General features: G+C 45.1%; 49 protein-coding genes and 1 tRNA gene (2 of these 50 cut by a window edge). 31 read left to right on the forward strand and 19 right to left on the reverse strand.

What is annotated here, in order from left to right; all coding sequences use genetic code 11:
• The 13 genes from CCC32_RS02045 to CCC32_RS02105 all read left to right on the forward strand — a co-directional run.
• On the forward strand, window positions 1-735 hold the end of the coding sequence (locus CCC32_RS02045; protein WP_287071943.1) for a glycoside hydrolase family 88 protein. It extends 4,497 nt beyond the left edge of the window; only the last 735 of its 5,232 coding nucleotides appear in the window; the start codon falls outside the window, past its left edge; its stop codon occupies window positions 733-735.
• Window positions 736-874: 139 nt separating this feature from the next.
• A complete protein-coding gene (locus tag CCC32_RS02050) occupies window positions 875-1,069 on the forward strand; it encodes a hypothetical protein (protein WP_044065791.1) in 195 nt (64 codons plus the stop codon).
• 345 nt (window positions 1,070-1,414) lie between these two features.
• Window positions 1,415-1,499, forward strand: a tRNA-Leu gene (locus CCC32_RS02055).
• 348 nt (window positions 1,500-1,847) lie between these two features.
• Window positions 1,848-2,081: a helix-turn-helix transcriptional regulator gene (locus CCC32_RS02060; RefSeq protein ID WP_071122328.1), complete on the forward strand. Its 234-nt coding sequence runs from the start codon at window positions 1,848-1,850 to the stop codon at window positions 2,079-2,081.
• A 164-nt stretch (window positions 2,082-2,245) separates the two neighbouring features.
• The gene (locus CCC32_RS02065) at window positions 2,246-3,373 is read left to right on the forward strand and encodes a DNA cytosine methyltransferase (protein ID WP_071122329.1); all 1,128 of its coding nucleotides are present in this window, start codon (window positions 2,246-2,248) and stop codon (window positions 3,371-3,373) included.
• Window positions 3,370-4,449, forward strand: a complete 1,080-nt coding sequence (locus CCC32_RS02070; protein WP_071122330.1) for a DNA cytosine methyltransferase — start codon at window positions 3,370-3,372, stop codon at window positions 4,447-4,449. The genes CCC32_RS02065 and CCC32_RS02070 overlap by 4 nt, the downstream gene beginning before the upstream one ends.
• Window positions 4,450-4,451: 2 nt before the next feature.
• Window positions 4,452-5,513, forward strand: coding sequence for a protein NO VEIN domain-containing protein (locus CCC32_RS02075; RefSeq protein ID WP_287071950.1), 1,062 nt, complete (start codon window positions 4,452-4,454; stop codon window positions 5,511-5,513).
• A gap of 2 nt (window positions 5,514-5,515) precedes the next feature.
• Window positions 5,516-7,540: an AAA family ATPase gene (locus CCC32_RS02080; protein WP_071122332.1), complete on the forward strand. Its 2,025-nt coding sequence runs from the start codon at window positions 5,516-5,518 to the stop codon at window positions 7,538-7,540.
• Window positions 7,540-9,696: a restriction endonuclease gene (locus CCC32_RS02085; RefSeq protein ID WP_287071953.1), complete on the forward strand. Its 2,157-nt coding sequence runs from the start codon at window positions 7,540-7,542 to the stop codon at window positions 9,694-9,696. Before CCC32_RS02080 ends, CCC32_RS02085 begins: the two co-directional genes overlap by 1 nt.
• 11 nt (window positions 9,697-9,707) lie before the next feature.
• Entirely contained in the window at window positions 9,708-10,613 is a 906-nt protein-coding gene (locus tag CCC32_RS02090; protein WP_287071954.1) for a nucleotidyltransferase domain-containing protein, read from the forward strand.
• Window position 10,614: 1 nt separating this feature from the next.
• Complete coding sequence (locus tag CCC32_RS02095; RefSeq protein ID WP_071122335.1) at window positions 10,615-11,187, forward strand: Cap15 family cyclic dinucleotide receptor domain-containing protein; 573 nt, start codon at window positions 10,615-10,617, stop codon at window positions 11,185-11,187.
• Window positions 11,168-11,992, forward strand: a complete 825-nt coding sequence (locus tag CCC32_RS02100) for an AlbA family DNA-binding domain-containing protein (RefSeq protein ID WP_287071957.1) — start codon at window positions 11,168-11,170, stop codon at window positions 11,990-11,992. The genes CCC32_RS02095 and CCC32_RS02100 overlap by 20 nt, the downstream gene beginning before the upstream one ends.
• A gap of 488 nt (window positions 11,993-12,480) precedes the next feature.
• Window positions 12,481-12,801: a hypothetical protein gene (locus tag CCC32_RS02105; RefSeq protein ID WP_197069022.1), complete on the forward strand. Its 321-nt coding sequence runs from the start codon at window positions 12,481-12,483 to the stop codon at window positions 12,799-12,801.
• A gap of 254 nt (window positions 12,802-13,055) precedes the next feature.
• On the opposite strand, the gene CCC32_RS02110 is transcribed toward CCC32_RS02105, so the two are convergent.
• The 4 genes from CCC32_RS02110 to CCC32_RS02125 all read right to left on the reverse strand — a co-directional run bounded on the left by CCC32_RS02110 (window position 13,056) and on the right by CCC32_RS02125 (window position 15,490).
• Window positions 13,056-13,244, reverse strand: coding sequence for a hypothetical protein (locus CCC32_RS02110; RefSeq protein ID WP_287071960.1), 189 nt, complete (start codon window positions 13,242-13,244; stop codon window positions 13,056-13,058).
• Window positions 13,245-13,403: 159 nt separating this feature from the next.
• On the reverse strand, window positions 13,404-13,763 hold the full coding sequence (locus tag CCC32_RS02115) for a hypothetical protein (protein ID WP_287071962.1): 360 nt from the start codon (window positions 13,761-13,763) through the stop codon (window positions 13,404-13,406).
• 144 nt (window positions 13,764-13,907) lie between these two features.
• The gene (locus CCC32_RS02120) at window positions 13,908-14,831 is read right to left on the reverse strand and encodes an IS982 family transposase (protein ID WP_287071600.1); all 924 of its coding nucleotides are present in this window, start codon (window positions 14,829-14,831) and stop codon (window positions 13,908-13,910) included.
• 92 nt (window positions 14,832-14,923) lie between these two features.
• Window positions 14,924-15,490, reverse strand: coding sequence for a hypothetical protein (locus CCC32_RS02125; RefSeq protein WP_287071964.1), 567 nt, complete (start codon window positions 15,488-15,490; stop codon window positions 14,924-14,926).
• Window positions 15,491-15,731: 241 nt separating this feature from the next.
• Between CCC32_RS02125 and CCC32_RS02130 the strand changes: the two genes are divergently transcribed.
• The 8 genes from CCC32_RS02130 to CCC32_RS02165 all read left to right on the forward strand — a co-directional run bounded on the left by CCC32_RS02130 (window position 15,732) and on the right by CCC32_RS02165 (window position 26,626).
• Window positions 15,732-16,682 carry a fimbrillin family protein gene (locus CCC32_RS02130; protein WP_287071966.1) on the forward strand — a complete coding sequence of 317 codons (951 nt, stop codon included), beginning with the start codon at window positions 15,732-15,734 and terminating at the stop codon, window positions 16,680-16,682.
• A 12-nt stretch (window positions 16,683-16,694) separates the two neighbouring features.
• Complete coding sequence (locus CCC32_RS02135) at window positions 16,695-20,231, forward strand: leucine-rich repeat protein (protein WP_287071968.1); 3,537 nt, start codon at window positions 16,695-16,697, stop codon at window positions 20,229-20,231.
• A gap of 29 nt (window positions 20,232-20,260) precedes the next feature.
• The gene (locus CCC32_RS02140) at window positions 20,261-21,157 is read left to right on the forward strand and encodes a fimbrillin family protein (RefSeq protein ID WP_042519580.1); all 897 of its coding nucleotides are present in this window, start codon (window positions 20,261-20,263) and stop codon (window positions 21,155-21,157) included.
• A gap of 17 nt (window positions 21,158-21,174) precedes the next feature.
• The gene (locus CCC32_RS02145) at window positions 21,175-22,242 is read left to right on the forward strand and encodes a L,D-transpeptidase Cds6 family protein (protein ID WP_052485524.1); all 1,068 of its coding nucleotides are present in this window, start codon (window positions 21,175-21,177) and stop codon (window positions 22,240-22,242) included.
• A gap of 106 nt (window positions 22,243-22,348) precedes the next feature.
• Window positions 22,349-23,335, forward strand: coding sequence for a hypothetical protein (locus tag CCC32_RS02150; protein ID WP_287071971.1), 987 nt, complete (start codon window positions 22,349-22,351; stop codon window positions 23,333-23,335).
• The gene (locus CCC32_RS02155) at window positions 23,325-25,019 is read left to right on the forward strand and encodes a leucine-rich repeat domain-containing protein (protein WP_287071973.1); all 1,695 of its coding nucleotides are present in this window, start codon (window positions 23,325-23,327) and stop codon (window positions 25,017-25,019) included. Before CCC32_RS02150 ends, CCC32_RS02155 begins: the two co-directional genes overlap by 11 nt.
• 2 nt (window positions 25,020-25,021) lie before the next feature.
• Complete coding sequence (locus CCC32_RS02160) at window positions 25,022-25,588, forward strand: hypothetical protein (protein WP_044065803.1); 567 nt, start codon at window positions 25,022-25,024, stop codon at window positions 25,586-25,588.
• Between the two features lie 33 nt (window positions 25,589-25,621).
• A complete protein-coding gene (locus CCC32_RS02165; RefSeq protein WP_287071975.1) occupies window positions 25,622-26,626 on the forward strand; it encodes a serine/threonine protein kinase in 1,005 nt (334 codons plus the stop codon).
• 39 nt (window positions 26,627-26,665) lie between these two features.
• Here the strand turns inward: CCC32_RS02165 and CCC32_RS02170 are convergent, their stop codons facing one another.
• From CCC32_RS02170 to CCC32_RS02190, 5 genes are all read right to left on the reverse strand, one after another.
• Window positions 26,666-27,598, reverse strand: coding sequence for a helix-turn-helix transcriptional regulator (locus tag CCC32_RS02170; protein WP_287071977.1), 933 nt, complete (start codon window positions 27,596-27,598; stop codon window positions 26,666-26,668).
• A 10-nt stretch (window positions 27,599-27,608) separates the two neighbouring features.
• Complete coding sequence (locus CCC32_RS02175) at window positions 27,609-28,235, reverse strand: hypothetical protein (RefSeq protein WP_044065806.1); 627 nt, start codon at window positions 28,233-28,235, stop codon at window positions 27,609-27,611.
• Window positions 28,236-28,238: 3 nt separating this feature from the next.
• Entirely contained in the window at window positions 28,239-28,466 is a 228-nt protein-coding gene (locus CCC32_RS02180; protein WP_287071979.1) for a hypothetical protein, read from the reverse strand.
• A gap of 443 nt (window positions 28,467-28,909) precedes the next feature.
• The gene (locus CCC32_RS02185; RefSeq protein WP_052484572.1) at window positions 28,910-29,473 is read right to left on the reverse strand and encodes a DUF4112 domain-containing protein; all 564 of its coding nucleotides are present in this window, start codon (window positions 29,471-29,473) and stop codon (window positions 28,910-28,912) included.
• On the reverse strand, window positions 29,473-31,650 hold the full coding sequence (locus tag CCC32_RS02190) for a hypothetical protein (protein ID WP_287071983.1): 2,178 nt from the start codon (window positions 31,648-31,650) through the stop codon (window positions 29,473-29,475). The genes CCC32_RS02185 and CCC32_RS02190 overlap by 1 nt, the downstream gene beginning before the upstream one ends.
• Window positions 31,651-32,118: 468 nt before the next feature.
• On the opposite strand from CCC32_RS02190, the gene CCC32_RS02195 reads away from it, so the two are divergent.
• The 3 genes from CCC32_RS02195 to CCC32_RS02205 all read left to right on the forward strand — a co-directional run bounded on the left by CCC32_RS02195 (window position 32,119) and on the right by CCC32_RS02205 (window position 36,827).
• The gene (locus CCC32_RS02195; protein WP_287071985.1) at window positions 32,119-33,540 is read left to right on the forward strand and encodes an ATP-binding protein; all 1,422 of its coding nucleotides are present in this window, start codon (window positions 32,119-32,121) and stop codon (window positions 33,538-33,540) included.
• Between the two features lie 77 nt (window positions 33,541-33,617).
• Window positions 33,618-35,195, forward strand: coding sequence for a PD-(D/E)XK nuclease domain-containing ATP-binding protein (locus CCC32_RS02200; RefSeq protein ID WP_287071987.1), 1,578 nt, complete (start codon window positions 33,618-33,620; stop codon window positions 35,193-35,195).
• 207 nt (window positions 35,196-35,402) lie between these two features.
• Window positions 35,403-36,827, forward strand: a complete 1,425-nt coding sequence (locus CCC32_RS02205; protein WP_353756078.1) for an AAA family ATPase — start codon at window positions 35,403-35,405, stop codon at window positions 36,825-36,827.
• Between the two features lie 105 nt (window positions 36,828-36,932).
• Here CCC32_RS02205 and CCC32_RS02210 read toward each other — a convergent pair whose 3' ends face one another.
• The 10 genes from CCC32_RS02210 to CCC32_RS02255 all read right to left on the reverse strand — a co-directional run bounded on the left by CCC32_RS02210 (window position 36,933) and on the right by CCC32_RS02255 (window position 46,486).
• Window positions 36,933-37,094 carry a hypothetical protein gene (locus CCC32_RS02210; protein WP_287072063.1) on the reverse strand — a complete coding sequence of 54 codons (162 nt, stop codon included), beginning with the start codon at window positions 37,092-37,094 and terminating at the stop codon, window positions 36,933-36,935.
• A gap of 149 nt (window positions 37,095-37,243) precedes the next feature.
• Window positions 37,244-37,657: a hypothetical protein gene (locus CCC32_RS02215; protein ID WP_287071989.1), complete on the reverse strand. Its 414-nt coding sequence runs from the start codon at window positions 37,655-37,657 to the stop codon at window positions 37,244-37,246.
• Between the two features lie 363 nt (window positions 37,658-38,020).
• A complete protein-coding gene (locus CCC32_RS02220) occupies window positions 38,021-38,254 on the reverse strand; it encodes a hypothetical protein (protein ID WP_287071990.1) in 234 nt (77 codons plus the stop codon).
• A 5-nt stretch (window positions 38,255-38,259) separates the two neighbouring features.
• The gene (locus tag CCC32_RS02225; protein WP_287071992.1) at window positions 38,260-38,472 is read right to left on the reverse strand and encodes a hypothetical protein; all 213 of its coding nucleotides are present in this window, start codon (window positions 38,470-38,472) and stop codon (window positions 38,260-38,262) included.
• A gap of 381 nt (window positions 38,473-38,853) precedes the next feature.
• Entirely contained in the window at window positions 38,854-39,507 is a 654-nt protein-coding gene (locus CCC32_RS02230) for a hypothetical protein (protein WP_287071994.1), read from the reverse strand.
• Entirely contained in the window at window positions 39,504-41,696 is a 2,193-nt protein-coding gene (locus CCC32_RS02235; RefSeq protein ID WP_287071995.1) for a dynamin family protein, read from the reverse strand. The genes CCC32_RS02230 and CCC32_RS02235 overlap by 4 nt, the downstream gene beginning before the upstream one ends.
• 5 nt (window positions 41,697-41,701) lie before the next feature.
• Window positions 41,702-43,834 (reverse strand): dynamin family protein, encoded by a 2,133-nt coding sequence (locus CCC32_RS02240; RefSeq protein WP_287071997.1) that lies wholly within the window; start codon window positions 43,832-43,834, stop codon window positions 41,702-41,704.
• A gap of 1 nt (window position 43,835) precedes the next feature.
• The gene (locus CCC32_RS02245; RefSeq protein WP_287071999.1) at window positions 43,836-45,545 is read right to left on the reverse strand and encodes a dynamin family protein; all 1,710 of its coding nucleotides are present in this window, start codon (window positions 45,543-45,545) and stop codon (window positions 43,836-43,838) included.
• Window positions 45,546-45,557: 12 nt separating this feature from the next.
• Window positions 45,558-45,779, reverse strand: coding sequence for a DUF6140 family protein (locus tag CCC32_RS02250; protein ID WP_287072002.1), 222 nt, complete (start codon window positions 45,777-45,779; stop codon window positions 45,558-45,560).
• A gap of 404 nt (window positions 45,780-46,183) precedes the next feature.
• Window positions 46,184-46,486, reverse strand: coding sequence for a hypothetical protein (locus CCC32_RS02255; RefSeq protein ID WP_287072003.1), 303 nt, complete (start codon window positions 46,484-46,486; stop codon window positions 46,184-46,186).
• Window positions 46,487-48,112: 1,626 nt separating this feature from the next.
• Between CCC32_RS02255 and lptB the strand changes: the two genes are divergently transcribed.
• The 7 genes from lptB to CCC32_RS02290 all read left to right on the forward strand — a co-directional run.
• The gene (lptB, locus tag CCC32_RS02260; RefSeq protein WP_287072005.1) at window positions 48,113-48,928 is read left to right on the forward strand and encodes an LPS export ABC transporter ATP-binding protein; all 816 of its coding nucleotides are present in this window, start codon (window positions 48,113-48,115) and stop codon (window positions 48,926-48,928) included.
• A 462-nt stretch (window positions 48,929-49,390) separates the two neighbouring features.
• Window positions 49,391-50,749, forward strand: a complete 1,359-nt coding sequence (gene tig / locus CCC32_RS02265; RefSeq protein WP_042518330.1) for a trigger factor — start codon at window positions 49,391-49,393, stop codon at window positions 50,747-50,749.
• 117 nt (window positions 50,750-50,866) lie between these two features.
• Window positions 50,867-51,532: an ATP-dependent Clp endopeptidase proteolytic subunit ClpP gene (clpP, locus tag CCC32_RS02270; RefSeq protein WP_022316690.1), complete on the forward strand. Its 666-nt coding sequence runs from the start codon at window positions 50,867-50,869 to the stop codon at window positions 51,530-51,532.
• Window positions 51,533-51,549: 17 nt separating this feature from the next.
• Complete coding sequence (clpX, locus tag CCC32_RS02275; RefSeq protein ID WP_022316689.1) at window positions 51,550-52,800, forward strand: ATP-dependent Clp protease ATP-binding subunit ClpX; 1,251 nt, start codon at window positions 51,550-51,552, stop codon at window positions 52,798-52,800.
• Between the two features lie 107 nt (window positions 52,801-52,907).
• Window positions 52,908-55,085: a DNA helicase RecQ gene (gene recQ / locus CCC32_RS02280; RefSeq protein WP_287072059.1), complete on the forward strand. Its 2,178-nt coding sequence runs from the start codon at window positions 52,908-52,910 to the stop codon at window positions 55,083-55,085.
• Between the two features lie 648 nt (window positions 55,086-55,733).
• Window positions 55,734-57,212 carry an IMP dehydrogenase gene (guaB, locus tag CCC32_RS02285; protein WP_022316683.1) on the forward strand — a complete coding sequence of 493 codons (1,479 nt, stop codon included), beginning with the start codon at window positions 55,734-55,736 and terminating at the stop codon, window positions 57,210-57,212.
• Between the two features lie 91 nt (window positions 57,213-57,303).
• On the forward strand, window positions 57,304-57,671 hold the 5' portion of the coding sequence (locus CCC32_RS02290; protein WP_287072009.1) for a peptidylprolyl isomerase. 1,162 nt of this gene lie beyond the right edge of the window; 368 of the gene's 1,530 nt are visible here — the first part of the coding sequence; the start codon lies at window positions 57,304-57,306; its stop codon lies beyond the right edge, outside the window.

The raw sequence follows: 57,671 nt of genomic DNA on the forward strand, positions 1-57,671 counted from the left end.
CTGACCAAGGCTGGCGAACTCGCCACGGCGAAGGTTAACCGCGCAATGAAGGCTGGCGTGTGGACAACATGCGTGCTGCCGTTCAGCCTGAACAAGCAGCAGGTGGATGCCATATTTGGAAAGACTTACGACAGGGAAACTTCCGACGGAACGCAGATTCTGTATTTCGACCGTGTGGAAGGAACGAAGGCGATTTTCGTGCGCCATGCCTACAACAATATCGTAGCTGGCAAACCGTTCCTCATCAAACCGGCACAGGATGTCGCCTCTATCAATACGGCAGAGGTGAAAGGCTATCCTTACGTGACGATAGAGAACACTCAGCCGGCAGAATGGTGCAAGGGCAACGGATATGTATGGATGTCGAGCTACAGCAACGACCTGACGGTGAAGGAGGGCGACTGCTTCATCAGCAACAACGACGGTTCGTTCAAGAATTTCATCGGCGACCCGGGCACGCTGAAGGGCTTCCGTGGTTATCTCAAGAATATCGGCACCAACGGAGTGTCTGAGGCAAAGAAACTCACCGTGGGCATGGGCAGCAATGTGACAACCGACGAGACTTCGGCAATCGACGGTATCTTGATCGACGGCGACATGCCGGCTGACAGCGTCACCGCAGCAGACGGTAAGGTGTATAATCTCAACGGACAGGTTGTGGCAACCTCATACCGACAGTTCCAGGCATTGCCCGGCGGCGTGTATGTGGTTAACGGAAAGAAAGTAGTGAAGTAAGCAAGCTCCAGAATACTTGTAGCAAACAAGTTTCTGGATAACTTGAAGTAACAAGTTCTGAATACTTGTAGCAGCAAGTTCTGGCAACTTATCGCAGTCAAGTTCTTACAGCTTGTAGAAACTAATAATAAATGTAACAATGAACAAGAAAACATATATCACCCCACAGACCACGCTCGTGAAATGTCATATCGAGGGCGTGATGCAGCAATTGTCAAAGACAGGTGGAGAAAGTAAAGTGGACCCCAACACACCAATCGCCCCTCCACAGGGCGGCACTGGTGGAAGTGACGAATTGAGCAAGGAGAACTCCGGTCTCCTTTGGGACTATTAGTCCCGCTTCTTTTTCTTTTTGTCGGCATCATGCCGGGATAGGGTAGCTCACAGCTCCCTATCCGCATGATGTCCATGCAAGTCGCTATGACTGAACGGCATAATCTCCGTTAGTGTATCAGATGCCGTAATGTCAGTTTATCCATTAGATGGTGTAATGTCTGTTTAGTGTATCAGACGTTGTAATGTCAGTTTATACATCAGACGTTGTAATGTCTGTTTAGTGTATCAGACGTTGTAATGTCTGTTTAGTGTATTAGACGTTGTAATGTCTTTGACTCTAAAATAAATAGCGCAATAAATTTTGTCAGGTGGAAAACATTCCGTACCTTTGCACCGCAAAATTGCGCTTGTGGCGAAATTGGTAGACGCGCCAGACTTAGGATCTGGTGTCTCGCGACGTGTAGGTTCGAGTCCTATCAGGCGCACCATAAAGAATCCTAACTGCTTGATATTGAGCAGTTAGGATTTTTGCTTTTATGAAATTGCCAACATTTTGCCAACATAATTCGTCGCTAATTTGTTGTGGTTGGCAAAGTTTATGTTGTTTTCATCCGTATTTCTCATATTTTCATTGCATTTCACTTGACATCACCCATATTATGAGTCGTCAAATGACACCCTATAGCCAGATAGGTTAGCTCACATATTCTATAAATTGATGTATACATCATCTATTGGGCACAAAAATCACTATCTTACATAATAATTCAACACCTTTATTCGTTATTATAACAGAAAGTACGTACTTTTGCAAATCCAAACAATTATACGCAAATATGAGTAAAGATATAAACAGACTAAAGGTCGTCCTGGCTGAAAAGAAACGAACCAACAAATGGCTCGCTGAACAATTGGGTAAAGATCCTGCCACTGTTTCAAAATGGTGTACCAACACCATACAACCGAATGTCGAGACACTGGTGGAGATCGCCAAATATTTGAATGTAGATATACAGGATTTGTTTTGGCCAATAGAGAATATAGCAGCCAAGGATGATACGAATAGATAATAAGATGGAACAAAATAAGAAAGATTTACTCTTTGAGCATAGAAATAAACTTGATGAGGTTATTTCAACACTCTCGGCAAACTTATCGCAAAAAGAAGTTGCTGATTAAATCAACTTTTATAGGTGGTGAGAGATAATTTAAAGGATTGGGCTGAAAAATAACAATGAAACAATATAAGTTTGTAGATTTATTTGCTGGATGCGGCGGTCTGAGTTTGGGGTTGCAACAGGCTGGATTTACTCCATGGTTCGTTAATGAAATCGTGGAACAGTTTTGCAATACCTATAAATTCAACCATGATTTGAGTGATGACCACTATTTTGTGGGAGATATTGCGGAACTCAACCTACATCTTGAAGGATACAAGGATATGCTATCAGATATAACATTGGTATGTGGTGGACCTCCTTGTCAAGGTTTCTCTATGGCTAATCGTCAACGAATATTGGATGATCCTCGTAATGCTTTATATAAACAATACTTAATATTCTTGAAAAATACTCGTCCTAAGTTCTTTATTATGGAGAATGTAAAAGGGATGATGAACAAAATAGAAGAAATCAAACAGAATTTTGAGGAATATCTTGGCGGCGAGTACCAATATGATTATGCACTTTTGAAGGCACAAGATTATGGTGTACCACAAAATAGAGAACGTTTCATAATGATAGGCAATAGAGTTGGGGTAGAGCCAAAGTTGATATTCAAAGAAATATACAAGCATAAACGCAAGCCTTTCGTGCTGAAAGATGCTCTTGAAGGGCTTCCTCATTTAGTCGCGAAGAAAGAAAAAGGTTCAAAGGGAGTAGAATGTGCAGAGTCTGGCTTTACAGAATGCGATTTCTCGTACATCAAGAATGACTTCTATAAATTTATCAATGGTGACAAGGAGATTACAAAGCTCTACAATCATAAGAATCGTTATAATAATGAGCGAGACATAGAAATCTATCGTAGATTACCACAAGGCGCAAACTCCTTGCATGAGTCTATTGCAGACATCATGCCATATAAAAGGAGAAATGATATATTCAAGGATAAATACTTCAAATTGGATGAGACGCAAATCTGCAAGACGATAACTTCTCATATGAAGTTTGATTGCAATATGTACATCCACCCTTGGGATGCAAGAGGATTAAGTCCTCGTGAGGCTGCACGCATTCAGACGTTCCCCGATGATTATGTGATAACGGGCTCTCAAAATATGTGGTATGCACAAGTAGGAAATGCCGTTCCTGTAAAACTTGCCAAAGCCATAGGCGATGGCATCATGAAATTTATAAGATGAGACATTTAGAATTATTTGCTGGCATAGGTGGTTTTAGAAGAGCAATGGATTTGCTTACGCAAGACCACATCATGGATTTTCATTGCATTGGCTACTCAGAGATAGATGCCAAGGCCGTGAAAACTTATTGTGCCAATTACCACCCTGAGGTTGATGGCGAGTTGGCTATGGGGGATATAGTGGAATTTACTAGCAATAAAAACAACATGGACAATTTGCCTCAATTTGATTTGGTGACTGGCGGTTTTCCCTGCCAAACTTTCAGCATGATGGGAAAGCAAGCTGGTTTCAATGAGGATCGTGGGCAAATGTTTTTTCATATCATTGATATCCTTGCTGCAAAGATGCCAAGATATGTGCTTCTTGAAAATGTGAAAAACCTTAGGTCACATGATAAGGGAAGAACATTTGCACGTATCAAACAAGAGTTGGAGGCATTAGGGTATCAAGTCTTTACTGACATATTTAATACTGCACAGTTCCATTTGCCACAAACTCGTAACAGACTGTTGATTTTTGCGACGACAGAACCTGTCCCTGCAGATTTTGAAGTGCAATTTACTTGCGACAATATTGCAGTCTTGTTTGATCAAGTATATCAAGATTTGGGCACATACCATTATCAAAGCGTCAACGACATATTGAGTTTGGAGGTTGATAAAAAGTATTTTCTTTCGGAGAAAATCAAACCAACCCTGTTAGCTGATGGTTCTGCCAACTTTAAGTCGAAGTCAGACATCAATATGAGTATAGCTCGGCCTTTGACCGCAACGATGCACAAGATGCACCGTGCTTGTCAAGACAACTATTATAGTCAAGACTTCATAGAGTCACATGGTGCTATCAATCCTGTCAAAACGATGACCAAGGAACAATTGGCACAGTTGCCTATCCGTAAGTTGACACCGGAAGAGGCTTTCATGTTGCAAGGCTTCCCAGCAAACTTTGCCATCAACGGCCGAAATGCGGGGGTTGCAGATGGCTCGCTATACAAGCAAGCTGGTAATGCAGTCAGTGTAAATACGATTTATGCTGTTTTGCATTACCTTATAACAAATCATATAATTCACGAATAGCTATGTTTTTTGAAGTTCACTCAGAAAAGAAAATTGGTTTCAAGAAATTAAGTCCTAACGACCTTGGTTTGAAGGAGTCTGGGCATCAAACCCATATTGGACTTTATCAGCACGTCTTGGATTTCTTGCCAGATAATCATGTGGAGAAAGCTGCCATATTGATTTATGACGACTATTGTGAAATTCTGAATTGTGACTATGGAAAGATAAACCGTAGTACTGGCAAGATGGAAGCTCCCAATATTAAGTCGGGGGCAAGAAACGAACATACGATTGTAAATCAGATTCGTGAATTCGCTTCCTTGAAACCAACTTGTGAGTGGTATCTAGTGTGGTTTGGCTTGCAAAGTGAGGAATTAGTCTTTTGGCTAATATCAAGTGACTCGGAAGATTTCCAACATGCTTCTAACATTTTCCCAACTCAGAACAAGGTCTATGATGAGAATAGTGCTTCTTTTTCGCTTGCTATAGACTTCTTGGAAAAGAAAGTGAATGGAGTTTCCGTGAAGTTACAGGAAGAAATAGAAGTTGCTTCGCAGACAGGTAAACAAATTAAAAAGTATAAGAAACAAGATATTGAAAAGGCAAACAAACTTTTCAAGCAAATAGGTTACAGTGGAGAGCAAATTATTGAACAATATTTGGAAAGACAAAAGTTAGCTCATACGATAAGTAATTACAGATGGATGAATGCCAATACGGAGTCTGGTATGCCGTTCGACTTCATAATAAACGAAGGATTGGAAGCAGAAAACTTTATTGACGTGAAATCGACTCGGTTTGACTTCAACCAGTATCTCTATTATAGCGATGAGGAAATCGGTTTTGTTCACGGCTTGAAGGAAGATAAGAAATATTCAGTTTACAGGGTGTTCGATATGGACAATGCTCAGAAAAAGCTCCGGGTATGTACGAACTGTATGAGTTATGTTTCTTCTGTCAATGCTGACATAGCTGACCTTTCTTCCAAAATGGAAAAGGTTCAGACGATACTTCAATCCATAAAGATTGGAGTAAGACCTAATGACTGTTTTGTAAACATTCAACCGCAAATTATATTGTAATTATGGACGAAATTGTAAAACATATCAATGATACTAATGCCAGTTATCGACCATTGGGAGCTGGCGATGCCAAGAATACAGACTTATTCTTAGACAATGAGCATTACCAACTCTTTGAGAGTAATGGCGAGCATATAACTGTAAGATACCACAAGGAGAATCTTGCAAAAGCGATATTGTTTATTGCCTCTATCTTGCCAAGAAAATTTGACCAATCATCTGTACATTGTGTGATTCCATATACCAAGGAGTTTGTCGTCAATCAACTGGCTTTACTTGATGCTTTGTTTGTTGAAGACGGAAAATCAGTAGAGACAATTACCCAAGAGTGGAATGCTCGTAAGGATGTGCCTCAAAAAAATGGGAAGATAGATACTCGTTTCTACTTTAATGGCTTGTTGAAGGATGTAATTTATACAGATAGCAAAGGTAACGAGTGCAAAGGAAAATTTACCATACGTAATTACTTTGCAGGTGGTTATTCTGAATTACATATCAAAAAGGCTAATGATGGTATTTTTGACATCGAGATTACAAATGTAAATACACCATATAATGATGGAAAGGAAGATGGATTGGAAGAAAAAGAAGTGATGGCTAAACCTTCTTTGTCTTTGCAGCAAATCTTTTATGGTGCACCTGGTACAGGAAAGTCGCATACAATTAAGGAGGAAACAAAGGAGTCGGATGTGATTCGTACAACTTTCCATCCAGACACTGACTACTCAACTTTTGTTGGGGCATACAAACCAACAACGGCATTACTACCTATTTGTGATGAACTCGGACAACCAATGAAAATTGGTGCGACAACATTACATAAGGAGCAAATTGTCTATGAGTTTGTGGCACAATCATTTCTGCAAGCATACGTCAATGCTTGGAAAAAATTCGACAAGGACGATAAACAGTACCTTGTCATAGAAGAAATCAACAGAGGTAACTGTGCTCAAATCTTTGGCGACCTGTTCCAACTTCTCGACCGTAATGATTATGGTTTTTCTGATTATCCTATAAAAGCAGATGCTGATATGAAGCGACAACTTCAAAAAGCATTTGCAGGATTGGCTATTGCGCAAAAAGACAAAATTAATGCCATGTATGAAGGCAAGGATATTGTATCACAAGTGTTGAATGGCGATATTCTACTATTGCCTAACAACCTTTACATATGGGCTACCATGAACACAAGCGACCAGAGTTTGTTCCCAATAGACTCTGCTTTCAAACGTCGCTGGGATTGGACTTATATGCCTATATCTAATGCAGAAAAGGACTGGATTATAGAAGTTGATGGAAGCAAATATGATTGGTGGCAGTTCCTTGAAAAGATAAACGAGAAAATTGGTTCCACAACCAATTTTGAGGATAAGAAACTCGGCTATTTCTTCTGCAAAGCACAAGATGGTGTTATATCGGCAAAGACATTTGTCGGTAAGGTTATCTTTTATCTGTGGAACGATGTGTTTAAGGACTATGAGTTTGGTGATGCTATTTTCAATGATGAGGATGGTAGCAAGTTATCTTTCGATAAATTCTATACCTCAGAAGGGAAGAATTCAAAAGTAGTAGAAGAGAAGGTTGCTTTATTCTTTAAAAACCTTGGGCTCATACCAATAGAAATCTCTAAAGAGGAAAGTGAAATAGAAGATGAGGACGGTAATACGCCAGAATCAAACAGCAGAAACTATGACAAGTTTACTGTAAATGATGGCGCAGAATGTGCCAAAAATAAATTGGCTATAGAATGTATAAAAGAATATATTAAGTTAAATCCAGACATTACAGCCCAAGAGGTTTATGAAAAATGGACTTCATTAGGCAGTATTGTGCCTCATTTCATAGAGACTAAGGAACAATTTGATTCACGTACAGATAACAGTAAGCGTTCTGATGCTGTAGATTGTTATGGAATACCTATTTATGTTGCTCGTAATGGATACGGCAGCAATGGTAAAGCAGATATTCTCATGAAATTAGTAAATGAGAAAAATTGGGGTATTACTATTAAGAAAATCATAAAGTAATGCGCATACTGATAGAAGAATATCAATACAACGTTGCCAATATAAAGAACATTCTCTATGGCATTGATGCTTTGGAGAATGTCGAGGGTAAGGTGTCCGTTCACTATGTGGGGTATTTCTATAATACTCTACTGAAGGATTGTGTCTTTATCCTTCCCAAGGTATTGCTCAAAGATGTGGTGGGGCAAGAACTTGTATTTGGGAAATATAAGCCAGAAAGCATAGCTAACTTGGATGAGAACAATCCTCTTGACGCTGTTGAGAGAAATTTTCTCTACAAGTTTGCAGTTTGGATTTATCGTGCCATTGTGGTTTACAAGAACGACAAACGCAACGATACCGATATTGTATATCATTCGCAAATAGCCCAAGTTGGCAATGGGCAGCGCAGATTGAGCAATACTTATCTTGATATTCTTCTGTCGTTGTTACAATTCAATCGTAACAACCAAAGTTTCTTCTTTTTCATTGTGAAGAACTTACATAGTGGCTTGAATAAAATCAATTGGACTCGAACCATCGGAACGCAAGCAGCCATTGTGCAAGATGGACGACCTATATACTTGAATCCTGTTAACAAAAAACGAAAAATCAACTTTGATGAAGAACTGCTCGTTATCTTCTTCTCAATTTTGAATTATATAGGTGAGACTTATGGCTTTCCAAAAGAAATCTGTTGCCAGTTTCAGTTGATAACTGGAAAGAAGTTTGAGACGTACTTGAATGGTTTCGGCAAAACTCGTTTGCGCCAAATTAAGTACAAATATTTCTCTGACAAAGCACTACAACTGTGGCAATTGTGCTATGCCTTCTTTGATGAAGCAAGGCAAGTGTTCATCACGACAGAGCAGAAAGAATACCTGTTGGTCAAGAATTTCTATATTGTGTTCGAGGCTATCATAGACGAACTGATTGGTGATAATCCATTGCCAGATGGTATGGAGAAAAAGCAAGAGGATGGAAAAATCGTTGACCACTTATTTACAGCCAAAAGTTTGATTGAAAGCGAGAACAAGCAGACCTATTATATAGGTGACAGCAAGTATTACAAGATGGGGCATGAACTCGGCTCTGAATCCATCTACAAGCAATACACCTACGCAAGAAATGTCATTCAATGGAATCTTGACATTTTCAATAATGGTAATACAACGGAGTCGGGCATTCGTATTCGTGATGATGTGACGGAAGGATATAATATCATTCCGAACTTCTTCGTGTCAGCAAAAATGGACGAAAGTTTTGACTATACGAATGATGGTATCGAAAAAACAGATCGCAAGAAGAACCGTCACAAACAAATACAATTCAACAACCGCTTGTTTGACCGCGACACCTTGCTTCTGTTCCATTATGATGTAAACTTTCTTTTTGTCCTGTCGCTCTATGCAAGAAATAACACGGATCAAAAGACGCAATGGAAGCATAACATTCGTGAGCGTTTTCGCACAGAAATACAAGAATGGCTACAAAAGGATTACGACTTCTATGCAATGAAGGCACATCCCGATGTAAATGGAGAAGAATACATCAAGACACATTTCAAAGAGTTGCTTGGCAAGGTCTATACTCCATTTACGGACGAAAAAGTCTATTCTTTAGCATTAGACACAACAACAGATGCAAACAAGGCGGAGAATGAACAACTGCTAAGTGTATTGAAGAAATATTTCTTTGTAGCAGATTGCAAACTTGGTGAGCAGCCCAATCAAGTCCTTCAAAAACCAATATCTGAGGGCTATTCACCTATCACAGCCACAACAAAGAATGGTGTATTGATGGTAATGATGGAAAACTACGAAGGAAAGAAACTAAAGTTCCTACCAACAGGAAAACTTGCAGTAGGTATCAAATACACAAGAGACGGCATAGAAATTGCCGAGAACTTACAATCCATTGGATATGTATTGTTCCATACTCGTAAGGATATCGGTCAGCACCTTTTCCGTGTGAAGAGCGTTCAACTCATAAAGTCAGTGGACGACTTGCCTGTTGGAATATACAAGAATGTCAGCACAACGGAAATGTATGTCGTGGTTGATATTGATACATCCTATGAAATGGATTCATCTGAGATACATTCTTCGAAGAAGGCATATACTCCTAATACGAGATATGATGCACAATATTCAAACAAAAACGATATTAAAAATTAAGATTAGCAATTATGGCAAAGTATACACATGAACAACTATGCTTGTTTGCGCAACCCGCAAGTGAAACTGAAGAGACAAAACTTGAACGAGCTATAGAAGCCGTAAAACGTGCTCTTGGCAATAGCGACATTATACTATCTGACAAATATGAAATTTTTGGTCAAGGGTCTTACGCAAATAATACAAATGTTCGTAATAACAGCGACGTTGACATTAACGTTTGCTATACTGCAACCTATTATTACGAACTTCCAAAGGGTAAGACTAAAGATGATTATGGTTTCAGTGGTAATGTTCAATATTCTTACTCTGAATTCAAAAATGATATTGAAAGGATGCTTGTTGCTTATTTCGGAAGGAACAATGTTATAAGAAAAAACAAATGTATTCACATTCAAGAAAACACCTATCGGACAGAAATAGATGTTGTTCCGACATGGGAACATAGAACGTATATAGGAGAAAATAACGACCCATATAATTTTTATAGAGGAGTTAAACTCTGGTCTGATGATGGGGAAGAAGTGATTAATTATCCCAAACAACACAAAAATAATGGCATTAATAAGAATACAAATACCCAAAAACGATATAAAAGATTGGTGCGTATTTTAAAAAATGTCAATATTAAGATGGCGGATTCTGGTTTTTATAAAAATATTAATATCACATCATTTCTGATAGAATGCCTTATGTACAATTATCCAAACAATGCTTTAGCAACAAGCATATATGATTGGAATTCAATCTTACAGGATGTAATCCGTTACTTTTGGAATAAGACAAGAGAAGATTGTTATGATTGGTATCAGTTCTTAGAAAACTCAGAATTTCTGTACCTTATGATTAAACATAAATGGGACAGATCCGATGTTCATGAATTTATGACAAAGTTGTGGATTTTTTTAGAGTATTAAAATGATAAGAATAAATACAAAAGGATTCATATGGGCTTCTGTAATTATTATAATAGCCTCTTATTTAATCATAAGTAAGCTGTTTCATAGCTCATTATTTGGTGATATTTCCAAGACGGTTTCTATCTTCGTCTTTGTTTTCTTTGTTTATTCAAAATGGTTATGGAAGAAAAGTCCATTTATTAAACTTCTTCCTTTTCCATATCTTGGTGGTATTTGGCAAGGTGAATTAAAAAGTACATACGAGGACGATATGACTATAAAACTGCGTGTTGAAATAAAACATAGTCTGTTTCATCCATATCTCAAGATGTATACAGATGAAAGTCATAGTATTAGTAATAGTTTTTCATTCAATATTGACGAGGACAAAGGGATACGACAAATTATATATACATATCAAAATAATCCCAAAGCTACCGAACGCCATCATAGTTCAATCCATTATGGAGCTGCCGTTTTGAATTTCAATGAAAAAGGAAATTTTATGGAAGGTAATTATTGGACGGACAGAAAAACTACAGGTACAATAGAATTAACAAAGATAAATAAACATGGTGCAAGATATACATAAACTTTTTTCTGAAGGTGAGCGCGTAACGCTCGAATGTAAGAAAGCCACGAAAGGTGTGCCAAATTCACTTTGGGACACTTATTCCGCTTTTGCCAACACATACGGCGGAACCATTCTGTTGGGAGTGGTGGAACATATGGATGAGCAAGACAATACCAAGCGGTTTGAAATCGTTGGTGTTGAGGATGCAGACAAAATCCGCAAGGACTTGTGGAATACTGTAAATAGTCGTGAGAAGGTGAATATCAATCTTCTGTACGACGATGACATTCAGACGATAGATGTTGACGGCAAGAAGATTATTGCTATCAACGTGCCTCGTGCCGTTTATACAGTCCGTCCTGTATATATCAACAACAATCTGTCAAGAGGAACTTTCAAACGCAACCATGAAGGCGACTATCTTTGTACGGAGCAAGAGCTGAAAATGATGCTCCGTGATGCCAATGAAGCCGGCAATGATGGATTGTTGCTGGAATACTACACAATGGACGACATTGACATTCTAACTTTGGAACGCTTCCGTCAGATGTTTCAGAACTTGCATCCAGAGCATCAATGGAACTCGGCAGAACACAAGGAGTTTCTAACGAACTTTGGAGGTTATACACGAGACCGAAGGACTGGAAAAGAAGGACTGACTATGGCTGGACTCTTAATGTTTGGCAAAGGATTGCCAGTCCGTGAGCGTTTCGACAATCTGCGAATGGACTACATTGATAAATCCAATTTGATAGGCGACCAACGCTATAGCGACCGATTTCATACGATGGGACTTGGGAAAACAACCTGTTCAACTTTATAAGAATGCCCGTTGGCGGAATTAGATTAGTGCATACTTAATCCTAATGTCAGTTTGTGTTAAAATGGGCAACGTGCTTGCCCAAGTGGGGCAACGTGCTTGCCCATCATGGGCAACGTGCTTGCCCCTGTTGGGCAGATTTGCTGTAAGGCGTCTGCCCAATAAGCTAATGTTGTAACACCCATATTCCTGTTTTCAGGATTTTGCCAACGCATACAATTCCTGTCGTCTGAATTCCTTTCATCTGATAATTCTTTTCATCTGACAATTCTCTTTTCATCAGCAAACCATCCAGACAATAGGCTGACAATTGCCTGGTAGTCAACTGTCTGATTGCCAGAATATTACGACAAAAAACCAGACAATCTGACAGTTTTTCAGAAATTCTCGTTTTACTAAGAATCAGCGATATGGGCAACTTTTGCTCATATCGACCAACTTAAATTAATTCCGCCAACGGGTAAGAATGGTATTTTTAAAAGAAAACTCTAATGTGTTCAGAATCATTTAAAGAGCTAATGCAAAGCACAAAATTGGCTCAGTTCACAAAAATGGAATTGCCATCAGCCGCAACAGGATTTGTGCCATTTGAAATGGCACAAATAATGCCTAAAGAATTTGTGCCAACAGAATTGGCACAAATTCCAAGTGTTCTCTTTTTTACAGGTTGGAGTAATCATCAACTCATCTTGAACCGCTGCAAAACTAATGAAGAGAGACTTTTCTATTTATTCAAAGAAAGAGCTGTTAGGATACAAGCAGTTGGAACGAGCTATAAAGACGGACGCTATGGCATCTATTTTAAGAGCTAAAGATATTCAATCAGAGGCTCTGCACACCACTTATGCAAAGTCACCCGCCCTTTTCAAAGATACTGCATACATCTGTTCGGCTATTTTCGGTCGTTTTAAGTCGTTATTTCGGTCGTTTTTGGCTATTTTCGGTCATACTTGCGGTCGTTCTTGCAGTCATTGCGGTCGTTCTCGGCTATTTTCGGTCGTTCTTTACAAGTGATTCTTCAGATAAAATTGTAATGACATTTTATCTGAAGAGTCACTTGTTTATATCATCTGCCACGTCGCATCCGATACTTCGCAGGTCGCATCATCGCAGCCGATACTGCAATGCACCTGCGCCACCAATGATCATCGTCTTCATCCTTGTCACGTCCCCAACCAGAGCCAGGCGAGCCATCACCGCCACATGATTCTGCATAGGTTGTAGCCTCACTGATATAGCCAAGAGAAAGAAGCATGGCGCAGTTGATTATTGAGTTGCTATTGGTTGTTTGCAAACGTGTAACCTCAGATATTAAGTCATACCTGTATTCCGAAATGGAACGATGCCGGGCTTTTGTAACGGCAATGTCAACCAATACTTGCGGTCGTTTTGCTTTCGGTATGCCCGGCATCTATCATTGTCCGGCTTCTCTGCAAGCTTTGCCGTTGATGTCGAAATTGAATCCGGTCTCCTGGTGACATATTGTAATCTGCTCACAGAAAGTCAAATTCCTGTACTCCGGGTGGCTGACAAGCCATTCCTCCAAGAATTCGTTTTCTTTTTCCAATGCTCTGTCAAAGTTTGACTCCCTGTCGTTTTCTATCCTGTTGAGATATGGTTCCATTTGTTCCTCATTGCCGTAGGCACTTGTCGGAATCATTATTCCACCGAAATTCACATTGTCGTCTTGCTTCTTTATGAAACCGTCGCTATTTAGGGTTACGTGGAATATCGCTTGTACATACTCCTGATCGAGCATTGTCATTCCAAACATCTCAGAAGACTTTATAGTACCTGAGTTCGGGATAAGCGACAGTCGTTTTTCTTGCTATGCCAGATTTCCGATAGGTGCATATTACATTTGCCCTCCAAACAATATGGATGGCAAAATGCAAGGATTGTAAAGTCCAAATGAAGTTTACTTTATAACAGCAAGCTGTCCGTCAACATTCTCTATGCAATAGTCAATGTTGATGGATGGCTTCTTTTCAAAGAAGCTATACGCAGCCAAAACAGAAAGGACATTCATTACGAAATTGAACACGCTACGATGTCTTGAATGTACAAGTTGTGCAACATTCTTAAGTTCGTCATTGATGGTTTCTATGACAGATCTTTTACGCAACAGAATCTTGTCATACAATGGCATAAGCTTGTTTTTCATATTGCATTTCAAGCCAGTGACAATTTCTATACCGTCGTTAAACAATCTCTCAAACAAGCCATGCGAAATATATCCTTTGTCTGCGAATAATTTTCCGAACACATTATCACTCAATCTGTTAAAAACATCTGTATTTCTATCGTCAACATTCGCTTTCGTAAGCATAAAGTTAAGCAGTTCACCTCTCTCATTGCATATCAGGTGTAACTTGAAACCGAAATACCATCCCATGGTGCTTTTGCCTCTTTCTGCATAACCACGGAACACCTTATTCCTTGTTATACGCTTGTTGTGGCATACAGGAATGCATGTACTGTCAATGAAACTTATACCCGTGCATCTACCAAAGCAAAACAGTTGGAGGAACAGCATCATCTCAACCGCGACTCTGGACTCGAGTTCAACAAAGCGGTTATATGAGAGCTGCTTTGGGAACAAGTCGTGCAGGTGCACCTTGACATAAAAGAGGTAATAATGCTTGAAGTTGCGGAAAGTATTGAAATGAAAGCAGATGAGTATTGTCATGATTTCCGACCGGCTCATAGTACATTTCCGATTGCGGTGCTTACGCCCGTCAGGCTCACAAATGGACATGCGGGCAATCTCTTTATCATATTCTTGGCAAAAATCATCGATAATACAGAAAATTTCAGTAATTTTGTCCTTGGTAATCTCCATAACTATAGTATCCTTTTACTTTATAACTAATTGATTTACAACCATAAAGGTACTAAAAATTATTGAGATTACCAACTTTTATAAAGACTTTCTTATCCCGAACTCAGGTTTATAGTGATGTTCAGGTCGCCATTATCAGCCTTTTCGATTTTATTGTCAAAGGAATTGAAAATCACGGAAGGCTGTTTGAAGAAGAAAATCTTGTTTCTGACATAATCATCCTTATTGCTGGTCATCAGGATATATTTGTCTTTATAGCACTCCACTGTCATTTCCTCTTCATTATTGTAACCGATGTCCTTGAAAGTAGTGCTGTCTACGACGTGGATGCTTGTCGCTTTCGGTTCACTCTTTGTGCTATATATAGAAAAAGTGTCGCTGCCTTGAGCGTCTGAGAGACCGATTTCCTGTTCTTTCACGTCAGCGAGCTTTATTACCAGCGCCTCTTCTCCCAGCGTGTCCACGCCGATAGTCTGTTGTTTAGCATCGGCAAACACGATATAGTGTTCTTTGCCGGTAGGGTCATCGGATTTGTTAAGGATGATTTTGCCCTCCTTCTTGTATTGTTCCACTTTCTCGTTGACTAACTCTTGATAACTCTTGCTACATGAACAAAGCGTCAGTAATGCAGCCAATAATAGGATTGGTAGTTTTTTCATAATTCCGATAGTTATTTTGTTATACTTGCTTTATAACATTCACACTTTCTGTCGTCAAAATTAGTAAATATTGACATATCAGTCAAGTCAATAATAGTTCATTATTATAAAAAGTGGAGGGCAGAACCGAAATATTCATAAAAATTGTTTACCTTTACGCTTTAAAAAACGAAAAGCAAGAAAAAGAAGGGCTCGTTTCTGTTTTGATGCGTGATGCCCTTATAGAAGAAAAGAACTAAGAATGGTGAATTACATAGATACTTCTACACTGAAACATATCATCATGTCGGCTTGTGCCGTGATGTTGTGCGCCTGCTCGTCAGAGAACGGAGTCGACGACGTTCCTGTCACGCCGCCACCGCCACCCGAACCGGTGGAGCAGTTGCCGATACGCATCAGCAGCATGCCGGAGGCACGTGCCTTAGACAATGCCTTCGAGACGGGCGACAGGATAGGCGTGTTTGTGGTAAACCGCAATGCCGACGGTTCTGCGGTCGGACTGAAGACCCAAGGCAACTATATAGACAACAGCATGTATACCTTTCATGGCACTTGGACCTCAGCGGTGCAGGAATACTGGAAAGACGACATTACGCATGCCGACTTCTATATGTATTATCCATACACCGCCACGATAGCGAGTGTTGAGGCTCTGCCGTGGAGCGTGAAGACAGACCAAAGTGCAGGGGCGGACTACAAGGCAAGCGAACTGCTCATCGGCAAGACCCTTGATGTGGCGCCGAGCGAAGAAGCCGTGAACATCGGAGCCAAGCACATGATGGCGCAGGTCGTCATCACTCTGGCTGCCGGCAAGGGATTTACCGCCGCCTCGTTGGCGAAAGCAAATGTCAGCGTAAGGATAAACGATGTGAAGACGCAGGCCGCCGCCAATATAGCTTCAGGCATCGTGACAGCCACCGGCGACAAGAGCTATGTCATACCGATGAAAGACAACGACGGATACAAGGCGCTCGTAGTGCCGCAGACCCTGGACGACGGCTACTTGATAACGGTGACGGTGGACGGTACGGATTACCACCTGCCGAAGGACCCTAAGCTAAAAGCCTTGGAGCAGGGACACAGCTACCAGCTGACAGTGACATTGGGCAAGACAAACAGCGGCATAAATGCCAGCATCGTGAAATGGCAGGACGACGGCATCGACTATGGAGGAGTTGCTGAACCGGAATAGAAAAAGACAAATATGAAAAAGATAAGCAAGAACATCATCTTCTATATCATCACCATAGTGGCGGCAACGCTCAGCAGCTGCAGCGACAGCCTCTTTGAGGACGGTGGGCAGAACGATGGCGCCAATATCAGACTGGCGGCAGACATCGAGCAGCTCTCAGTGATGAGAGTGAACGACAGCGGCTTCTGCGACGGCGACATGATGGGCGTGTATGTGGTGGACCACGAGGGCGGCAAGCCCGGCACCTTGAAACCGAGCGGCAACCGTGGCGACAACGTGCGCTACACCTTCGACGAGTCCGCAAACAAGTGGACCGGTGCCTACGATCTGTATTGGAAAGACAAGCATACGCCAATAGACGTATATGGATATTATCCGTTTGCCGCTCCCGAGAGCATCGACGACTATCAGTTTGAAGTGCAGAAAGACCAGAGCAAACCTTCTGCCGATGGCGAGATGGGCGGTTACGAGGCAAGCGACTTCCTTTGGGGAAAGGTGGCCGATGTGGCTCCTACCACCAGTGTGATACGCCTGCCATTGTCACACCGCATGTCGAACGCCCGTGTCACACTGGTACAAGGTTCGGGCTTCACCGCCGAGGAATGGGCAAACACGGAGAAGATAGTGCTCGTGCCAAATGTGGCACGCAAGGCAAGCATCAACCTTGCCGACGGCACTGTTAGCGTGGCGGGCGATGTGGAGAATACAGCCACGATACCGTCGCGCACCGGCAACGAGTGGCGCGCCATCGTGGTGCCGCAGACCGTATCCGCCGGAACGACGCTCTTCAGCATCACCATCGGCGGAACGCCATTCAAATTCTCCAAGCCAGCTGCCTTTGAATACAAGGCGGGCTATATGATGAACTTCAGTATCAAGGTGGACAAGCAGGAAGTCAGCGGCCAGTATAAGCTGACGCTTGTGTCGGCGAGCATCAGCGAATGGGAAAGCGACCTCGTAAGCCACAACGCCACGGCAAAGGAATATATCGTGGTGAATTCCACTCCCGGCAAACTGAAAGACGCCATCGCAGCCATTGGCAAGGACTATGAAAAAGTGAAGAACCTGAAGATTACCGGCGAGATAAACTCCGAGGACTTCTACTTCATGCGCGACCACATGCCGAGACTCTCAGCCCTGAATCTGAAAGAAGTGCGCATCAAGGCTTCTTGCAAACCAGGTGAGGGCGAAGAAGGATATGACGACCAGATACCGGGTAGTGCTTTCTATTCGGGAGAAGGAGACGGAAACGAATCGCTCAACCGTATTATTTTGCCAGACCACTTGAGGGCTATCGGTGGCAATGCTTTCTATGATTGCAGATATCTTACAGGTTCACTTGTCATACCAGAGGGCGTGACGGAAATCAGACGCGGTGCTTTCAATGGTTGCATCGGACTGAACGGTACGCTTTCTCTTCCATCTACCTTAAAGAAACTCGGCAATAACTGGAACAGCGATTCCGCTGATGAGAGTACTGACTATTATGGTGGAGTGTTCCAAGGTTGCTACAATCTGACAGGAAACCTCGTATTGCCCAACAATCTTGAATTGATCAGAGGCTATTGTTTCTCAGGATGCTCTGGGCTTTACGGAGAACTACGACTGCCCGAGAAGCTGAAACATCTCGGAGTCTGTGCTTTTCAAGGATGCCACGGACTTACCGGTTCACTGACGATACCGCAAGGTATTTCAACAGTTCCTGCCGAAGCTTTCAATGAATGTGGCTTCAATGGTACGCTAACCCTGCATGATGGAACTACAAACATAGGCCGCACAGCTTTTAACAACTGTCACTTCAAGGGTGAATTGCGTCTACCCAGAAATCTGAAGGCAATCGCTGACCATGCCTTCTGCAACAATGATTTCTCCGGTGAACTGAAGTTGCCATCGGAAGTTACACATATTGGCAATTCCGCATTCGCCAACAACTGGCGCATCACAGGCATACTTAATCTCCCGGATGGTATTGAGAGCATCGGTGAAGATGCGTTCACAGGTTGCAAGATGCTTGAGGGTGTCATATTTCCTGAGTCTATGGAGACGATACGCCAGAGAGCATTCAACAACTGTTTCGGCATCGGTTCGATAGAATGCCGTGGCACTATGCCGCCCCGTATGGAAAGCGGTGCTTTTGATGGGGTTTCAAAGGAAAATTTCACCGTTGAGGTTCCGTCTTCCGCCGTAGCACATTATCAGGCGGCTCAGGGCTGGTGCGACTTCAAGCGCATCGCCGCCCACCACGAACTGACATGTAGCCCCTCTGTAGCTTGCGCCCTCAGTACGGAGCATAAGCAGACCATCACCGTCAATGCCGAGGGCGAATGGGAGGTGGCAAGCAAGCCAGACTGGTGTGAGGTGTCGCCAATGAGCGGCAACAAGAAGACTAATGTTACAATCACCATCAAGGCAACGGCGAAAAGCTCCGGCAGCAAGCGCGACGGAAAGGTGGTGTTCCGGTTGAAAGACAAGGACTACACCCACGAATGCAGCGTTTCGCAGTATGGCTACCAGTATGGCGAGGACGAATGGGTAACGCTGCAGAAGGCGACACGCGGCAACCGTGGTGGCATCAACATCGTACTGCTTGGCGACGGTTATGACGCCAACGAAATTGCCTCTGGCGAATATCTGAAAGTGATGAATCAGGAGATGGAATATTTCTTCGGTATAGAGCCATACAAAACCTACCGCCAGTATTTCAACGTCTACACCGCCATGCCGCTGTCTACGGAGTCGGGCATCGGTTCGGTGAATACCATCCGCTACAACCGTTTTGGCACCACCTTTACGGGAGGCTCCGGACTGAAAGCCGAATACGACGAGATATTCTCTTACGCCCTGGGAGCACCCACCGTTACGAAAGACAACCTCTGTCAGACTCTCATCATCGTAGTGCCCAACTCCACCGACTATGGCGGCATAACGCAGATGTGGGCAGACGGGTCGGCAATCTCCTTCTGTCCGCTCAGCACCTACGGCTATCCTCTCGACTCCCGTGGCGTGGTGCAGCATGAGGCAGGCGGTCATGGCTTCGGAAAACTCGGTGAGGAAGCCATCTGTCACAACGCCTTCATCGACGCTTGCGGATGCAGCTGCTGCGGCCACGTAGACGAACTGAACACCGCCAAGAGCTATGGATGGTATGACAACCTCTCGCTGTCGGGCAAGATACATGGAGTGGGGTGGAGCCATCTCATAAGCGACAGCCGCTACAGTGATATCGTTGACGTGTATGAAGGCGGTTTCATGCACTCCCGCGGTGTCTACCGTTCGGAGCAGAACTCATGTATGAACAACGACATACCATATTACAACACGATAAGCCGCGAGAGCATCGTGAAGAGGATAAAGCGATATGCCGGAGAGACATTCTCGTTTGAAGATTTCGTGAAGCACGACAAGCGTGACGTCGGTGTGGCGCAAAGTCCAGCCAGGGTTTCAGCATGGGGTAGGGCATCGCAGCGGTCTGCCACCACCTATCAGCACAGACCCGTGATACGCAGGGGCAGTCCGCTGCGTATGGCGAAGGTGAGAAGACACAGATAATGACCATTGGATACAATTTTGATTAGAAGATGAAGATACATACTATTATATATATGGCATTGGTGCTGACCGTAGCCGGGATGACATCGTGCAGCCAGGACATCCTGCCTACGGATGAGCCGACAGATACAGAAAACATGGAGATGAAGCTGGTGATGAGCCATCCCGCCCAGAAGGTGGATGCTGCGGCAACGGATTTTGAGGAAGGCGACAAGGTGGGCATCTTCGTGACACAGGCAGACAAGCCACTGCAGCTGGGTGGCAACGTGGTGAACAACGAGGCAATGACATTCAGCGGCAACGGGTGGACGGCAGCCAGAACACTGTATTGGGACGATGGCACATACAATGTGTATGCCTACTATCCATATATCAACAGTCTGAGCAGCATCGAAGACCAGCCGTTCAGCGTCAGTCTCGACCAGACCACGGAGAAGACAGCCACAGCCCCCGGTGGTTATGAGGCGAGCGACCTGCTCCATGCCTCATGTAAGGGCGTGGCGGCATCCGATGAACCGGTGAACCTCATCTTCAGACATATCATGAGCAAACTCACGATAAGGCTGATAAAAGGTGAGGACTTTGAGGGCGAGATGCCAGTAAACGCCACCGTATATGTGCATAACACCGTGCCGGAGGCAACGATAGACCTTCAGGCAGGGGTGGCAACACGCAATGCGAAGGCTGTAAGGCAGACTATCACTGCACATCACGACGGCGACTACCTGTATTCTGCCATCATCGTGCCGCAGCGCATAGAGAACCGCATGCCGCTCATCGAAGTCGTCATGCACAACATGAGTTATCTGTATGAAAGCAAGTTCCAGTTCAAACCCGGCATGGAGCATCTCGTGAACCTGATTATCCCCAACAATCCCGACAATATAAGAATAGAGATAGGAGGGGACATAAAGGAATGGCAATAAAACACCTTATACCGTAAATGAAGAAGACTATCAGCATATTGTCCGCCTTTGCCATCTTGCTCTGTCTGTGGCTCGCGGCGTTGTGGCTGCCTGCTCTCACTGATGAAGGCAAGCCACAGAGCGAGACGAGGTATGGCGTGAGCGAGGGACTGGAATTGGTGGAACAGACATTTGCCGGAAAGGAAAAGAAATATGTCGTTGAGGACGACAGGGGAAACGTGGTGTTTGCAGTGCCCCTGCGTGGCTGCATCATCGATACCCGCTATCGCGGCGGCAGGCTCCGTTTCAGAGAAGAGGGCTCCAGGCGCGAAGGGTATATCGACCGCCAGGGCATCGTGACCTTCTTTGACGAGGGTAAGGCGAGTATCCCGGAACAGGTTGCCACAGGAACTACGGCACGGTTTGCCACCTCCGACGAGGCTTCTGCCCGACAGGAGTATGGCGAGGCATCCGGATCCTTGTCCGGCGGAGGTGCTTCAAAGCCGTCGGGAGCAGGGCGGAGAAGCCTGTCTATATCACAAGTGCCACTGAAGACCATAGCGAAAGATCATGCGTTCTTCAAGGAGGCATCGAAGATATTGCAGGGCAAGTTGACGGAGCAGGATGCCAAGCGGCGCCACACGATACTCAACTACTGTGAGCATCTGCGCTCTGCATACACTACAAAAGACATTGATTTCCTGCGCCAGGTGTTCAGCGACAAGGCACTGATTATCGTGGGCAATGTGGTGAAGACAGCCACGACAGACGGCAAGTGTATAGCAGAACCACGGGTGAGCTACGCCATCCACTCCAAGCAGCAATATATGGCACGCCTCACCAAGGTGTTTGCCTCAAACAGTAAGATTGACGTGAAGTTCTCCGGTTTCCGCATCCTTCGCCATCCCACGATGGACGGCATCTATGGCGTAACGCTGCGGCAGCGCTACAGCAGCGACCGCTACAGCGACGACGGGTATCTGTTCCTGTTGTGGGACTTCACAGACAAGTCGATGCCCGTGATTCATGTCCGCACCTGGCAGCCGGCATCCACTGTTGCCGATGGTGCTGACGTGATAAGCATACAGGATTTCAATCTGCAGTGACAAATGCGTCAGCAGAAATCCAGGACTATGAATATCCTCCCCAAATGGTTTGCTTACCGGTTCGGGATAAAGAAGAATAATATAACGAGTTCACTATATATAATATATGAAAAGAACATCATCCTTTGGCAATGCCGGCAGACTGCTCTTTGTCGTCTGCTTATGGCTGCTTAGTGCAGGCAGTGCGCTCTCACAAGAATTCTCGGTGAGCAGTTTCCGTATCCTGCCCAACGACGTGAGTGCCTTTGTTAACAGCGTGCGCGACCTCAATGATGAGGCTTGTGCCCTGGTGAAGGTTGAGGCTCCGGCTGACTTTGCCTTTTCCACACCTTTGGGCATAGTGAAGCGCAAGGACGAGGTGGGCGAGATATGGCTTTATCTGCCGAAGGGAACCAAGATGATAACGCTGAAGCATCCGGATTGGGGCGTGCTTCGCGACTATAAGTTGGGGATGGCATTGGAGAGCCGCATGACCTATGAGATGAAACTGACTCTGCCGAAGCCCATCGTTACGGAGCGCCACGACACCATCGTGCAGGTGAGGACAGTAGTAGATACCGTCACCGTGGCCAAGACCAGACCCAGATTGCCCTTGTCCCTATATGCCCTTGCCACCGTCAGCGCCCACGACAACGGACTGTCGTATGGAGTCTTCTTTGCCATGATGCGTCGCCATGGATTCTTTGTTCATGCCAGCACCGATTTCGGTAGTATAGGCACCACTCGCGGCAGTTGCTCAAAAGACGGCAGCATAGGTGGAGCAGCAGAGAAACCATATTATTCCGGCAATACTGCCAAAAGCCATTACACCGTGACCGCCGGAGCAGTACACCGTCTGACCAGAAACCTGTCTCTCTTCGAGGGCATTGGATATGGTCGCAGTGCCGTGGCATGGCAGTTGGCAGAGAGCGAGGGCGGCGGATATATGCAGAACAACGGACTTACCCATAAGGGAGTGGCAGGCGAGGCTGGTGCGCTCCTGTCGTTCGGTCGCATCGCCGTGTCGGCATCTGCCGTCACCATTGCCGGGAAGCAATGGCAGGGAAGTCTTGGTGTGGGTATAAAACTATGGAGGGATAAGAATGAGAAATGACAAATGCATACCAATAATATGGCGTAACGCCCGTCATATATCCTTGTGGCGAATTGCCAGTCAGCAGCTGTCGGCTCTTTGTTGCATGCTGCTTGTCGCTTGCCTCTTCTCGTGTGCCAGCGACAAACCGGACAATCTGGAGCCGCACATCGCCACGCTGCCAGCCACAGAAATTACACGTACGGAAGCCACGCTTAATGGTTCTGCCATGGTAGAAGGCGAGACGGAGATGCCGCAGCTGTGTTTCAGATACGGCATGACGGAGGAGATGAGTCAAACGATACCAGCTGCCGGCGGCAACACCCCGTCGGCTACGGCACGAATCACAGGACTCATCCCTGCCACCACTTACTATTATATGCTTGAGGGCTACAACGGAAGGACGACAGTAAGGGGAAACACGATGACCTTCACCACGCTGCCCAACGAGAAGCCATCGGTGAGCGAGGCAAGCATCGTCAGCCACGGACCGATGAGCGTGATTGTCAGTTATGAGATAACCGACGATGGCGGAGAGACAATAACGGAGACCGGATGCCTGTATGCCCTTTCCTCTGCTGCCGATGACAGACAGAGAGTACAGCTCACAGACTGTCAGAAAGGCAAGGGACGGCAGACTCTCTTGATTTCCGACCTCAATCGTAATGCCACGTATCTGATATGGCCATACGCCAAGAGCCGGATGGGCGAAACCATAGGAACACCGATAACATTCACCACGGGTGATGCCGTAATGCTCGGCGAGGCAGGACAGCTGCGCTCGTTGTTGGGCAAGGGACTGTATACCTATACCAGACTCTCAATAGCGGGATCTTTGAATGGCGACGACCTGCGTTGTCTGAGAGAGATGATGGGCCGTGGACTTAATGATGCAGCGACGGCAGGCAGACTTTCTGATGCAGACCTGACGGACGCCAGGATAGTTGCAGGAGGCGACCCCTACGACGGTTCGAGATATGCCTCAGACAATGTCGTGGGACAAGGGTTGTTCGCCGGTTGTGAAAGTCTGGTGAAGATAGCCTTGCCTACTGGCACTACAACGATAGAGAAGGATGCCTTTGCCCGTTGCACAGCTCTCGAAGACATAAGCATACCGGCATCGGCAGCATCCGTATTGCCGTCAAGCGGCTGTTCGGCATTGCGGGGCATCAGTGTGTCGGGAGCCAACACCCATTATATCGGTAAGGACGGTGTGCTGCTCAATGCCGATGCCACACGCATCGTATGGTTCCCGATGGGCAAGAGCGGAAGCTATACATTGCCGCCTACTGTCACATCCATCGGCAACTACGCCTTCAGGGAGTGCAGCATAGAGATATTCACGTTTCCGGACAACATCACCACGCTTGGTACCGGCGTCTTCATTGACAGCAAGGTGAAGGAGGTGAAAATGCCGGGCGGTCTGCGCTTGGTGCCTACTGCAACCTTCCAGGGCTGCAAGCAGCTCCGTGTGGTGCGCCTTGGCAGCAAGACGGAGATGATTTCCGACTATGCCTTCTCCGACTGTCCGCTCACCGACATATATGTGGATGCCCAACTGCCGCCGGTATGCAATGCCAAGACTTTTGCAACCGAAGGAACGGGCATCTTTGGAACCTGCCGTGTGCATGTGCCCAAGGGAAGGGTGAACATCTACAAGGCGAGCGACGGTTGGAAATTATTCAAGAACATCATTACAGACTGATTATGACGACACCAGAAATAGAAGAACTGAAACTGCTCATTGAGGAGAAATACGGAAAGTCTCTGAGTACGACGACCGACTTTGAAGAGTTTTCACTGTATCTTAGAAAGAAGGCTGGAAAGAATATTTCGGCATCCACCATGAAGCGCCTGTACGGATATGTGGCTGACGACCACAAGCCGAGGATTTCCACTCTCGACCTGTTGGCGCAATACGCCGGACATGCCGACTACAAGGCTTTCGTGTTTTGGCTGAAGAGCAGCACGAAATACAACTCCTCTTTCTTCATGGCAGACCAGCTGACGAGCGGAGAACTGACCGTAGGCATGGAGATAATGATAGGGTGGAGCCCCAACCGACTGATAACTCTGCGTTATATGGGAAACAGCATATATGAGGTGGTGGCATCGGCAAACAGCAAACTGCTTAGTGGCGACCGCTTCTGCACGGGATGTTTCATCAAGGGACAGCCGCTGCTGCTGCCGTATATAGACAGGAATGGCGAACATACCATGCCTTTCGTGGCTGGCCGCAACGGCGGACTCACCGTATTGAAGCTGAAAAAATAAACAGGCTGATTGCCGATATGGGATTATTACATTATGCAAGACGATTCAAAACAAATAACCGACGCTGCAGGTTCTCTGGACTGCGACTACACATCAGGCTTCACCGAGTCGATAGACAAGGAGATGGCTGCCGACCCTATGCCTGAAGAGAAGGGATTTGGCAACATCCAGGAGTGTTATGTTTCAAATTCCGGACCTACACGCCTGTTTGCAGCCACGAGGTATGGCAAACGCTACATGCTGAAATGTCTGAAAGAGGATTTCCTCCTCACTCCCATATATCAGCAGGCGATAGTGAAAGAGTTTGAAATCGGTCTGCAACTCGAACATCCGTACATCTGCCGCACCTTTGCCATGGAGCGCTTTGCCGGCATGGGCTATACCATTGTGATGGAACAGGTGGACGGCGACACGCTGCAGACGCTGATAGATGAAAAGAGACTCTCCTCAGAACTTGCCTTCAGAATAGTGTCGCAGATGATGGACGCATTGGATTATATGCACAGCAAGCAGATTGTACACCGCGACATAAAACCGGCGAACATCATGGTGACACACATGGGGAAGAACGTGAAGATAATAGACTTCGGACTTTCCGACAGCGACCTCTTCGGAGTGTTGAAGATGCCGGCAGGCACTTACAGATACCTTGCCCCGGAGCAGCTTCTGGAGGGTGCCGTAGCCGAACCCGGGGCTGACATATATTCTCTCGGTATGGTGATGGAGGATATGGCAGTGGCTGCGGGCAGCAAGAAACTGCGCAGGATGTCGCGGATATGCACCGTGAAGGATGCCTCGCAGCGTCCCGACAGTATAGAAGCCTTGCGCAATCGCTTCATGAGGAGTCAACGTGACCTCCGCATCATCTCCTTCCTCATTGCCCTCGTGGCAGCGCTTGTCTGCATACTCGCAGTATCGCTCTTCATCCGCAGCCAAGATGCTGATAAAGAGAATGACACTGTAAGTCAGCCAAGCGGCTGCAAGGCTAACCGCCAGGATGACAACAGTGTCATCGACTATAATCTATGGGACAGGTGATGAGGATTACCCCAAATCATTCATCAGGGCGTTAGGCGTTTATTCCCCGTTGAGACACTCTCCCGTTTCGTAGCTCTTCGTCATGTCTTTCAATATTGCAATCATCTTCTGCCGCAGGTTTTCCGGCTTCAATACCATGATGTTGCGTCCGTGCCACAGCAGTTCCTGCAGGAAGTCGCGGGTGGGGCGCACACGGAGCGTGTATTCACGATACGCACCGTCGGCATACTCGCCGACCTTCTCCTGACTGTCGTGCAGCGGCACCTCCTCTATATAGTTGTATTCGGGGTAGAATACACGTATGCGGACTTTCTCTATCGGTTCCTCCTCCATACGCATGATGCCGAAACAACCGTCGAAGTAGTTTTCGGGGTTGAGCTGCCGCTTTATCTTTGCCGGCAGAGGATGTTTCTTGCATACTGTCTCCATGAAGGTGATGCGGTCGAACGGCAGACAGCGCACCTCTTCTTTCTCGTTCACTCCAATGACATACCAGCGCTGCTTGAATAACCTCACGAAAGCAGGCAACAAGGCAAAGTCCTTCTCCACGCCGAATGGCGTGGCGTAGTGGAATTTTATCAGATACTGCTTGTCTATAGCAGAGAGTATGTCTTCGAGGTATTCGGAGTTGTGGGGTGGTGACTCGAGCATCACCTTGTTGTGGTATTGCAGCATGTCGTGCAGCGATGCCAGTCGCAAGGCACTGAGCATCCACTCCGTTATCTCGTCACACTCCACGGGGTCTTTCTTCAAGTAATAGCGATAGCCGTCAGCCTTGCCGCCACATTCCACCATGATGCCAAGCTGCGACTCTATACACTTGCGGTAGCGGTGGAACGTGCGCAGCGGCAGCTCCTCCCTGTAAACATTAGCCGTAGCATCCATCCAGGCATCGGCAATCTCAGCAAATGTCATAGGCTGGCGACTAAGCTGCGTTATCAGCCAGCTATAGAATTTCACTCTGTTGTCCATATCGTCTCCTTTATCCCAAGAATTCCGTTATCACCCTGTGCCAGTAGTCCCACGAATAGCCCACCGACGGATGGTTCACAGCCATCACCTTCACCCGTCTGCCGCTTGCCAGGGTATAAGTTCCTGTTGCCACGCGATAGCCATCCACGATGATGTCCCTGCCATCGGTCCAGCGCTCGCCGGGAAGCTTGTCCCACAGGCGGTTGCCCCATGCGATGAGATATTCTGGCTGGTATTTTTCCATCATGCAGAACAGTGCCTCGCCGGCTTGGCGGTATTGCGCAGAAGTACCAGCCTCACGCGGACCTCCCATTGCCACTTGCAGATAGTTGTAGAACACCACCGACTGCCATATCCTCTGTCTCAATGTCTGATCGGTCTCCCTGCCCACGAGCGAGCGCTCGAACTTCAGCAGCGTCTGCATCCATCTCTGCCGCTCCACTCTGTCGTCGAGATATTGCTTCACTACACCATTGGTGAACTCCATACACTCCCGATGACGAAGGCAGTCGCCGCAGTCGGCGCAGCCCTCATCACAGTAGTGGCTCTCGCCAAGCACCATTATGCGCTTGCCGAAGAGTCCTCCGTCGGCGTATGACGAGCCGACGAAGGGACGAAAGAATAATCCGTCGTTCATATATTATTGTTTTTCAGTGTTGTTCATTTTTTCATCCAATGTCTTCCAGATCTCCTTATAGATGTATTTGTTAGAACTGAAAAACAAACCGGAAGAAGGTCGGGTGTGCCAACTGCCGCATTCAGGGCATTTTACCGGGGCGGTGAACGCCGTGGCGCAATACTCACAGTCCATTCCCTTGAATTTATGTCCGCAGTCATCGCAGACAAATTTTGTCATTCCTCTAAACATAAGCTATTCCTTTCGTGTTTGGACTATAGCCCCCAATCGCCCCGTCTGCTTGTGGATATTGCATTCCTGATGACCGATTCTGGTTTGGCAGGACAAAGGTATTGATAAGTTGTGACCCCTACAAGTCCATAATGGTTCATGGATTGCAGATACACTTCAATTTCTCTGTCTTCCCTATAGTCGTCATGTTATTATTTTTGTTTTACGGTTGCAAAGATACTACGAAGCTGTGCCAAATAGTGGCATGGCAGATAAAAAAAGAAACTTTGTTCCCGAATTTATCTTGTATAAAAGATAAAACCACACCACTGGAAAATGGTCGCCAATCATTGAAAAATGGGCACGGTGCTTGCCCATGTTGGGCACGGTGCTTGCCCCAAGTGGGTAACGTGCTTGCCCCGGTTGGGCACGATTTGTACCCGTTTTGTGGATATTTAGAATGGTTAGAAGAGCCGGCTGGCCACCCATATTGCAGCCCTTACTACCAAGTAAATCAACAAACATACAATGGCTATAAGCACTGCCGTGGCAAATGCTTTCTTTCGCACTTTGTTGATTATCTCCTTATCATCCTCGATATAGCCCGTAATCAGCTTCAAGTTATCAACATACGAACGCTTGAATATATCAAACACATTACCGATAACCGGTATGGCTCCAAGCATGACATCTATCAGGATGTTGTATATGACAGCCAAGGTCAGCGGAATAGACTTCACTACACAGAGGCTATAGTATATGAACGGGAAGGCAAGCAAACTTGATATCGTGTCTCCGACACCTCCCGGAATCAGTCCGATGAGTGGATCAAGATAGTATTTATCCATATACTTTGCCGTTTTCACCATCATGCGGTAAGACGAGCGGTTCATCATCTGCTCGCGTTTTGCCTGCTTCTTTTCCACTCGCTCTTGCTCCTTGGCAAGAGCCGCATTGCGTTTGAGGTCTTCTCTCTCGAAATTCATTCCCAGATCACTCTGGGCTTGTTGTCTTCTTGAACTTTCCATTATAATTCGATTTGTTTGTTTCCGTTCATAAAATCAGTGAAGTCTTCCATGCTCAGTGAGTATCCGCTGAGGTCAGACAGCATCTCCATAGCCTGTCTGCGTTCCTCCTCGTTGTCTGCCAGATTGATACGCGTGAAGATCTTGCGCAGGTAAGCGCTCTTGTCATCAATCTTGTCCAGATACCCCTTGAAAGTCTTCGTGTATTCTCTCAACTGTTCGTCGTATGCGGCAGCCGCAATCCTTCCGTTCAGCTGCTGGAGCTTGAGTCTCGCCACACTGTCAAACAGGGCGATGCCTTGCTGCAACGTCTTTTCAGCCTTTGCCTCCACCATATCCAGCTCCTCTTCGGTATATGCCGGTGTCTTGGCTTTTTGCTGAGGTTGGGTGCCTTGCAGTTTCTTGTTGTTCTCGCCGGCCAGCTCCGCAACATCATCAAGCAGACGGTTTGTCATGCGTCGGTCTACATGCAGATTGTCTGCCAATACATTCGTAAACTCCGTCAGGTTCTCCTCGATGTCAGCCGGCATCTTGGTGGTTTCCTTGAAGTCAGAAATCTCCACAGTGCGGAGCAGTTTGTCGTCGAGTTTGCTCTCGGCAATCTCCCGTCCCAGCTTCAGCATCGCCACCACATCTCTGAGATACTTCAGAGTCTTGATCTTCAGGTTGTCGGAGCTGACAATCCTGCTCCTTATATCTCTCGACACGGCATCCAGCCTTCCTGACAGTCTTGAATGCTCGCTCTTCACCATATCCACCGCTTCCTGATGCGACAGGAGCTCCTCCTTGTCGAGCTTCAGGTCCACCAGCATGTTGTCATACTCCCTGATAAGCGGAGCGCAAGCGGCATCCCATTCAGAATAATTGCGGTAGTAGTTGCGGTTGGCGTTGCCGAATGTCAGCAAGTTCACCAGAAAGAAAGGCTTCGACGGTTTGCGGCTTTTGGCTTTCTGATAGCTTGGCCGTTTGGATTCCAGCATGGTGGTGAGTTCTGCTACCATCGATTTATAGACATCGATGTTCTGCAGATGGTCGTTCATCTCCACTTCGATGGATTTTATTTGCCTGAGCAAAGCCTGACGCTCCTCCTCGAGCGGCCTCACGTTGGCGTCTCCATACAGCGTGTCTGTCATCGACTTGAAATCGGAATCCATCAATCTGGATGCAAAACGCAGATATACATTCGCCTTCGGTATCACGATATCGTTGAGCGTCTTGTATATCACGAGCAGTCGTGACATGTCAGCCTTTATGCGAGTGGCGTCGTGCTTCACGCTGGTCTGCATCACCTGCAGGTCGCCGCGCAGCTGGTTGGTCTCTTCGCTCGCAACCATATAGTGGTTGAGCATTCCAAGTCCAGCCATGGCGAGTCCCAGTGTCTTGTTGCTGTTTGCAGTAGATTTGTAAGCGTTCATGGATTCTTGCAGCGAGGTGCGGAAACTCTCTGAAATCCTGGAAATCAGAAAGCCGCATTTCTCCTGAATCCTGTTGTATTCCAACTCAATTTCCTTGAGCATATTGTCCACATCAAGCCATTCAATCCGGTTGAAGTCGAACAGTTCTGGCGACACCATCTTGATAGAGTCGCCATAGATGTCGATGAGTCTCATGGCGTATTCACGGTAAGTGGCTTCAATGTCGCTGCGCAGCGAAGTGAAGTCGCTGATGTTGTCGCGCACGTTGTCTTCGGCATATCTGTAAGCCTCTACCAGCTTCGTGTATCTGTCGAATATGGCAGACGCCTTGCTCCTCACCTCTTTGGCTCCACTCGTGCCGGTCAGCACATCTGTCATTTTTGATGCCCCCTGAACCATGGCAGTCTCAAGGTTTTGCAACACCATGTGCTGCAACGTGTCAAAAGAGTTTGCCGTAACCTGCAGTTCGTTCTCTGCAATCGCCAGGGCATCGTCCATACGTCTCTGTTCAAGACAGTTGTTCAACTTGTAGTCAGCAACGAGTGTAGTGCGTGAATTGTTGGTCACGAAAGCGATGCTGATGTTACTGTCGTTTTTGTAGAAGCTATAGGCTCCAAATACCAGGCTTTCCACTTCAGAAGAGTCGCTCTTTACGCCATACTTCTTCAGCTCAAATGCCAAGTCTGCCCTCAGAAAAGTCTTGTTGTCTCTGCACAGCTCGTCGGCAATCGACTTTATCACTTTGTAGATTTCTTGATTTCCCATATCTGTTTAGATTTAGACCATTTACCCCAATAACGGTCATTGTGCCCTCTGATGTAGTGTCTTGTAACTACTTGTCCTACTGACCGGTTCTGGCTTTCGAAAGACAAAGGTATTGATAAGTTGCGAACTCTACAAGTCCATAATGGTTCAATGGTTGCAACCGACTTCCTTATTCTTCATCTTTCGTATAGTCGTTATATTATTATTGTACTTTACGGGTGCAAAGTTACTGCGTCGCTATGCCAAATAGTGACATTGCTGGAAAAATAATTACCCCATGTTTCGAATGTTTATGATATGTTGTCGGTAGACGAATAGACAAGTAAACGAGCCGATATGCATTATTTGTCGGAATTGAGCAAGAAAGGTATGGATTATTTGTCGGAATTGAGCAAAAACAGTAGGGATTATTTGTCGGAATAAAGCAAAATCTTTATCTTTGTGCTTGATAATCAAGTACTTTTCGTTATGCAGGAATATATTCAGAGAAACATAGACGTAGAACTGTTGGAATGGAAGAATAATCCGATGAGGAAACCACTTCTGCTTAGAGGTGCCCGACAAGTAGGTAAATCGTCGGCAGTAAGACATTTTGGAAAAGAATTCAAGTATTTCGCTGAGGTAAACTTTGAACGTCACAAAGCCGTCAAGACATTTTTCCAGGGAGATATAGACATACGCTTGATTGCGCAAAAGATAGCAAAATATATCAATGTCCCAATAGAAGAGGGCGAAACTCTTCTGTTTCTTGACGAGATACAGGAGTGTCCGGAAGCCATCATGGCATTGCGCTTTTTCAAAGAAGACTACCCAGGGTTGCATGTCATTGCGGCTGGTTCCCTTCTGGAGTTCACGCTTCAAGAACTACCTACTTATGGCGTGGGACGCATACACACTTTGTTTATGTATCCTATGACGTTTGATGAGTTTCTGAAAGCGAATGATGAAAATGGACTGATAGACATGAAAGGGCAAGCTGACAGCCGACACCCTTTGGATGATGCTTTTCATGAAAAACTCGTAGAATATTTCCGTATATACCTTTTGGTTGGCGGAATGCCTGAGGCTGTGCTGGCATGGATCAAGACTCACGATTTCAACCAATGCAGCCGTGTTCAAGAGGATATTATTCTGACATACGATGACGACTTCAGCAAATACAAGAAAAGGGTCTCTCCCGATTTGCTGAGAACGACAATGCGTGGCATCTGCCATCAGCCAGGAGAGAAGATTACATTCAAACAAATCTCCGCAGACTACAGAAGTTCACAAATCAGAGAGGCTGTCCGGCTGCTGACGCTTGCCGGACTAACCACTCCTGTCGTCGCCACCTCTGGAACTGGTATTCCGCTTGATGCAGAGGCGAACGAAAAAAACATGAAGATTCTGTTTCTTGATTCGGGACTCCTTCTTACGGTTTTGCAGCTTGAAGGAAATCTTGCGCAGCATCTTATAGAGCAGATCATGACTGGCAATCCTCAAGAACTTGTCAACAAAGGTGGTTTGGTCGAGATGGTGGCTGGTCTTGAAATCTTGCGAAATAAACCATGCGTGCAGCGACAACGGATGTTCTATTGGGAGAAAAGTGGGAATAGCATTGCTGAAATAGACTATCTCGATATCTTTAATCTCAAAGTCACCCCGATAGAGATAAAGTCTGGCACGCAGGGTGGCATGAAGAGTCTATGGCTATTCATGAGAGAGAAACATCTTACAGAGGCAATCCGCTGCTCATTCGAGAATTTCGGAGAATTCTGCTACACCGACTCTCAAGCTGACAATGCCGTGCGTCATATAACCATCGTTCCGCTATATGCATTGGAGAATCTGCAGAAGATGAAATATGGGAAGGTGTGGCTGCAAGAAACATTTTCAAACAAAAATATGTAAGTTGACAAGGATTATTCGTACAAATAATGTATCTTCGCAGAAATAAGGCATTAACAAGGCAAATAGGAGGCGCTGATATGACAGACAAAAGATTCAGGAGATTGCCGGTAGGCATTCAGTCGTTCAAGGTTATCAGGGAGGAAAACTACCTCTACGTGGACAAGAGCGACATCGTATGGAACATGGTAAACTTGGGAGAAAAGTATAATTACTTGAGCCGCCCTCGTCGGTTCGGCAAGTCTGTGCTTGTCGATACGCTGGAGTCGTACCTTGAAGGAAGAAAAGACCTGTTTGAAGGACTTAAGATTATGCAGCTGGAGAAAGACTGGAAGCAGTATCCTGTCATACGTCTCGACATGAGCCGTGGAGGTGCCAACGAAGACACTCTGCGCTCTTACCTGAACCTGCGCTTCAAGGATTATGAGGAGAAATACAACATTACTCCAGATCCAACTGCCATGCTTGCCGATCGTTTCCACGCCATTATAGCCACGGCATATAAGCAAACCGGGCTGAGAGTAGCGGTTCTCATAGACGAATACGACTCTCCATTGCAACATTCATGGAGAACGCCCGATCATGAAAAATGTACTGGAGTATACCGTGAAGTTTTTGCCATACTAAAGGCGGACGACGAGTACGAACAATTCGTTTTCATTACCGGCATCACCAAGTTCACACAGATATCTCTCTTCTCTGTCCTCAACAATCTGACCAACATCAGCTTCATGCCAGAATACGCAGCCATCTGCGGCATTACCGAGGAGGAGATTGAAGAGAACTTTATGCCAGAACTCAAACAGATGAGCGAAGCAAACGGTTGGTCTGTACAGGAAACCCACGACAGATTGAAAGCATATTACGACGGGTATCACTTCAGTCGTCGCAATATGGTGGATGTTTACAATCCATACAGCCTCGTCAATGCGCTGAAATCAAAAGAAATAATTAACTTCTGGGCTTCTTCTGGAGCAACATCCCTACTTCCAAAGTTTGTTGACAACATAGAACTTCGCCTCGGTAACTATGAGAAATGCTCTGTAATGCGCAACACCTTGGAACTGTCAGACGTAACTGGAGGCGGTGCCGAATTGTTCTTATATCAATCGGGATATCTCACTATAAAGGAAAGTGACGAGTTTGGTTATATATTGGGGTTCCCTAATGAGGAAGTAAAACAAGCGTTATACGAAACGGTGCTGCCTACTCTTGCCATGCGCTCAGAAAACGAAATACTGTCGCTGCAAGCCTGCCTATACAGAGAATTGGGCACTGGTCAGATAGACGAAGCCATGAAATCTTTGAAGGCCCTCATCGCCGACGTTCCATACAGCAACAAGAAGCTTGCATCTATGGATATGGAGGAACGTTACCGCCTCATCATCAGCACCATACTCAATGCCATCGGCTTGAACGTAGAGGTAGAGCACATGATGTCTACCGGCAGAATCGACATGACGGTGAAGACCTCACGCTACATCTATGTCATTGAACTGAAACTACATAACAACGGCGGTAAGGAAGCTGCTACCGAACAAATCCTCAACCGTCAATATATGGAACATTTCAAGGCCGACAAGCGCCAAGTCATAGGTTTGGGCATTGAACTTGATGAAGAAGGAAAGGGACTCTTAGGCTGGAAGAGAGCGGAATGAATGCAAAAAAAACATGGATTTTTTACCCAAATCGTTGTTGTAGAATTAGATTTGGGTAAATAATCGCCGCTTTTTTAACTTCTACTGCAATAAAATAATTATCTTTGCATAAGATAAGCAGCACCTCAGCATAACAGTCAAGCAAGCTTGTTGTTATGCATTCGGTTGGCATTATCTTTGTGACTGTTAATTTATAAAGATATTAGCATGATGAATAAACTTGTTGGTAGAGAGCGAGAGTGTCAAGAACTCAAAAGAGCAATGGAATCCGACCGTTCCGAATTTGTGATAGTATATGGACGGCGAAGAGTTGGCAAGACTTTTCTTGTGGACCAGTATTATCAGGGGCATTATGACTTTACTTTTGTAGGAGGGCATAATCTTTCACGCCAAAGACAGCTTACAAGTTTTGCGCGTGCATTGAAGAAATTGTCTGGTGTTAAGCCTGATAAGTTTGCCGATTGGTTCGATGCCTTTGATGCTCTTGAGGAATATCTTGATTCGCTCGATGCAAGCAGGAAGAAAGTGGTGTTTATAGACGAAATGCCTTGGATAGACACACAGAAATCAGACTTCGTTGCAGCATTGGAAAATTTCTGGAATGGTTGGGCTGCTCGTCGCAGTGATATTGTGTTCATTGCCAGCGGTTCGGCCACGTCATGGATGGTTGACAATCTGATTGAAAACCAAGGAGGATTACATGCACGTATTACAAGCAGCATTTATGTCAGACCTTTCACCTTGCATGAGACAGAAGAGTATCTTCAAAGAAAACACTGCAAGTGGGACAGATACCAGACATTGCAGTGCTATATGATATTTGGGGGTATTCCATTCTATTTAAGCCTCATCAATGCAAAAGAGAGTCTTGTGCAGAATGTAGACCGACTGTTTTTTGCCCAAGGCGGCATCATGCGAAACGAATTTGACGAATTATACAATGCTTTGTTTTCGAATGCCGATTTGTACATAAGCGTTGTTAAGACATTGGCCGCCCATCATGACGGTATGTCTCGTAATGAGATATCCAAAGCTACAGGGATGACAGGAGGAACTCTTACCCGTGTGCTGACAAATCTTGAACGTTGTGATTTCATCTCACGGAGTCAGAATTTTGGACATAAGACCAAAGATACAATCTATCGTTTAGTTGATTTCTACACCCTTTTCTATTACAAGTTCATCATGCAGGATATTTCAGGTGATGAACATTGGTGGAGCCATAACTTTGAGTCGCGCCAAGTATCAACATGGCAAGGGCTTACGTTTGAAATAATATGTCTTATGCACACAGACTGTATTAAAAGTGCATTAGGAATTTCTGGAATGGCTACAGAAGTGTCATCATGGCGCCAGACTGCATGCGAAGGACAAAAGGGTGGTCAGATAGATTTGGTTATCAAACGTGCTGACCGCATCATTCATCTTTGTGAAATGAAATCAAGCAAATCGGAGTTTCGTATTACCGAAGCATACGAACAGTTACTAAGACAACGATTGGAGTTATTCCAAAGCACCACCAAAACTAAGTTTTCATTGGTTATCACCTTCGTTACTACCTATGGTGTTGCAGATGGTCTGCATCATAGCCTGGTGCATAGCGAAGTTACAATGGAACAGCTTTTCAAGTGACTCAATGCCATAGGCTTGAACGTTGAGGTAGGGCACATCCACCAGTCATATTTACGGTCACCATATTAGTCGTTATTTTGATTGTTAGTAAAATCAGAATTGATATCAGGGCAACTGGATGTCTTGTGATTCTCCGCCCTTTTCGCTTTGTTGCGTTCGGATAAAGGCATAGCTGTCAGAACCGCGCAGTTTCTCATAACACAATTCTCTTACCAGTTCAGGCTTTTCGAGCCAGTTGAAATCTGCAAAAACCAATAGCCGTTCCATTTTTTGCCATTGCCTTAATCTTAATTATAATATGCAAATATAGGCAATTTACTTCATTATAAGATGGGTTACGTGGGCTTTATATATATAATTAAGGCTATATCAGCTATCTGCCACAAGTTGATTAATTAAAACAGACCAAAACGGTATTACAGCAAAGCGATGTCTGCTTCGATGCTCTCTGGAGTAAAGCGGATGCCCTTCAGCGCCACCTTTTCAAACACCTTCTGCAACTTGTAGATATCGCCAAGACGAAGCTTCACGATGTTGCCAGGCATCTGTTCCACAAAGCCTGCTTTCTCAGGTACAAGTTTCTTAGCATAAGAGATGGCAGGCGAAACAAGCAGGTCGATGCCCATTTTTCCGTCATACGACAAGAACAAATCCGTGCCCTCAATCCCCTTCACGATAATGTTTATAATTACATTCTTCGTAAAGCCCAACACCTTTATAGGAACAGAGACCGACATCGTATCTCCATCCACATACCCCACATTTACAGTCTTGTGAAAATGATCAGCCACATAATCCTGCAGATCAGCATAAGTTATTGATAACTTCATATATTAATACATTGAAGGGTGAACTCGGATTTAGTTTTCGGATTTAGTCTTTTGCATAGTAGTCTCCTTCCCATACCAATTCAAAAATCTTCATTTGAATTTTATACCATACAAATGGTATGAAAACTATTAAAAGTAAAAGGAACATTGCAATCGCACACTTACTATATTGACATATGATTTCACTAATGGAACTTTGACAACAGTCAGCGAGTACCGCAATTAAATACATAAGACAAATAAGCCATATATTTCTAAGGAAATTCTCATGAGCCTCAAGTGTTGGAATATTCATTAAGAATCCATTTTTTACTACATTATAATAGGCTTCCAGATAATCATCTTTGGTTATATATTTATTTTTCAGTATGACATTTTCATGTGCTTTTTTATCATGTGCAAATTGTTAGTCAGGAAAGGTGTTAAGCATTTTATAATTGTTTGATAGAAAATACCAATGATAAAAGCTGTGACGAAAAACAATATATTCGTTTCTGCTTTTTCTCCAATCATTCCTCCTACCAGAAGCAAAAGCAATGTTCCAACAGTCAGCTTATTTAAGCTATCATAAAATGTAAAACCAGTTATTGTATTCATATTCTTTATCTGTTTTCTATTCTATATTTATTGTATTTCATAAATTCACTCTTATTTGAGTCTTTTGGAATCAAGCCTTTATTAAACCATTCCTTGTTCATCCATTTTGCTCGTTCTATTACAAAAGGATATTCTTTTTTCAGAAATTCTTTAAGCTTCTTAAGAAATAAATTAGCCCCATCAATCTCATTATCTTTATACCAAAGACACTCGTCCATTTTGTCAACCTTGGCTGGTTTTGATTTAGGATTGACCTTTATACTGCTAATTTAACTTTGATTCGTAACACTAAGCCAATAGGATATTGATTCTGCCATTGTAGTTAATATTGATTTAAGTATCTATGGTGTCCTGTTCTATATTCTCATTTCTAATACAAACATTATGTTATGCAAAATTCGATAACCAGTGAGATGACTATTAATTATAGTCTCAATCAAGCTAAAATTTAGTTGATGAAAGTATTAGTGTCTTATATTGCAATACTCTTCAGATAAGCAAGTCGCTTAGAAAATAAAGTTCTTATTTCTGAGTAGATATTAGGAACATAGAACAGGACAATCCATGAAAAAACTATCCAGTATCTGATTTATAATCAATTAAAACTGCAGACGTTCGTAAACAGATTTCTGTTCTTCATAAGCATTATTTATTGCCTCTATGCATTTCTTCTCAAAGATAGCAACATAATTCTTATAACCCTCTTCATCATGGTCTCGCTCTATTTTGCCAAGTTTTGAAGATACATCAGCCATAGACATATCAACAACCGAAGTTGTCAGTACACTTTGAATGGCAGAGTTTTTCTCTTCATCAGAAATATTTTGCAGCATTATTTCTGCCTTCAACTTACTTTTCAATTCTACCAATGAATCAGTCCAGTTATTTGTTATATGCTTAAAGATATCGGAGAGAGCCTTATAATAATGACTTGTTACTTTATAATAAGCAATATCTTGTTTTGCAATCGGTTTCTTTTTTCTATCTATTGCCCACAAACCTGCGCCACAAGCCATAGCAACTCCACCAACTGCAGAGATGCCATTCTTCTCCAAATAGAGCCCCACAGCAATGCTTAAAGCGCCACCTGCTAAGCATATCCCCGAAGCAACAGTATGCTTAGCCGGCTTTATATAATTTGTCGTTACGGCTGTCTCTGGAAATGTAACCTTCGCAGTCATCTGCTTAACATACGAAACCATCTTAGCTTGCTCGTCATTCAGAGCAGCTATATATTTTTCTTTTACGCTCATAATATTTTCTCTATTTCGTTAATACTTGCAATAGCTCTCTTATAATTCTCGAGCTGTGCTTTCTTGTCCTTTAATTCTTTTTCAAGAGAATCAAGATAATCTTTAACGGAACTCTTTGCCTTAGTGTTCAACTCGTCCTTACGCCTTGTAAAAATACTTATAACTTCATTCTTCGATTTATCAAGTTCTTTCTTTATATCCGTATTGAACTCATCAAACAGATCACGTAAACCGTTTTCAACCTTATGACGCACTTCTCTTGCTCTTGAAGATATTATATTCTTTGCGGTAGCCTCATCAACAGAACCTACGCTAAAAGACACATCACTGTCTTGTGCGATATCCATAATACGTCCAACAACATTATTTGTCAAATCCTTAATATTCATAACAGTGGAATTGCTCATTGAGGCAAGAACCTCGCCAAGAATACGTCGTATACCATCTGCATCAAACTTAGCCTCCGAATCCTTTTGCTCAGCTTCCGCAATAAGGCTTCCGATAGTATCTTTTATTGAATTCATAAGTTCACCCGACTTGCTATTCCAATCAGTTGACAATTTTTCGGCCGCAGCTTGAACCTGACTTTCTGCCTCAGAAACAAGTTTCTGCTCGTCGATTTTCTTGTAGGAGCAGGATACATCCTTATCCCTTCCCCAAAAAGTAGACTGTCGTACGAATGTGACACCCTCCTCTTTAGTGGAAACTCTAACAGAAGGTGTCTGATAACAATTCCAACACTCCTTCATTGCCTGCTCCGCCATATCATCAGCCTTGCTTGCCAAAGAGTCTATATCTTTCACAATCTTTTCAACTACCTTTTGAGTAGCATCACGAACTGATTCTATCTGAGAAATATCTTTCTTACAAAGAGCATTGTTACGCTCATTTAGATTGGCCTTGCCATCACTCAAGATTGCTTTAATTTCGCTTGTAGCATTGCCAAAATAGCTGTTTACCTTGCTTGAGATAATCTTATCACGATTCTTCACGAACTCACCATCCAGATAATCCTTTCTGATATCATCAATCTGTGAAAGCTCATTGAACGTAACCTTTATATCACTGTCAGAAGCAAAGAAACTCGGATAGAATCTCTTCATCTGTTTTACGACATGGCTCTCCATACTGTCCCAGTCTGACGGCTTTTTATTAGCGATAGAATAACCGATACCGGAACTCATCGTAAAACGAGGTTCTTCACCCCTATAGTCTGAACCAGAAAGGTTGCGTCTGAACTGAGCTTTCAACTGTCTTTGGCAATCTTCTATCGCATTACCCAAATCGTCTTCAAACTTTGAGCCAGAATCTTGTAGTACTGAGTCAAATTTACTTGCAATAAGCACTACGGTACCTATACCTTGCGAACCAATACGATTGGTTAGGAAATTAACGTCTGTACTGTCAAAAAAACGTGAAGCAAAACTCAAGAAAAACACACCGTGACACTCACGCAAGAACTCACGTGTGCGATGCTCGCGAGACACCACAGGGTCGTTTACACCTGGGGTATCCACGATTCTCATTCCTTTAAGTCGCTCATCATTCAGACGAATAGTAAGACTCTTCACTACAGATGTGAACTGTCCGTCTGCGCCGACAAAGTTTTCAAGTATATCCTGCAAATCCTTAATATCAGTAAAGTCATTCTCTTCAGAAGCTTTTCCCACCTTGCTTTTGGCAACACGAGTACATCGTGATATAAGTTCTTTTGCGGCAGACAGCTCATCTGGGATATTCGCCATCTTTGCTGCCTCTTCATCTGTCAACGCAGGATTCATCGACTTCACGTTATTTACGAAGTCGTCATATTCTTTGGCCTTGTCCTCAAACTTTTCCCATTCCTTAGCCGTGTAGTACTCAACGGAGAACACATTCTTTTCACCATATTCTAACACTGTCAAGCCGGCTGTCATTGGCGTAGATGCCCTTGGCAACACATTCTCACCTTCAAACAACAGCGAGTTGAGGAATGATGACTTACCTGCCTTCACCTGACCAACGACACCTATTTTCAATATCTCGTTGTCACGTTTCAAGCGGTCACCACCTTCCTTTATGTCGCAAACTTTCTCTTTTATCTTTGAGAAAATCTTCTTTATCTCTTCATTATCTGACGCACTTGCAATGTCAACCGCTTTGGTTAACTTTCCAAATACATCATTATAATTGTTTATATTTATAGCCATACTTATTAAAAATTAGAGATCCAATTTTCAAATCGATCATTAGCAGCCAACTTCGTCAACGATTGCGACTCCATCAACAAACCCTTATCTGCATTAATAAGAAGTTCGCATATGTCTTGACAATGATAGATAGCAGCTGTCTCCAAGGCGTTATAACCATTTTTATCCTTTAGAGAGAGGTCAACCTCATGATCAATCAAAAACCTCATCATAGCATTATTGCTATTCTTAGCCACATATGTCAATGGAGAATATCCCTGACTATTACATTTTGTCAAGTCAACTCCATTTGAGAAGCAATCAAGAAATCTGTTCATATTGTCATTGGCAATAGCAGAGAACACATCTGTTTCTTCTTCTTCTTTTATGTTCAGCAATGCACGCAAACGCTTTTCGTTCTTCTTTATTGCATTTTCACAACACGTGGTAAATACATGAACAATCTCTTGTTTCTTCTTTTGGAGAAAACTCTTATAGATAGAAATCGTCTCTTTGGAGGCAACTGTATTGTCATAATCTTCTTTTAAAGAATCTTGAACATCTTCATCAGCTGAATCATAATATTCGTAAGCTTGTCTTATGAGGTCCAAATCTTCTTTACGTGATTCTGTGTTCCAAAATTGAAATTCATCACAGTTCTCCTCAGCAGCCGTCATTATTCTATTATATTCATTTACGGCGTTATTTGATTGTCTTTGCAAATTTGAAGCATCACTAAAGAAACCAGTTTTTTCAGCCCATTGGTCTTCTCGATCCAAAGCTTTTGACCATCCCTTCATTGCTCTATTGAAAAGATCTATCAATCCATCTCTTGAAGTAAGAATTTCATCATAGGATTTAATGATTACATCTTCAACCACTGGCAAATGATCTTTTACGAATGAAAATTTCTCTTCGCTAGAAGTTTCTGATTTAGAGAAAGCATCAGCCTTTTTCTTTGCCAATTCTTTTCTATCTTTTTCCAAATCAGCAAGCGATTCATCACAGTCTTTAATCTCCTGATCAAAACAAACAGCAAGCCAATTTGTCCAATAAGAAACAGAACGAGTATTAGAGAAACCATCCTTCATTTTGTAAAGAATCGAAGCAAGGACTTTCATCACCCCACCTCGTGTAGTTGCCTTTTGCTTATTCTTCAACGAATATATGGCACTTTCTCCTATTGAAGAAAAGCCAATAATGTCTATTGGTTGTATCTTCAATCTGGATTTACATATCTTCTCTGCTGACTGCAAGATTTTAACAAGATCATTGTTAGGTTTCTTATCCATTTTATTAAATACAATAACAAAAGGATAATTACCATCATTGTAATCTATTAGCTGATTCAGCATTTCTATATCACGTTGTGAGATAGTTCCTGCTTCAGCATCTATACACCAAAACAAAGCGTCAGAATCTTGCAAAGCATCAATAGCTGTATCTATATCCTTCTTTCCATTCTCTTTATTGGCATTGTCTGAATTATTATATCCAGGAGTATCAATGAACACCAAACCCTTTAAATACTCACGTTCTTTAGAAACTGGTACATTTAGATATAGTTCGTCTAAAACGGAAGAAACATAAATCTTCGACTTGGAAGAGTGTTGAATACAATCCAACACCTCACGATTAAGTTTTACGACATGCCCTTTACAATTCTTGCCAGACACAATCAACTTTGTTATCTGATCAGAAAAAGATATATAGGTATTAATCATGGACACTGGTTCTATTCCGGTTGGAAGAACAGCACCAATTCCAGTAATATTATTAAGGAAAGAAGATTTGCCAGAACTATAACCTCCACCAACTGCGACATTTATAGCATCACTAAAACCTGAATGGTCAAGATAAACCGGCATCATCGCAAAAGGAGCAGCACAACTTTCAGTCAAATCATTTATAGAGGCATCTACAAACGGATTTTCTGCTTCTCTTGTATTAATTTTAGAATAATCCTCCTCAAGTTGACTACATTTATCACGATACGGCGTAAATTCATCTCTCACAGACAAATCCATACCAGAGGTACAGATATGCGATATCAAATCCAACACAGTCTGCGGATTCTCATATTTATTGACTTTCAAAAATGCAGACATGGGCTTTTTGCCCATGCTTGCACTTTTATTTTTTATACCATCAAATCCCATATTAGATTTGAGCTTTTAAAGCATTCAACTTCTCCACTACAGCATTTAGGGCAGCGACCTTCTGAGCCACAACCTTCTCTTCTTCCTGCTGCTGGTTCTTTATAGTATTGATGTTCTCGTTGTACTTCTGTGTTTCAGAATCAATGAGTGCAGAAACATTATTGTAAACCTCAGCACGCTGTTCCTTGATCATATCCTCAATAGGCTGACGCAATGCTTCGATAATCTTTGAAACAATCTCAGAAGTAAACTTCATCTTGATCTCCTCTATCTTCTGCTCCTTGCTCTTTCCAAAGATCATACGGATAATATCAGGAATGATATTGATGAGGATAGTAACAAGCGGACCAAGAATCTTGCTCAACATCTTAACCAATTCGCCCAAACCCTTGTAAGCAACAAGTTTCTTAGCCAACTGATCAAGTCCCTTCTTTAACAGACCTTCAAGAATGTCCTTACCAAGCATGTTGCCGATAATCTCCTCTGCTCCAGACAGCATCTTGTTGTCCTTATCGTTGATGATTGTGTCCACATTTACCATAAACTCCTGAAGGGCACCTCCTACAACGTCGGAATATTCTGTAATCTCACGTTTCAGTGAGTTAACAATAACCGGGCGTATAATGGTAAGAATCTCCTGATTCAAGGCATTACCATCTGTCTGGCCATACAAAAGAGTGGCAATATAACCAGCCTTTTCTCTCAAAGCCTCTGAGATATCATCAAGGATATCATCAGCAGAACTCTCTACAGACTGAGCAGACTCAGCCTTTCTCTTCAAGTCTTCCACAGCCTTAGCCTGTGCATTTTTTAGACTCTCTATCTTTTCAGAGAAATCAGACTTGTCAGAAAGCATGAGCTTCATCTGTAGTTGCAATTCTACAATTAATAAATCAATGAAGTTAACAACCTGTCCCTTATACTTGTTCACTATCAATTCCTCGGCATCAATAGAACTCAAAATATCAAGAACACCGTTGAAATCCTTATTTACAGCAGATGCAGAAGTCACCATGGTTGATTCACCCAACATTCTCTTAGCAACAGACTCCACATTATCCTTGACGCCCTGCACTTCTTGCTCTGGCTTCTTGTCTATTTTAGAAACAACTACAGCCAACTGAACACCATATTTCTTTATTTCCTCAATAAAGCTAAGAGTGCTCAATCGTAATGTTCCACCTTCTACTTCACTTACTAAAATGAAAAAAGTTCCATCCAGTACATAATGCAGGATGGCATTGTTATGAGCCTCTACACCAGAATCGATACCAGGCATATCAACAACAACAATATTTCTGTCATTCCATTCCTTTACGATAGGATTGTTGAGATACAACTTAACAAAATTTCTCGGTGTCAACTGTAATGACTTAAGCTGCGAAATAGGAGCTGTTTCCACCAACTTATCGTCAAGCCAAACTTCAAGCTTTTCATTTGAAGAAAAATACAACTCATAAGACACAGCGGTCTCTGGCAGTATATTAGTAGGAAGGATATCAATTCCCAACATACTATTTATCAACGAACTTTTACCTGCATTGAAGTCTCCCACGAAAGGAACTTTTATGAAAGAATCCTTTTCGAGAGAACTAATCAAAGCTTCCTTATCTGACTCAGCCTTCTTTAAAGACTCTGGATTGTTAAAATTCTCTTTAGCTACAGTGAATGCTTGATTAACTAAAGAAACGTACTGATTGATTTTTTCCATTGTATATAGTTTTTAGTCCAACTTCTTAAATTCAAAATCATTTTGGTTGCAGCATGCTTTTTTGTAGTCGAAGGCGTAGATGCGCATGTAGACTTCTTGAAGCTCTTTGGCGCCGTTGTAGAATGGGGTGGTGGTGTGCTGATGAGTGGTTACCGTCACTACCATATCGGGGGTTAGTACGGTGCCGTTGGAACGCTTGATGCGCTTCGGCCTTACTTGAAAAACTTTACTCATAGGCTGTAAGTTTTAAGTTGTTTGACGTATCGATGTTGTGGGACAAGGTACGATTATTATATACTGTATGCAAAGATAATCAGATGCCTTGACCCGTACAAGTTCATAATGGTTCATAGAGGGAAAGAAAGGCGTAGACTCCTTCTCTCGATATTCCCTTGTAAGTTAGGCTCTGGTAAAACCCGTAGAAAAGAGGATATGAAAGAGGAGCCTACACCATATCATGGTGCAGACTCGCTCAAACAAATTCCAGTTCTTTTCTACTTCAGTTCAAATTTACCAGATTTCAACTTACAGAACCGTCACGGTGCACACAAGTTATATTGGTACACCCTTATTTGCTTGCTCGCGTCCACAAGATTTCTTGCGTCATTTCCGGGGCTGCCAGCTTCAGGATTTTGTGCCTAACGCTGTTGCTGCCCTTCCATTTGCAAATGTAGTAAAAGTTTCGGATAATCCTCATCTTTCCATTGAAAAATCTTGGTAGGCTCCTCTTTTTCTGGTTTCCGGTACTCTTGTCGCTGCGTGATGAGTCTCATTTTGTCACTGATGTAGTCGAAGCCATTGACTATCGTATTGGCAGGGGAGGGGATGTGGGCTATGATGCCGGCAACGGTCTTGTGGTAGTGGGAGTACATGATGTCGGCTCGTGGCCATCCTTTGTCATGTCCGATTTCGAAGTAGCATACGTTTGTGATTGCTGTCATGATAAAGAGGCAAAGGAATTTTATCACTTTTATGAGTATCTTGCGTAATATGGGTTTTATTGTCATGGTGGTGCTGTTTGGTGTCGCGACGGCAAAGGTATAGGTTGTGGGTGCCAAAAGATGACATAGCTGGAGGAAAAGTTGCCAATAACGCTGATTTTTAGAAAAACCAAGAATTTTCAAAAAATTGTCAGATTGTCTGGTTTTTCGTTGTAATATCCTGACAAACAGATAGTTGACTGTTTTGCGATTGTCAGGCAATTGTCTGGATGGTTGGCTGATGAAAAGAGAATTGTCAGATGTGAGGGATTATCAGATGAAAGGAATTGTCGGATGTGAGGAATTCAGACGACAGGAATTGTATGCGTTGGTAGAATCCTGAAACCAGGAATATTGGTATTACTAAAAACAAGTAAAAGACGCCTTATAACAGGCTAAAGCAGCAAGCAGTTGTAAAATATTACATTGAACTGCCTAATGACCCTTTGGATTAACTTATTGGGCAGACGTCTGACAGCAAATCTGCCCATCCGGGGTAAGCAGCGTGCCCACTTTGGGCAAGCACGTTGCCCAACACGGGCAAGCACGTTGCCCCACTTGGGCATGTTTGCTGCACGGATGTTGCCCATTTGTCCCCGATATGGCAAACTCCGTTTGGGCTTAAGCAGAATCCTGCTTGTCCACTTGTTTGAGACGAACCAAGACCATCTGTCCCTCCCCTTCGGGGGAGGTTAGGTGGGGGCTGATGACAATTGGCAGAGTAACTTGTTCCTTCCCTTGGGGAAGGTCAGGATGGGTTATCCTTCGGGGGAGGTTAGGTGGGGGCTGATGTCGATATGCAGAGTAACAACACCGATACCGCCAGGAAAGGAAGTGCTCCAGCACTTGCAAATCCAACTAAATCCATAACCAAAATCCAAGAATCATTAGCTCAATATTTCAAAAAATGAATCCGTGTAAAGACTGATCCGTGTAAAGTCAGTGCTATCCGTGTTCCTTTTTTTGATTTGTGTCCCTGCCGAAGGCTGGGGGCACAACGGCAACACGGGAAATTATATCTGTGATAATATAGTGTCCATGCGCCTTTGGCGATGGACAAAAAATTTAAACGGATTTCACTCTACTTTGTCAAAGACTTCTTTAGCCAATCACTTCAGTCAATCACTTCAGCCCCCTCTCGTTCTCCCCCGAAGGGGAGATGCGGATTACTCTGGTTCTGTGAAAGACTGGTTGATGCAGATTACTCTGGTTCTGTGAAAGACTGGTTGATGCAGATTACTCTGGTTAATGACAAATCGATGAAAATCAGTCTTCTGTGAGAAACACGGAATGACAATATCAGTGAGTGTATAGTGCTCGTCGACCTGCGGTGATGGATACCGTTTAAAATATCAAGGATAGCCGAGAATCACGGATAAGTCAGCACTCCTTAAAAGTCAAATTCCATTCAAGCCCTAATGATTGATAGGGGTTAAAAAGAATTAAGATGGAGAGGAAATGTGGGTGGGAGAGGCTCTCTTTATAAATTATTGGGTATATTTGCAGTTCGTATTGTGGCGGACGGTGAGTGGCGACACGAGTCCGGGCGCTGCTGACGGAAAGACATAACGATATTCAAACTATATAATGAGCGACAGCGAGAATATAAAGCAGGAGAACAAGAGCGGGGGAATGGTGCTGCGCACCGAAGGCCTCGTGAAGCAGTATGGCAAGCGCACGGTGGTCAACGACGTGTCGATAAGCGTGAAGCAGGGCGAAATCGTGGGACTGCTCGGTCCGAACGGTGCCGGCAAGACCACCTCATTCTATATGACCACCGGACTCATTGTGCCCAATGCCGGTCATATCTATCTCGACGACAAGGACATCACCACCTATCCCGTGTATAAAAGAGCACGTGCCGGTGTGGGCTATCTGCCCCAGGAGGCGAGCGTGTTCAGGAAACTCAGTGTGGAAGACAATATCATGGCGGTGCTCGAGATGACCGACCTTACCCGCAAGGAGCAGCTCGCCAAACTGGAGACGCTGATAGACGAGTTCGACCTGCATAAGGTGCGCAAGAACCTCGGCGACCGTCTTTCGGGAGGAGAGCGCCGCCGCACGGAGATAGCCCGCTGTCTTGCTATCGACCCTAAGTTCATCATGCTCGACGAGCCGTTTGCCGGCGTCGACCCGATCGCCGTGGAAGACATCCAGCATGTGGTGTGGCAGTTGAAATACCGCAACATCGGTATTCTCATCACCGACCACAACGTGCAGGAGACGCTCACCATCACCGACCGTGCCTATCTGCTCTTCGAGGGCAGGATCCTCTTCAAGGGCAGTCCGGAGGAACTTGCCGCCAACGACATCGTTAGGGAGAAATATCTCGGTGTGGATTTCGAACTTCGTCAGAAGAACTTCCAGGAGGTGGACGAGAGGAAGAGAGCGAGAAGGGAGTAAGTCCTGTGTTTGTTAAAAATTCCAAAACTTTAGGTCTTTACACCTTTTATAATTAATTTTGCAAGCCATTAGTGTGCGTGCCCCTCTTGTATCGACAGGTTGTGGGCCATACATTATTATATATATGGAATCCATAAACCCATCCTGACCTGGACCCATCCTAACCTGGACCCATCCTAACCTGGACCCATCCTAACCTTCCCAAAGGGAAGGAACTGGTGCCGGGTGAATGGAAGAGACCCATCCTAACCTTCCCAAAGGGAAGGAACTGGATACCGGGCGAATGGACGAGAAACCCATCCTAACCTTCATAAGGGACTGGTGCCGGACGAAAGGGACGAGGGCGAATGGGGCGAGGGCAATGAGAGGCTGCTGACTGGCGGCAGGTCTTGGTGACCTTCGGTGTATAAAGCGATAGAGACAGAGAAAAATAATAATCATATAAAATACGAATAACGAAAAATGAAGATTTCTTTTGAGAATCCAGATAAGGTGAACGGACTGTTGACCTTGACAGTGGAGACTGCAGATTTCCAGGACAGAGTTGAGAAGACACTGAAAGACCTTCGCAAGAAGGCTCAGCTGCCAGGTTTCCGTCCGGGACAGGTGCCAATGGGCATGATAAAGAGACAGTACGGCGAGGGCGTTAAGGCTGAGGAGATCAACAAGATCATCGGCGAGGAGCTCTATAAGTATGTTAACGAGAACAAGATCAAGATGCTCGGCGAGCCAATGGCAAACGAGGGTCAGGAGCCTGTAGACCTGGAGAAGGACGCTCCATACGTGTTCAAGTTTGATATCGCCGTGGCTCCAGAGTTCAAGGTGGAGCTCACCGACAAGGATACTCTCGACTACTACACAATCAAGGTTGACGACGACCTCGTGAACCGTCAGATCGATATGTTCGCTTCTCGTGCCGGCCACTACGACAAGGCAGAGGAGTATCAGGCAAACGATATGCTCAAGGGCGACATCCGCGAGCTCGACGAGAACGGCAACACCAAGGAAGGCGGCATCACCGTAGAGGGCGCTGTCCTCATGCCGGATTATATCAAGGTGGAAGACCAGAAGAAGCTCTTCGAGGGCTGCAAGCTCGGCGACATCATCACCTTCAACCCTAAGAAGGCATACCCGGAGAGCGACGTTGAGGTTTCTTCACTGCTCAAGATGAAGAAGGAAGAGGTGGCAGACCTCACATCAGACTTCAGCTTCCAGGTGACAGAGATTTCCCGCTTCGTAAAGGCAGAGGTGAACCAGGAGCTCTTCGACACCGTTTACGGCAAGGATGAGGTGAAGGACGAGAAGGCATTCCGCGAGAAGATCGCAGAGGGTCTGAAGGAGCAGCTCGCCAACGACGGCGACTTCAAGTTCCTCGTTGACCTGCGCAAGTATCTCGAGGAGAAGGTGGGCAAGCTGGAGTATCCGGACGCACTGCTCAAGCGCTTCATGCTCGCCCAGAACAAGGACAAGGGCGAGAAGTTCGTTGAGGACAACTACGAGCAGAGCATCAAGGAGCTGACATGGCACCTGGTTCGCGAGCAGCTCGTTGAGGCAAACGGCATCAAGATCGACGACGCCGACCTGAAGGAGACAGCCAAGGAGGCAGCCCGCGCTCAGTTTGCTCAGTATGGCATGACAAACGTTCCTGAGGAGTATCTCGAGAACTATGCCAACGATATGCTGAAGAAGAAGGAGTTCGTTGACTCACTCGTTGACCGCAGCATCGACCGCAAGCTCGTTGCAACACTCAAGAATGTAGTGAAGCTCACTCCGAAGGAGGCAACTCTCGACGAGTTCAACGAGATGATGAAGGGCGAATAATAGATTTTGATTAAAAAAATCTCTGATATATATTAGAGGTTATCTACTTTTTTATTATCTTTGTATAAGAAAAGGTGGATAACCTCTTTTTTTTATATCAGAACACATAAGAAATATATGAATAACGATTTTAGAAAATACGCTACCGGGCACCTCGGAATGAGTGGTATGGTGCTCGACGATGTGATGAAGACACAGGCTCAATACATGAACCCCTACATTCTGGAGGAGCGCCAGCTCAACGTTACCCAGATGGACGTTTTCTCACGCCTCATGATGGATCGCATCATCTTCCTCGGCACTGAGGTGAACGACTACACCGCCAACACACTGCAGGCACAGCTCCTGTATCTTGATTCAGTAGACTCAGGCAAGGACATCTCAATCTATATCAACAGTCCCGGCGGAAGCGTGACGGCAGGTCTCGGCATCTACGACACCATGCAGTTCATCTCCAGCGATGTTGCCACCATCTGCACCGGTATGGCAGCGTCGATGGCGGCAGTGCTCCTCGTTTCGGGAACCGAAGGCAAGCGTTCCGCTCTGCCCCACAGCCGCGTGATGATTCACCAGCCGCTGGGCGGAGTGCAGGGACAGGCATCCGACATTGAGATTGAGGCAAAGGAAATCATGAAGTTCAAGAAAGAACTCTACACTATAATCGCCAACCATTCACACACACCATACGACAAGGTGTGGAACGACTCCGACCGCAACTACTGGATGACGGCAGAAGAGGCCCGTGAATATGGAATGATTGACACGGTGCTTACAAGAAAATAATAAGGTAGGGAGAAGATATGGCTGAAAGAAAAAAGAAGGTGTGTTCCTTCTGCGGCAGAGGGGAGCACGATGTGAAGCTCCTTATCTCGGGTATGAACGGCTACATCTGCGACCATTGCGTGGCACAGGCATTCGACATTCTCAAGGCGAACCATCTGCTGGACGACGACGGCGAGGATAAGCACGATTTCAGTTCCTGGGATTCCGTGGAAGTTCCAAAGCCCCATGAGATAAAAGACTACCTCGACCAGTATGTCATCGGACAGGACGAGGCGAAGCGCTATCTCTCCGTGGCGGTATACAACCACTATAAGCGAATCAAGCAGGCACCCACCGACGACGGCGTGGAGATAGAGAAGAGCAACATCATCATGGTGGGAAGCACCGGTACCGGAAAGACCCTTCTTGCCCGCACCATAGCCAAGCTGCTCGATGTGCCGTTCACCATCGTCGATGCCACGGTGTTCACCGAGGCAGGCTATGTGGGCGAAGACGTGGAGAGCATCCTCAGCCGACTGCTGCAGGTGGCTGACTACAACGTGGAGCTGGCAGAGCGTGGCATCGTGTTCATCGACGAAGTGGACAAGATAGCCCGCAAGAGCGACAACCCTTCGATTACCCGCGACGTCAGCGGCGAGGGAGTGCAGCAGAGTCTGCTGAAGCTCCTCGAGGGTTCGATGGTCAACGTTCCGCCAAAGGGAGGCCGCAAGCATCCCGACCAGGACTATGTGCATATCGACACGAAGAACATCCTCTTCATCTGTGGCGGTGCGTTCGACGGCATAGAGCGCAAGATAGCCCAGCGACTGAACACACACGTGGTGGGATACAACTCCGTGCAGAACGTGAAGAAGATAGACAAGAAGGACATGATGAAGTATATCCTTCCGCAAGACCTCAAGTCGTTCGGACTGATACCAGAGATCATCGGCCGTCTGCCGGTGCTCACATATCTCAACCCTCTCGACAAGGAAGCCCTGCGCTCCATTCTCGTGGAGCCGAAGAACTCCATCGTGAAGCAATACCAGAAGCTCTTCGAGATAGACGGCATAAAGCTGGAATTCGAAGACGGCGTGTTCGACTTTATCGTTGACAAGGCAATGGAATACAAACTCGGTGCACGCGGACTCCGTTCTATTGTGGAGAGCGTGATGATGGATGCCATGTTCGACGTGCCGTCGGAGAACGTGAAGGAATTCACGGTCACTCTCGACTACGCCAAGTCACAGCTCGACAAGGCGCATCTGCAGAAACTCGAGACAGACTAAAGGAACTATTCATAAAACACACGATGCCAACGGCAGGTGCGGACCACGGATGTCTGCATGCTGCCGCCGGCATTGGAATGAGACATAATAAGGAAACAGCTTGTTATATGACTAATGATGTTAATCTTACTGAAAAACTGAAGCACTATTTCGGTTTCAACAGCTTCAAGGGAGAACAGGAGGAGATAATCCGCAACCTGCTCACCGGCAACGACACTTTCGTGCTCATGCCTACGGGAGGCGGCAAGTCGCTTTGCTACCAACTGCCCTCTCTCTTGATGGAAGGTACGGCAATTGTCGTGTCGCCGCTCATAGCGCTGATGAAAAACCAGGTGGACGTGATAAACGGCATGAGCGAAGAGACGGGAGTGGCACATTATCTGAACTCCTCTCTCAACAAGGCTGCCATCGACCAAGTGAAGAAAGACATACGATCCGGACTGACCAAGCTGCTGTATGTGGCTCCCGAGTCGCTGACCAAGGAGGAGTATGTGGAATTCCTGAAGTCGGTGAAGATTTCGTTTTATGCCATCGACGAGGCACACTGTATTTCGGAATGGGGCCACGACTTCCGTCCGGAATACCGACGCATCAGACCCATCATCGGTCAGATAGGCAATGCCCCCGTGATAGCCCTCACGGCAACGGCGACCGACAAGGTGCGCACGGACATCAAGAAGAGCCTCGGCATCACCCAGGCCAAAGAGTTCAAGAGCTCCTTCAACCGTCCGAACCTATATTATGAGGTGAGGCAGAAGACAAAGGACGTAGACCGCGACATCGTGAAGTTCATACGCCAGAACAGCGGCAAGAGCGGTATCATATACTGTCTGTCGCGCAAGAAGGTGGAAGAGCTTGCCGCCGTGCTCCAGGCGAACAATATCAAGGCGGCCGCCTATCATGCTGGATTCGACGCTGCCACACGGTCGAAGACGCAAGACGATTTCCTTATGGAGAAGATCGACGTTATCGTAGCCACCATAGCCTTCGGCATGGGAATAGACAAGCCCGACGTGCGCTTCGTGATACACTACGACATACCGAAGAGCCTCGAAGGCTACTATCAGGAGACGGGTAGGGCAGGACGCGATGGCGGAGAAGGCAAATGTATAGCATTCTATTCACGCAAGGACCTTCACAAACTGGAGAAATTCATGGAGGGCAAACCCGTGGCGGAGCAGGACATCGGCAGACAACTGCTGCAGGAGACAGCGGCGTATGCCGAATCGTCAGTATGCCGACGCAAGATGCTGCTCCACTATTTCGGTGAGGATTATCCCAAGGACAACTGCGGCAACTGCGACAACTGTCTGCATCCCAAGGTGAAGATAGATGCCACGAAAGAGACGGTGATAGTGCTCAGGGCGGTGAAGGCATTGAAGGAGGATTTCCGTTCCGACTACGTGATAGACTTCGTGAAGGGCCGCGACACCGATGACATAAAAGACCACAAGCATGACCTGCTGCCGGAGTTCGGAGAGGGCGAAGACTGCGACATAAAGATCTGGAACCCCGTAATCCGGCAGTCTATCATCGCCGGTTTCCTCAAGAAAGACGTGGAGAACTATGGAGTGCTGAAGATTACTAAGTGTGGACTCGATTTCATCAAGAACCCGTACACCTTCATGGTGGTGAAAGACGCTGAGTTCAGCGAAGACGACGACGATGAGGTGGGCGAGAGACAGACGGCGGCGCTCGACCCGGAACTCTTTGCCATGCTCCAGGACCTGAGAAAAGACACGAGCCGCAAGCTGGGCATCCCGCCATACGTGATATTCCAGGATGTTTCGCTCGAGCAGATGGCTACGGTATATCCGATATCTCTCGAAGAACTGGTGAATATCCCAGGCGTCGGTGTGGGCAAGGCACACCGCTACGGCAAGGAATTCATTGCCCTTATAAAGCGCCATTGCGAGGAGAACGACATCGAGAGACCTGAGGACTTGAGAATACGCACCGTGCCGAAGAAGTCTATGCTGAAGGTGAAGATAATACAGAGCATCGACCGCAAGATGCCGCTCGACGACATTGCAGATGCACAGAACATCGACTTCGAGGACCTTCTCACTGAGATTGAGGCAATCGTATACAGTGGAACGAAGCTCAATATCGACTACTTCCTTGAGGATGTGATGGACGATGACCATATCGACGACATATACGAATATTTCCGCGAGAGCGAGACTGACGACCTGGAAGTGGCGATGGACGAACTCGGCGAGGACTATACCGAGGATGAGGTGAGACTCGTCAGGATAAAGTTCTTCTCTGAGTTGGCGAACTAAGTGGGAGACAATCCCTACCCTGTAGGATAAACAGACGGTCAGTTCCGGACATTCACAGATGGTCAGTTCCGGACATTCACAGATGGTCAGTTCCGGACATTCACAGATGGTCAGTTCCGGACATACAGTCCCTCCCCTACGGGGGAGGTTAGGTGGGGGCTGAAGTCGGCAGTAACATCAGCATGGCGATTATGATTTGAACATCAGCCCCCTCTCGTTCTCCCCCGTAGGGGAGATGCTGGTTACCAAGCATATAGAGAAGCAGGCGAGGAGACAAATGGATGTGGAGATTGCGTTCTTTCCAGACGGCTTGTCTGCTCGTCTGTTTATAATAAACATCAGATTCTACGAGTCCGAATTAAATCCAAATCTGTCATTAGACCGTTCAAAGGTAGTATTTTATAACTGCTTGCTATCTTTTGCTTTTTATTATAAGGTATCTTTTGTCTGTTTTTAATTCGCAATAGCTCGCTATTACTCATTAAAAGCCAAACAAAATCCACTCTCCTAAAAGAGCAAAATCCAGGCAAGCCCTGACGACCTATTTGGGTTAAATATTTTTAACGCTATCAGAAAACTGGCAAAAGAGTTTATCGTATCGAAAAAAAACAGTAAATTTGCACGCAATAAATTTTTTAAATACAAATTATGTCATCATTTGTTGCAGATAGAATTGTAATGGACGGTCTCACCTTCGACGACGTCCTCCTAATCCCAGCTTATTCAGAAGTACTGCCACGCACAGTAGAGTTGAAAACCAAGTTCTCGCGTAACATCGATTTGAACATACCATTCGTTACGGCTGCCATGGACACCGTAACAGAGTCGGCAATGGCCATCGCCATCGCACGAGAGGGTGGTATCGGCGTGATCCACAAGAACATGAGCATTGAGGAACAGGCAAGACAGGTAGCAATCGTGAAGCGTGCCGAAAACGGTATGATCTACGACCCTGTGACCATCCGCCGTGGATCCACAGTCGGTGAGGCCCTCGATATGATGGCAGAATATCATATCGGTGGTATTCCGGTAGTCGATGATGACAACCATCTCGTAGGTATCGTCACAAACCGCGACCTCCGCTTCGAACTCAACCACGACCGCAAGGTTGACGAGGTGATGACATCGGAGAACCTCGTAACCACACATATCAAAACCGACCTTGCCGCTGCAGCAAACATCCTGCAGGAGAACAAGATTGAGAAGCTCCCAGTTGTGGACAGTGAAAACCACCTCGTGGGACTCATCACATACAAGGACATCACCAAGGCAAAGGACAAGCCAATGGCTTGCAAAGACGATAAGGGCCGTCTGCGCGTTGCAGCCGGCGTGGGCGTTACGGCAGACACACTCGACCGCATGCAGGCTCTCGTGAATGCCGGTGCTGATGCCATCGTCATCGATACCGCTCACGGACATTCTAAATATGTTATTGAGAAGCTCGTTGAGGCAAAGAAATCATTCCCTAATGTTGACATCGTGGTAGGCAACGTGGCTACAGGAGCCGCTGCCAAGATGCTTGTTGACAATGGTGCTGATGCCGTGAAGGTAGGTATCGGTCCTGGCTCGATCTGCACCACACGTGTCGTGGCTGGTGTCGGTATGCCTCAGCTGAGTGCCGTTTATGATGTGGCTTCAGCTCTCGAGGGAACAGGAGTGCCATTGATTGCCGACGGTGGTCTGCGCTACTCGGGCGACGTGGTGAAGGCACTTGCTGCCGGTGGATACTCAGTGATGATAGGTTCGCTCGTAGCCGGAACAGAGGAAAGCCCTGGCGACACAATCATCTTCAACGGACGTAAGTTCAAGAGCTACCGCGGAATGGGTAGTCTCGAGGCTATGGAGAACGGTTCGAAGGACCGCTACTTCCAGGCTGGTACCAAGGATGTGAAGAAACTCGTGCCGGAGGGAATCGCCGGTCGTGTGCCATACAAGGGAACACTGCAGGAGGTTATCTATCAGCTCGTTGGTGGTCTGCGCTCAGGTATGGGCTATTGCGGAGCCAACACTATCAGCGATCTCCATTCTGCCAAGTTCGTGCGTATCACAAACGCCGGAGTGCTTGAGAGTCATCCACACGACATCTCTATCACAAGCGAGGCTCCAAACTATTCACGTCCAGAATAAACATTATTATTAACTACACGACATGGCGTGAGGTCTTACCGTTTACAGTAGACCTCATGCCATAATATCTTAAAGACAATACAGAAAACAGATGAAATTCAAATCATTGTTCTGTGCCATGCTGCTTGTGAGCGGAGTGGCACACGCACAGCAAAACGACCCGACGATAATGACTATCAACGGGCAGCCGGTATCACGCTCTGAGTTTGAGTATTCATACAACAAGAACAACTCTGAGGGCGTCATCGACAAGAAAAGCGTCGCTGACTATGTGGATTTGTTTATCAACTATAAGCTGAAGGTCGCTGCGGCATACGACGCCAAGGTGGACACGCTGCGGTCTTTCAAGAAGGAGTTCCGCTCCTACCGCGACCAGCAGGTGTTGCCGTCGTTCGCCAGCGACGAGGCCGTTGAGGCTGAGGCAAAGAAGATGTATCAGGACACCAAAGACCGCATCGG

The sequence above is a fragment of the Prevotella sp. LMAG:51 genome (genome assembly GCF_008680225.1).
GTDB classification, from domain to species: domain Bacteria; phylum Bacteroidota; class Bacteroidia; order Bacteroidales; family Bacteroidaceae; genus Prevotella; species Prevotella pectinovora.

Bases quoted from the DNA above. Each gene is read 5' to 3' on its own strand.
- CCC32_RS02220 (WP_287071990.1), bottom strand. From the start codon at position 38,254: ATGAATACAATAACTGGTTTTACATTTTATGATAGCTTAAATAAGCTG.
- CCC32_RS02180 (WP_287071979.1), bottom strand. From the start codon at position 28,466: ATGTTTAGAGGAATGACAAAATTTGTCTGCGATGACTGCGGACATAAA.
- CCC32_RS02185 (WP_052484572.1), bottom strand. From the start codon at position 29,473: ATGGAAAGTTCAAGAAGACAACAAGCCCAGAGTGATCTGGGAATGAAT.
- CCC32_RS02240 (WP_287071997.1), bottom strand. From the start codon at position 43,834: ATGGGATTTGATGGTATAAAAAATAAAAGTGCAAGCATGGGCAAAAAG.
- CCC32_RS02210 (WP_287072063.1), bottom strand. From the start codon at position 37,094: ATGGAACGGCTATTGGTTTTTGCAGATTTCAACTGGCTCGAAAAGCCT.
- tig (WP_042518330.1), top strand. From the start codon at position 49,391: ATGAAGATTTCTTTTGAGAATCCAGATAAGGTGAACGGACTGTTGACC.
- CCC32_RS02230 (WP_287071994.1), bottom strand. From the start codon at position 39,507: ATGAGCGTAAAAGAAAAATATATAGCTGCTCTGAATGACGAGCAAGCT.
- clpP (WP_022316690.1), top strand. From the start codon at position 50,867: ATGAATAACGATTTTAGAAAATACGCTACCGGGCACCTCGGAATGAGT.
- recQ (WP_287072059.1), top strand. From the start codon at position 52,908: ATGACTAATGATGTTAATCTTACTGAAAAACTGAAGCACTATTTCGGT.
- CCC32_RS02255 (WP_287072003.1), bottom strand. From the start codon at position 46,486: ATGACAGCAATCACAAACGTATGCTACTTCGAAATCGGACATGACAAA.
- CCC32_RS02130 (WP_287071966.1), top strand. From the start codon at position 15,732: ATGGTGAATTACATAGATACTTCTACACTGAAACATATCATCATGTCG.
- CCC32_RS02105 (WP_197069022.1), top strand. From the start codon at position 12,481: ATGTGTTCAGAATCATTTAAAGAGCTAATGCAAAGCACAAAATTGGCT.
- CCC32_RS02200 (WP_287071987.1), top strand. From the start codon at position 33,618: ATGACAGACAAAAGATTCAGGAGATTGCCGGTAGGCATTCAGTCGTTC.
- CCC32_RS02160 (WP_044065803.1), top strand. From the start codon at position 25,022: ATGACGACACCAGAAATAGAAGAACTGAAACTGCTCATTGAGGAGAAA.
- lptB (WP_287072005.1), top strand. From the start codon at position 48,113: ATGAGCGACAGCGAGAATATAAAGCAGGAGAACAAGAGCGGGGGAATG.
- CCC32_RS02225 (WP_287071992.1), bottom strand. From the start codon at position 38,472: ATGGACGAGTGTCTTTGGTATAAAGATAATGAGATTGATGGGGCTAAT.
- CCC32_RS02250 (WP_287072002.1), bottom strand. From the start codon at position 45,779: ATGAGTAAAGTTTTTCAAGTAAGGCCGAAGCGCATCAAGCGTTCCAAC.
- CCC32_RS02235 (WP_287071995.1), bottom strand. From the start codon at position 41,696: ATGGCTATAAATATAAACAATTATAATGATGTATTTGGAAAGTTAACC.
- CCC32_RS02205 (WP_353756078.1), top strand. From the start codon at position 35,403: ATGATGAATAAACTTGTTGGTAGAGAGCGAGAGTGTCAAGAACTCAAA.
- CCC32_RS02090 (WP_287071954.1), top strand. From the start codon at position 9,708: ATGGCAAAGTATACACATGAACAACTATGCTTGTTTGCGCAACCCGCA.
- CCC32_RS02100 (WP_287071957.1), top strand. From the start codon at position 11,168: ATGGTGCAAGATATACATAAACTTTTTTCTGAAGGTGAGCGCGTAACG.
- CCC32_RS02190 (WP_287071983.1), bottom strand. From the start codon at position 31,650: ATGGGAAATCAAGAAATCTACAAAGTGATAAAGTCGATTGCCGACGAG.
- CCC32_RS02120 (WP_287071600.1), bottom strand. From the start codon at position 14,831: ATGGAGATTACCAAGGACAAAATTACTGAAATTTTCTGTATTATCGAT.
- CCC32_RS02150 (WP_287071971.1), top strand. From the start codon at position 22,349: ATGAAAAGAACATCATCCTTTGGCAATGCCGGCAGACTGCTCTTTGTC.
- clpX (WP_022316689.1), top strand. From the start codon at position 51,550: ATGGCTGAAAGAAAAAAGAAGGTGTGTTCCTTCTGCGGCAGAGGGGAG.
- CCC32_RS02060 (WP_071122328.1), top strand. From the start codon at position 1,848: ATGAGTAAAGATATAAACAGACTAAAGGTCGTCCTGGCTGAAAAGAAA.
- CCC32_RS02085 (WP_287071953.1), top strand. From the start codon at position 7,540: ATGCGCATACTGATAGAAGAATATCAATACAACGTTGCCAATATAAAG.
- CCC32_RS02135 (WP_287071968.1), top strand. From the start codon at position 16,695: ATGAAAAAGATAAGCAAGAACATCATCTTCTATATCATCACCATAGTG.
- CCC32_RS02140 (WP_042519580.1), top strand. From the start codon at position 20,261: ATGAAGATACATACTATTATATATATGGCATTGGTGCTGACCGTAGCC.
- CCC32_RS02110 (WP_287071960.1), bottom strand. From the start codon at position 13,244: ATGCTTCTTTCTCTTGGCTATATCAGTGAGGCTACAACCTATGCAGAA.
- CCC32_RS02170 (WP_287071977.1), bottom strand. From the start codon at position 27,598: ATGGACAACAGAGTGAAATTCTATAGCTGGCTGATAACGCAGCTTAGT.
- guaB (WP_022316683.1), top strand. From the start codon at position 55,734: ATGTCATCATTTGTTGCAGATAGAATTGTAATGGACGGTCTCACCTTC.
- CCC32_RS02155 (WP_287071973.1), top strand. From the start codon at position 23,325: ATGAGAAATGACAAATGCATACCAATAATATGGCGTAACGCCCGTCAT.
- CCC32_RS02125 (WP_287071964.1), bottom strand. From the start codon at position 15,490: ATGAAAAAACTACCAATCCTATTATTGGCTGCATTACTGACGCTTTGT.
- CCC32_RS02165 (WP_287071975.1), top strand. From the start codon at position 25,622: ATGCAAGACGATTCAAAACAAATAACCGACGCTGCAGGTTCTCTGGAC.
- CCC32_RS02080 (WP_071122332.1), top strand. From the start codon at position 5,516: ATGGACGAAATTGTAAAACATATCAATGATACTAATGCCAGTTATCGA.
- CCC32_RS02145 (WP_052485524.1), top strand. From the start codon at position 21,175: ATGAAGAAGACTATCAGCATATTGTCCGCCTTTGCCATCTTGCTCTGT.
- CCC32_RS02065 (WP_071122329.1), top strand. From the start codon at position 2,246: ATGAAACAATATAAGTTTGTAGATTTATTTGCTGGATGCGGCGGTCTG.
- CCC32_RS02175 (WP_044065806.1), bottom strand. From the start codon at position 28,235: ATGAACGACGGATTATTCTTTCGTCCCTTCGTCGGCTCGTCATACGCC.
- CCC32_RS02095 (WP_071122335.1), top strand. From the start codon at position 10,615: ATGATAAGAATAAATACAAAAGGATTCATATGGGCTTCTGTAATTATT.
- CCC32_RS02070 (WP_071122330.1), top strand. From the start codon at position 3,370: ATGAGACATTTAGAATTATTTGCTGGCATAGGTGGTTTTAGAAGAGCA.
- CCC32_RS02050 (WP_044065791.1), top strand. From the start codon at position 875: ATGAACAAGAAAACATATATCACCCCACAGACCACGCTCGTGAAATGT.
- CCC32_RS02245 (WP_287071999.1), bottom strand. From the start codon at position 45,545: ATGGAAAAAATCAATCAGTACGTTTCTTTAGTTAATCAAGCATTCACT.
- CCC32_RS02075 (WP_287071950.1), top strand. From the start codon at position 4,452: ATGTTTTTTGAAGTTCACTCAGAAAAGAAAATTGGTTTCAAGAAATTA.
- CCC32_RS02215 (WP_287071989.1), bottom strand. From the start codon at position 37,657: ATGAAGTTATCAATAACTTATGCTGATCTGCAGGATTATGTGGCTGAT.
- CCC32_RS02195 (WP_287071985.1), top strand. From the start codon at position 32,119: ATGCAGGAATATATTCAGAGAAACATAGACGTAGAACTGTTGGAATGG.
- CCC32_RS02115 (WP_287071962.1), bottom strand. From the start codon at position 13,763: ATGTTTGGAATGACAATGCTCGATCAGGAGTATGTACAAGCGATATTC.